The organism is Shinella sp. M27 (assembly GCF_049199905.1).
Lineage (GTDB): Bacteria > Pseudomonadota > Alphaproteobacteria > Rhizobiales > Rhizobiaceae > Shinella.
In genome coordinates this window covers 236,963-291,534 of record NZ_JBLZPK010000060.1, presented here as the reverse complement: position 1 = coordinate 291,534, position 54,572 = coordinate 236,963, and the positions used below count along the sequence as shown (strand labels likewise).

59 protein-coding genes and 1 riboswitch (1 of these 60 cut by a window edge) are annotated in these 54,572 nt (G+C 64.0%); of the genes, 22 read left to right on the top strand and 37 right to left on the bottom strand.

Features of this window, described 5'->3' with window-relative positions; translation table 11 throughout:
• Together ggt and ACOZK4_RS23410 are read left to right on the top strand one after the other, a co-directional pair.
• A protein-coding gene (gene ggt / locus ACOZK4_RS23415; RefSeq protein WP_421594108.1) for a gamma-glutamyltransferase crosses the window boundary here: on the top strand, positions 1–303 show its final stretch. Its footprint begins 1,290 nt before the window's first position; the window shows 303 of its 1,593 coding nt (coding positions 1,291–1,593); its start codon lies beyond the left edge, outside the window; the stop codon is at positions 301–303.
• Positions 304–315: 12 nt separating this feature from the next.
• On the top strand, positions 316–750 hold the full coding sequence (locus tag ACOZK4_RS23410) for a DUF3237 domain-containing protein (RefSeq protein ID WP_421594107.1): 435 nt from the start codon (positions 316–318) through the stop codon (positions 748–750).
• Between the two features lie 16 nt (positions 751–766).
• On the opposite strand, the gene recX is transcribed toward ACOZK4_RS23410, so the two are convergent.
• The 4 genes from recX to ACOZK4_RS23390 all read right to left on the bottom strand — a co-directional run bounded on the left by recX (position 767) and on the right by ACOZK4_RS23390 (position 3,984).
• Positions 767–1,324 carry a recombination regulator RecX gene (gene recX, locus ACOZK4_RS23405; RefSeq protein ID WP_313524997.1) on the bottom strand — a complete coding sequence of 186 codons (558 nt, stop codon included), beginning with the start codon at positions 1,322–1,324 and terminating at the stop codon, positions 767–769.
• 60 nt (positions 1,325–1,384) lie between these two features.
• A complete protein-coding gene (locus ACOZK4_RS23400; protein WP_313524999.1) occupies positions 1,385–1,786 on the bottom strand; it encodes a RidA family protein in 402 nt (133 codons plus the stop codon).
• 56 nt (positions 1,787–1,842) lie between these two features.
• Positions 1,843–3,111 carry an SfnB family sulfur acquisition oxidoreductase gene (locus ACOZK4_RS23395; protein WP_421594106.1) on the bottom strand — a complete coding sequence of 423 codons (1,269 nt, stop codon included), beginning with the start codon at positions 3,109–3,111 and terminating at the stop codon, positions 1,843–1,845.
• Between the two features lie 123 nt (positions 3,112–3,234).
• Positions 3,235–3,984, bottom strand: a complete 750-nt coding sequence (locus ACOZK4_RS23390) for an IclR family transcriptional regulator (RefSeq protein WP_421594105.1) — start codon at positions 3,982–3,984, stop codon at positions 3,235–3,237.
• A gap of 277 nt (positions 3,985–4,261) precedes the next feature.
• Between ACOZK4_RS23390 and ACOZK4_RS23385 the strand changes: the two genes are divergently transcribed.
• From ACOZK4_RS23385 to ACOZK4_RS23310, 16 genes are all read left to right on the top strand, one after another.
• A complete protein-coding gene (locus ACOZK4_RS23385; protein ID WP_421594104.1) occupies positions 4,262–5,713 on the top strand; it encodes an APC family permease in 1,452 nt (483 codons plus the stop codon).
• A 47-nt stretch (positions 5,714–5,760) separates the two neighbouring features.
• A complete protein-coding gene (locus tag ACOZK4_RS23380; RefSeq protein ID WP_421594103.1) occupies positions 5,761–7,239 on the top strand; it encodes an aldehyde dehydrogenase in 1,479 nt (492 codons plus the stop codon).
• A 211-nt stretch (positions 7,240–7,450) separates the two neighbouring features.
• Positions 7,451–9,109 carry an amidohydrolase gene (locus ACOZK4_RS23375; RefSeq protein WP_421594102.1) on the top strand — a complete coding sequence of 553 codons (1,659 nt, stop codon included), beginning with the start codon at positions 7,451–7,453 and terminating at the stop codon, positions 9,107–9,109.
• 33 nt (positions 9,110–9,142) lie between these two features.
• A complete protein-coding gene (locus ACOZK4_RS23370) occupies positions 9,143–10,315 on the top strand; it encodes an ABC transporter substrate-binding protein (protein WP_421594101.1) in 1,173 nt (390 codons plus the stop codon).
• Between the two features lie 293 nt (positions 10,316–10,608).
• Entirely contained in the window at positions 10,609–11,478 is an 870-nt protein-coding gene (locus tag ACOZK4_RS23365) for a branched-chain amino acid ABC transporter permease (RefSeq protein WP_421594099.1), read from the top strand.
• Positions 11,465–13,177, top strand: a complete 1,713-nt coding sequence (locus ACOZK4_RS23360) for an ABC transporter permease subunit (RefSeq protein WP_421594097.1) — start codon at positions 11,465–11,467, stop codon at positions 13,175–13,177. Before ACOZK4_RS23365 ends, ACOZK4_RS23360 begins: the two co-directional genes overlap by 14 nt.
• Positions 13,174–13,875, top strand: a complete 702-nt coding sequence (locus ACOZK4_RS23355) for an ABC transporter ATP-binding protein (RefSeq protein WP_421594096.1) — start codon at positions 13,174–13,176, stop codon at positions 13,873–13,875. Before ACOZK4_RS23360 ends, ACOZK4_RS23355 begins: the two co-directional genes overlap by 4 nt.
• A 108-nt stretch (positions 13,876–13,983) precedes the next feature.
• Positions 13,984–14,952 (top strand): helix-turn-helix domain-containing protein, encoded by a 969-nt coding sequence (locus ACOZK4_RS23350; protein ID WP_421594095.1) that lies wholly within the window; start codon positions 13,984–13,986, stop codon positions 14,950–14,952.
• A gap of 98 nt (positions 14,953–15,050) precedes the next feature.
• Complete coding sequence (locus ACOZK4_RS23345) at positions 15,051–16,457, top strand: aldehyde dehydrogenase family protein (protein WP_421594158.1); 1,407 nt, start codon at positions 15,051–15,053, stop codon at positions 16,455–16,457.
• Complete coding sequence (locus ACOZK4_RS23340) at positions 16,457–18,043, top strand: GMC family oxidoreductase (RefSeq protein WP_421594093.1); 1,587 nt, start codon at positions 16,457–16,459, stop codon at positions 18,041–18,043. The genes ACOZK4_RS23345 and ACOZK4_RS23340 overlap by 1 nt, the downstream gene beginning before the upstream one ends.
• A 55-nt stretch (positions 18,044–18,098) precedes the next feature.
• Positions 18,099–19,346, top strand: a complete 1,248-nt coding sequence (locus ACOZK4_RS23335; RefSeq protein WP_421594092.1) for an ABC transporter substrate-binding protein — start codon at positions 18,099–18,101, stop codon at positions 19,344–19,346.
• 62 nt (positions 19,347–19,408) lie between these two features.
• On the top strand, positions 19,409–20,275 hold the full coding sequence (locus ACOZK4_RS23330) for a branched-chain amino acid ABC transporter permease (protein ID WP_421594091.1): 867 nt from the start codon (positions 19,409–19,411) through the stop codon (positions 20,273–20,275).
• Positions 20,272–21,303 carry a branched-chain amino acid ABC transporter permease gene (locus ACOZK4_RS23325; RefSeq protein ID WP_421594090.1) on the top strand — a complete coding sequence of 344 codons (1,032 nt, stop codon included), beginning with the start codon at positions 20,272–20,274 and terminating at the stop codon, positions 21,301–21,303. Before ACOZK4_RS23330 ends, ACOZK4_RS23325 begins: the two co-directional genes overlap by 4 nt.
• The gene (locus ACOZK4_RS23320) at positions 21,300–22,004 is read left to right on the top strand and encodes an ABC transporter ATP-binding protein (RefSeq protein ID WP_421594088.1); all 705 of its coding nucleotides are present in this window, start codon (positions 21,300–21,302) and stop codon (positions 22,002–22,004) included. Before ACOZK4_RS23325 ends, ACOZK4_RS23320 begins: the two co-directional genes overlap by 4 nt.
• Positions 22,004–22,720, top strand: a complete 717-nt coding sequence (locus ACOZK4_RS23315) for an ABC transporter ATP-binding protein (protein WP_421594087.1) — start codon at positions 22,004–22,006, stop codon at positions 22,718–22,720. Before ACOZK4_RS23320 ends, ACOZK4_RS23315 begins: the two co-directional genes overlap by 1 nt.
• Before the next feature lie 3 nt (positions 22,721–22,723).
• The gene (locus ACOZK4_RS23310; protein WP_421594085.1) at positions 22,724–23,662 is read left to right on the top strand and encodes a helix-turn-helix domain-containing protein; all 939 of its coding nucleotides are present in this window, start codon (positions 22,724–22,726) and stop codon (positions 23,660–23,662) included.
• A gap of 21 nt (positions 23,663–23,683) precedes the next feature.
• On the opposite strand, the gene ACOZK4_RS23305 is transcribed toward ACOZK4_RS23310, so the two are convergent.
• The 11 genes from ACOZK4_RS23305 to ACOZK4_RS23255 all read right to left on the bottom strand — a co-directional run bounded on the left by ACOZK4_RS23305 (position 23,684) and on the right by ACOZK4_RS23255 (position 33,482).
• Positions 23,684–24,076, bottom strand: coding sequence for a nuclear transport factor 2 family protein (locus tag ACOZK4_RS23305; RefSeq protein WP_421594084.1), 393 nt, complete (start codon positions 24,074–24,076; stop codon positions 23,684–23,686).
• Positions 24,076–24,858: a MoaF C-terminal domain-containing protein gene (locus ACOZK4_RS23300; RefSeq protein ID WP_421594083.1), complete on the bottom strand. Its 783-nt coding sequence runs from the start codon at positions 24,856–24,858 to the stop codon at positions 24,076–24,078. The genes ACOZK4_RS23305 and ACOZK4_RS23300 overlap by 1 nt, the downstream gene beginning before the upstream one ends.
• A gap of 12 nt (positions 24,859–24,870) precedes the next feature.
• Positions 24,871–25,659 carry an SDR family NAD(P)-dependent oxidoreductase gene (locus tag ACOZK4_RS23295; protein ID WP_421594081.1) on the bottom strand — a complete coding sequence of 263 codons (789 nt, stop codon included), beginning with the start codon at positions 25,657–25,659 and terminating at the stop codon, positions 24,871–24,873.
• Positions 25,660–25,812: 153 nt separating this feature from the next.
• On the bottom strand, positions 25,813–26,631 hold the full coding sequence (hpaI, locus tag ACOZK4_RS23290) for a 4-hydroxy-2-oxoheptanedioate aldolase (RefSeq protein ID WP_421594080.1): 819 nt from the start codon (positions 26,629–26,631) through the stop codon (positions 25,813–25,815).
• 9 nt (positions 26,632–26,640) lie between these two features.
• Entirely contained in the window at positions 26,641–27,444 is an 804-nt protein-coding gene (hpaH, locus tag ACOZK4_RS23285; RefSeq protein WP_421594079.1) for a 2-oxo-hept-4-ene-1,7-dioate hydratase, read from the bottom strand.
• Between the two features lie 2 nt (positions 27,445–27,446).
• On the bottom strand, positions 27,447–28,325 hold the full coding sequence (locus tag ACOZK4_RS23280; RefSeq protein WP_421594077.1) for a fumarylacetoacetate hydrolase family protein: 879 nt from the start codon (positions 28,323–28,325) through the stop codon (positions 27,447–27,449).
• A 15-nt stretch (positions 28,326–28,340) separates the two neighbouring features.
• Entirely contained in the window at positions 28,341–29,321 is a 981-nt protein-coding gene (hpaD, locus tag ACOZK4_RS23275; RefSeq protein ID WP_421594076.1) for a 3,4-dihydroxyphenylacetate 2,3-dioxygenase, read from the bottom strand.
• 88 nt (positions 29,322–29,409) lie between these two features.
• Entirely contained in the window at positions 29,410–30,927 is a 1,518-nt protein-coding gene (hpaE, locus tag ACOZK4_RS23270; protein WP_421594074.1) for a 5-carboxymethyl-2-hydroxymuconate semialdehyde dehydrogenase, read from the bottom strand.
• Positions 30,928–30,938: 11 nt separating this feature from the next.
• Positions 30,939–31,325 (bottom strand): 5-carboxymethyl-2-hydroxymuconate Delta-isomerase, encoded by a 387-nt coding sequence (locus ACOZK4_RS23265; RefSeq protein WP_421594072.1) that lies wholly within the window; start codon positions 31,323–31,325, stop codon positions 30,939–30,941.
• 74 nt (positions 31,326–31,399) lie between these two features.
• Entirely contained in the window at positions 31,400–31,912 is a 513-nt protein-coding gene (locus ACOZK4_RS23260) for a flavin reductase (protein WP_421594071.1), read from the bottom strand.
• Positions 31,913–31,922: 10 nt separating this feature from the next.
• Positions 31,923–33,482 carry a 4-hydroxyphenylacetate 3-hydroxylase N-terminal domain-containing protein gene (locus ACOZK4_RS23255; RefSeq protein WP_421594070.1) on the bottom strand — a complete coding sequence of 520 codons (1,560 nt, stop codon included), beginning with the start codon at positions 33,480–33,482 and terminating at the stop codon, positions 31,923–31,925.
• A 95-nt stretch (positions 33,483–33,577) separates the two neighbouring features.
• Here ACOZK4_RS23255 and ACOZK4_RS23250 point away from each other — a divergent pair, with 95 nt between their 5' ends.
• Positions 33,578–34,459 (top strand): helix-turn-helix domain-containing protein, encoded by an 882-nt coding sequence (locus ACOZK4_RS23250; RefSeq protein ID WP_421594069.1) that lies wholly within the window; start codon positions 33,578–33,580, stop codon positions 34,457–34,459.
• On the opposite strand, the gene ACOZK4_RS23245 is transcribed toward ACOZK4_RS23250, so the two are convergent.
• Both ACOZK4_RS23245 and ACOZK4_RS23240 read right to left on the bottom strand, forming a co-directional pair.
• Complete coding sequence (locus ACOZK4_RS23245; protein WP_421594068.1) at positions 34,460–34,744, bottom strand: DUF2218 domain-containing protein; 285 nt, start codon at positions 34,742–34,744, stop codon at positions 34,460–34,462. It abuts the gene before it with no gap.
• Positions 34,744–35,304: a PadR family transcriptional regulator gene (locus ACOZK4_RS23240; protein ID WP_421594067.1), complete on the bottom strand. Its 561-nt coding sequence runs from the start codon at positions 35,302–35,304 to the stop codon at positions 34,744–34,746. The genes ACOZK4_RS23245 and ACOZK4_RS23240 overlap by 1 nt, the downstream gene beginning before the upstream one ends.
• A gap of 129 nt (positions 35,305–35,433) precedes the next feature.
• On the opposite strand from ACOZK4_RS23240, the gene tsaA reads away from it, so the two are divergent.
• Positions 35,434–35,952, top strand: a complete 519-nt coding sequence (gene tsaA / locus ACOZK4_RS23235) for a tRNA (N6-threonylcarbamoyladenosine(37)-N6)-methyltransferase TrmO (RefSeq protein ID WP_421594066.1) — start codon at positions 35,434–35,436, stop codon at positions 35,950–35,952.
• A gap of 15 nt (positions 35,953–35,967) precedes the next feature.
• Here tsaA and ACOZK4_RS23230 read toward each other — a convergent pair whose 3' ends face one another.
• A complete protein-coding gene (locus ACOZK4_RS23230) occupies positions 35,968–36,177 on the bottom strand; it encodes a molybdopterin-binding protein (protein ID WP_313525090.1) in 210 nt (69 codons plus the stop codon).
• A 126-nt stretch (positions 36,178–36,303) separates the two neighbouring features.
• Between ACOZK4_RS23230 and ACOZK4_RS23225 the strand changes: the two genes are divergently transcribed.
• Positions 36,304–37,137 (top strand): amidohydrolase family protein, encoded by an 834-nt coding sequence (locus ACOZK4_RS23225; RefSeq protein ID WP_421594065.1) that lies wholly within the window; start codon positions 36,304–36,306, stop codon positions 37,135–37,137.
• Here ACOZK4_RS23225 and ACOZK4_RS23220 read toward each other — a convergent pair whose 3' ends face one another.
• From ACOZK4_RS23220 to ACOZK4_RS23130, 19 genes are all read right to left on the bottom strand, one after another.
• The gene (locus tag ACOZK4_RS23220) at positions 37,138–37,743 is read right to left on the bottom strand and encodes a thiamine phosphate synthase (RefSeq protein ID WP_421594063.1); all 606 of its coding nucleotides are present in this window, start codon (positions 37,741–37,743) and stop codon (positions 37,138–37,140) included.
• Positions 37,740–38,513 (bottom strand): thiazole synthase, encoded by a 774-nt coding sequence (locus ACOZK4_RS23215; RefSeq protein WP_421594061.1) that lies wholly within the window; start codon positions 38,511–38,513, stop codon positions 37,740–37,742. The genes ACOZK4_RS23220 and ACOZK4_RS23215 overlap by 4 nt, the downstream gene beginning before the upstream one ends.
• A 1-nt stretch (position 38,514) precedes the next feature.
• Positions 38,515–38,712 (bottom strand): sulfur carrier protein ThiS, encoded by a 198-nt coding sequence (gene thiS, locus ACOZK4_RS23210; RefSeq protein WP_421594059.1) that lies wholly within the window; start codon positions 38,710–38,712, stop codon positions 38,515–38,517.
• Complete coding sequence (gene thiO / locus ACOZK4_RS23205; protein ID WP_421594058.1) at positions 38,709–39,689, bottom strand: glycine oxidase ThiO; 981 nt, start codon at positions 39,687–39,689, stop codon at positions 38,709–38,711. The genes thiS and thiO overlap by 4 nt, the downstream gene beginning before the upstream one ends.
• A gap of 2 nt (positions 39,690–39,691) precedes the next feature.
• Positions 39,692–41,503, bottom strand: coding sequence for a phosphomethylpyrimidine synthase ThiC (thiC, locus tag ACOZK4_RS23200; protein WP_421594056.1), 1,812 nt, complete (start codon positions 41,501–41,503; stop codon positions 39,692–39,694).
• 91 nt (positions 41,504–41,594) lie between these two features.
• Positions 41,595–41,711, bottom strand: a riboswitch (TPP riboswitch).
• Positions 41,712–41,846: 135 nt separating this feature from the next.
• A complete protein-coding gene (locus ACOZK4_RS23195) occupies positions 41,847–42,563 on the bottom strand; it encodes a Bax inhibitor-1/YccA family protein (protein ID WP_421594054.1) in 717 nt (238 codons plus the stop codon).
• Positions 42,564–42,590: 27 nt separating this feature from the next.
• The gene (locus ACOZK4_RS23190; RefSeq protein ID WP_421594053.1) at positions 42,591–43,364 is read right to left on the bottom strand and encodes an anti-sigma factor family protein; all 774 of its coding nucleotides are present in this window, start codon (positions 43,362–43,364) and stop codon (positions 42,591–42,593) included.
• Positions 43,351–43,896 carry a sigma-70 family RNA polymerase sigma factor gene (locus tag ACOZK4_RS23185; RefSeq protein ID WP_421594051.1) on the bottom strand — a complete coding sequence of 182 codons (546 nt, stop codon included), beginning with the start codon at positions 43,894–43,896 and terminating at the stop codon, positions 43,351–43,353. The genes ACOZK4_RS23190 and ACOZK4_RS23185 overlap by 14 nt, the downstream gene beginning before the upstream one ends.
• A gap of 54 nt (positions 43,897–43,950) precedes the next feature.
• Complete coding sequence (locus tag ACOZK4_RS23180) at positions 43,951–44,388, bottom strand: YqaA family protein (protein WP_421594050.1); 438 nt, start codon at positions 44,386–44,388, stop codon at positions 43,951–43,953.
• A gap of 460 nt (positions 44,389–44,848) precedes the next feature.
• Positions 44,849–45,073 (bottom strand): hypothetical protein, encoded by a 225-nt coding sequence (locus tag ACOZK4_RS23175; protein WP_421594049.1) that lies wholly within the window; start codon positions 45,071–45,073, stop codon positions 44,849–44,851.
• A 105-nt stretch (positions 45,074–45,178) separates the two neighbouring features.
• Positions 45,179–45,907, bottom strand: a complete 729-nt coding sequence (locus tag ACOZK4_RS23170) for a TfuA-like protein (RefSeq protein WP_421594048.1) — start codon at positions 45,905–45,907, stop codon at positions 45,179–45,181.
• Positions 45,904–47,088 carry a YcaO-like family protein gene (locus ACOZK4_RS23165; protein ID WP_421594047.1) on the bottom strand — a complete coding sequence of 395 codons (1,185 nt, stop codon included), beginning with the start codon at positions 47,086–47,088 and terminating at the stop codon, positions 45,904–45,906. The genes ACOZK4_RS23170 and ACOZK4_RS23165 overlap by 4 nt, the downstream gene beginning before the upstream one ends.
• 219 nt (positions 47,089–47,307) lie before the next feature.
• Complete coding sequence (locus ACOZK4_RS23160) at positions 47,308–47,703, bottom strand: hypothetical protein (RefSeq protein WP_421594045.1); 396 nt, start codon at positions 47,701–47,703, stop codon at positions 47,308–47,310.
• Positions 47,704–47,723: 20 nt separating this feature from the next.
• On the bottom strand, positions 47,724–47,948 hold the full coding sequence (locus ACOZK4_RS23155; protein WP_313525121.1) for a hypothetical protein: 225 nt from the start codon (positions 47,946–47,948) through the stop codon (positions 47,724–47,726).
• 27 nt (positions 47,949–47,975) lie between these two features.
• Positions 47,976–49,787 (bottom strand): hypothetical protein, encoded by a 1,812-nt coding sequence (locus ACOZK4_RS23150; RefSeq protein ID WP_421594044.1) that lies wholly within the window; start codon positions 49,785–49,787, stop codon positions 47,976–47,978.
• A gap of 7 nt (positions 49,788–49,794) precedes the next feature.
• On the bottom strand, positions 49,795–50,238 hold the full coding sequence (locus ACOZK4_RS23145; RefSeq protein WP_313525126.1) for a helix-turn-helix domain-containing protein: 444 nt from the start codon (positions 50,236–50,238) through the stop codon (positions 49,795–49,797).
• A 133-nt stretch (positions 50,239–50,371) separates the two neighbouring features.
• Complete coding sequence (locus ACOZK4_RS23140; RefSeq protein WP_421594042.1) at positions 50,372–51,133, bottom strand: amino acid ABC transporter ATP-binding protein; 762 nt, start codon at positions 51,131–51,133, stop codon at positions 50,372–50,374.
• Positions 51,130–51,810 (bottom strand): amino acid ABC transporter permease, encoded by a 681-nt coding sequence (locus tag ACOZK4_RS23135; protein WP_421594041.1) that lies wholly within the window; start codon positions 51,808–51,810, stop codon positions 51,130–51,132. The genes ACOZK4_RS23140 and ACOZK4_RS23135 overlap by 4 nt, the downstream gene beginning before the upstream one ends.
• Before the next feature lie 101 nt (positions 51,811–51,911).
• A complete protein-coding gene (locus ACOZK4_RS23130) occupies positions 51,912–52,685 on the bottom strand; it encodes an amino acid ABC transporter substrate-binding protein (protein ID WP_421594040.1) in 774 nt (257 codons plus the stop codon).
• A gap of 278 nt (positions 52,686–52,963) precedes the next feature.
• Here ACOZK4_RS23130 and ACOZK4_RS23125 point away from each other — a divergent pair, with 278 nt between their 5' ends.
• Positions 52,964–54,559, top strand: a complete 1,596-nt coding sequence (locus ACOZK4_RS23125) for a peptide ABC transporter substrate-binding protein (RefSeq protein ID WP_421594039.1) — start codon at positions 52,964–52,966, stop codon at positions 54,557–54,559.
• The last annotated feature ends 13 nt before the right edge of the window (positions 54,560–54,572 follow it).

Genomic DNA, 54,572 nt, shown 5'->3' with positions numbered 1-54,572 from the left:
ATGGGCGGTTATTATCAGGCGATGGGCCACGCCCATCTCATCTCCAAGGTCTTCGACTATGGCATGGACCTGCAGGAGGCAATCGACTTGCCGCGTCTCATTCCCAAGTCGGAAGGCACGCTCGTCGAAGCCGAACACACGCTGCCGGCCGCAACCGCAAGCGAACTCCAGCGGCGCGGCTTCTCGCTCGTGCCGGCCGAAGGGCCGATCGGCGGGGCACAGGCGATCCGCATCGATTGGGAAAACGGCACGCTGATCGGCGGGTCGGAATCGCGCAAGGACGGCATAGCGCTCGGGCTTTGAGGAGAGGAGATCATGGCGGAGATGGATCAGCCGGGGCTGGAACTTGTCATGCGCATCGAGGCGGAGATCGCGCCAGCGCTCGTCGTCGGCGATGTTGGCGGCGGTGTGCGCGAAATCATCCCGATCATTGGCGGGCGCTTCACCGGACCCGGCATCGGCGGCGAGGTCCTGCCCGGCGGCGCTGACTGGTGCCTGACCCGGCCGGACGGCGTCAGCGAAATCTGGGCGCGATACACGCTGCGCACTCAGGATGGCGTGCTGATCTCGCTGATCAATGCCGGCACGGTGCGGGCGGATGAGCACGGCGATTTTCGCGGACGCACGGTGCCGCAATTCGAAGTGGCCGACGGTCCCTATGCCTGGTTGCGCGATGCGGCCTTCATCGGCACATTGCTGACAGACGGGGCGGGCACCTTGGCAAAGGCGAGCTTTTACCGCGTGACCTGAGCCGCGCCGCCGGCCATCAGAGATGGCGGCCGGCGTCCAGCACCTCCTCGGCCTCTTCCAGCGTCATGGCAAAGATCTTTCTACTGATATCGAAGCTGAAGCCGCCGCGGGCGAAGGCGGAGAATTCCTTGGCCTTGCGCTTGTCGTCCAGCTCCACCTTGCGGAACGGGCCGAAGGCGCGTTTGCGGGCGAGCACGACGGCCGCATAGAGGTCGTCCATCTCGGCCACCGCGGCGGCGGCCGTTTCCTTGGCGATGCCTTTCTGCGAAAGTTTCTGCACGACCGCGCGCTTCGACCGGCCGCTGCGCATGCCCGAGCGGCTGCTCATCTCGGCAAAGGCCGTGTCGTCGAGCGCCTTGTTGTCATAGGCGAATTTCACCGCGGCATCGGCCAATGCCTTGACCTGCGCGTCGCTGATATCCTCGAACTTTTCCCGTGCCTTGCGGGAAATGGCGTCGAAGAGCTGCTTTTCCGTGTGCATGCGCCGTTCGATGCGATAGATCGTCGAATTGCGCGCCCAGGAGAACATGCGCGGGGTGGGCACATCGGCGGGCGTGTCGTCTTCGAGGCTCACGGGGGCTTTCGGCGATGGATGCTTCGGATCCCGTTCTTATGGAAGAAGTTTTCCGCCCTGTCACGCCTTCGCCACGACGAGGTCGATTTCGACCAGCGCGTCGCGTCCGAGCGCGGCAACGCCGACCGTGGTACGGGCCGGCAGGTGCGCATCCGCACTGAAATACCGGTGATAGACCGCATTGAGGCCCGCATAATCGCCAGCAAAATTCGTGAGATAGATCCGGGCGAAGACGGTGTCTTCCAGCCGATATTCCGTGGCGTCGAGAATGCGGAGTAGATTGCGGAAGACGAGTTCGGTCTGGGCCTCGATCGAGGCGGGCAGCTGTGCATCGGGTTGATCGGGATCGATCGGCAGCTGGCCGGTGACATGGAGCAGTCCGCCCGCTTCCACAGCATGCGCGTAGCGCGCTGTTTTCGGCGGCGGGGCGGCGTTGGCGACGATGTGGCGGCGCAGCGGCATGGTTGGATATCCGGTGAGGGAACGAGTGCCGGCCGGACCGGCACCCGGATGGATACTCAACTCCAGGCGTGGCGCGGGGCGTTGATCCCGTTGAGGTAGAAATTGCCAACATGGAAGAATTTCCAGCGCACGGGATCGTGCAGCGTATGCGCACGCGCATTGCGCCAGTGGCGGTCGAGATTGTGCTTGGCGAGTGTGGAGCGCGTGCCGGCCAGTTCGAACAGCTTGTTGGTGGCGAGGATCGCGATCTCCGTCGTCAGCACCTTGGCTTCGGCGGTCTTGATGGTCGCATCGTTGATCGTCTCTTCCGTCGCGCTCTTCAGGCCGGCGTCGATAGCCTCGCCGGCGATGTCGAGCAGGGCTTCGGCCGCATGCAGCCTGATCTTCAGGTCGCCGATGGCGGCGATGGTGAAGGGGTCTTCGCCCGCCGTCTCCTTTCCGCTGTCGATCCATGGACGGCTCTGCGTCTTGATGAAGGCGATGGCGTCGTCGATGGCGCCGCGCGCGATGCCGGCATCGATGGCGGCCTGGATGATCTGCGAGACGGGGCCGGCAATGGTCGGCCGATCAAAGGCGGCGACCGGCAAAAGCCGGCTCTTCGGCACGCGCACATTCTCGATCTTTACCGCGCCGGAGGCCGTGGTGCGCTGGCCAAAGCTCGACCAGTTGTTGGTAACGGTGATGCCGGGCGCATCACGGTCGGTAAAGACGAGATAACCCTTCTCCTCGGCATCGACGGCGACGATCGGGATGATGTGCGAGAGGAGCGCCCCGGTCGTATAGAACTTTTCGCCGTTCACCACCGCCTCGTCGCCCTCATGTGAGACGCGCGTCTCGAAGGCGTCGACGGTCTTGCTGTTGAGCTCGGAAAAGGCATTGCCGAAGCGCAGGCCGGATAGGACCCAGCCGAAGAACTCCTTCTTCTGCTCTTCCGTACCGTCGAGGTCGATATGGCCGTTGATGGCGAGATGGTTCTGGGTGATCTGGGCAATCGAGGAATCGGCCGCGGCGAGAATTGCGATGACGCGGGCCAGCGTCTTGTAGGAAACGCCCGCGCCGCCATAGGCCTTGGGCACGTTGATGCCCCAGAGGCCGCTTTGCGAATAGGCGTCGATTTCCTTCAGCGGCAACAGGCCTTCGCGGTCGCGCAGCGCTGCTCCCTGTGCGAAGTCGGCAGCCAGCCGCCTGGCGACGGCAATCGCCTCCTCATCGCTTCCGATGATGTGGGCGGGGCTCTGCGGGCGCGGGCGCGGCGGCACCGGATCGTCGGAATTCACGCGCGGGTGCTGCGTGTAGTCGATTGGCTGTTTTTCGATAATCCCCATGGCAAAGCTCTCCGGTTGGTTTGAGGAAAGTTTCGCAGTAAAAAATAAAATCGATAGATATTATGTATTATAAAATGACGACCCGGAGAAAAATCCTTCGAACGGCCTCAGTGCCGTGGCCGGTCAGGTTTTCGCACCATAATATTTCTGCGCGATGCCTTGGGCGGCGGCCATGGTCTTCTGGCCGATATCCAGCATGCGGGTCCTGTTGGTGCGGGCGGTCGGGGCTGCGACCGCAAGCGCGCCGATGGGTTTTCCGCTCGGTGCGAGGACCGGTGCCGCGGCGCTGATCACGCCCATTTCGAAACCCTGCTGGTTGATCGAGAAACCGCGCCGGGCGGTCTCTTTCACCAGAAGGCGAACCGCTTCCGGCTCGGTGACCGTCTCGGCGGAAAACCGCTCCATCGGGCGCTTCAGCGCACGCTCGATCTCGTCGGCCGGCAGGAAGGCGAGATAGGCGAGGCCCGAGGCCGTGGCATGGAAGGGTAGGGGCGTGCCGAGATCGACGATCACGCGATGGGCCTGCGAGGAATCCTCGACATGGATGGTGGAGAGCCGGCCGCCGCTGAACTCCGAGAGATGCACCGTCTCGCCCACCTCGTCCGCCAGCGCCTTGACGAATGGGGCGGCGACCGAAACGAAGGGAAAGCGCGCCTGGCGGATGCGCGCCAGCCGCACGGGTGCCGCACCCAGCCGGTATTTTCGCGTCTCCTCGTCCTGCTCCACGAAGCCGTATTTCTCAAGCTCCACCAGGAAGCGCCGCGCCGTCGCCTTGTCGAGTTCGGCCAGCCGCGCGACGTCGGTGAGCCCGATATCCTTGCCGAGTTGGGAAATCGCGTCGAGGAGCGAGAGGGCCTTGCCGATGGTGCTCATGTGTCTCTTCCGGACCTTTCGTTATGGCCATACCGCGCGGGACTTCTGCACGGCCTTCTCTTCGCGTCCAGCCTCTCACAAGCATCTCCTCCCTGTCGAGATACTTAACATGAGAAATAACTTGACGCCGGGGTGAGCTTTTGCAAGTCTATAATTAAAATACGGGTTCAAATAATGAACCGCAAGCACATTCTTCGAATGGGAACCGCCGGGCGCCTCGCGCACGGCATTGAAGGCGGCAGCCGTGTGGGGTGGGCCGTCAGGAGGGAGCAAGATCATGACCAATGAAACCGTGCCGTCTGGCGGCGCGAACCAGTTGCGCAAGAACAGCCTCGGTGTCGGGGCCGTCACCTTTCTCGTCGTCTCGGCGGCAGCGCCGCTGACGGCCGTTGCCGGCGGCGTGCCGCTGTCGATGATGCTCGGCAACGGTCCGGGCATTCCGCTGACCTTCGCCTTCGTGACGGCCGTGCTGCTGCTGTTTGCCGTCGGCTATGTCGCGATGGCCCGCCATATCAGCAATGCCGGCGCCTTCTATGCCTATACCGCGCAAGGTCTCGGCGGGCTTGCCGGCGGTGCGGCCGCGCTCATCGCCATCCTCGCCTACAATGCCATGCAGATCGGCGTCTTCGGCCTGTTCGGCGCTGCGACGGCCGGCTTCTTCGCCGGTTACGGCATCGACCTGCCCTGGTGGGTCTGGACCTATATCGGCATCGCGCTCGTCGCGGTCTTCGGCTATCGCCGGGTCGATTTCTCCGCCCGTGTGCTCGCGGTGCTTGTTATCCTCGAATATCTCGTCGTGCTGGTCATCGATGCCGCGATCTTCGTCAAGGGCGGCGACAGCGGGCTCTCCGCCGCGCCCTTCACGCCCTCGGCCTTCATGAGCGGCACGCCGGCCATCGGCATCCTGTTCTGCTTTGCCGCCTTCATCGGCTTCGAGGCGACGACCATCTATTCAGAAGAAGCCCGTGAGCCGGAAAAGACCGTGCCGCGCGCCACCTATATCTCGGTGCTGATCATCGGCCTGTTCTACATGCTGACCTCTTGGCTGATGGTCAATGGGGCCGGCGTCGACAAGCTCGTGCCGGAAATCCAGGGTCTTGCCGATCCGACGACCTTCCTCTTCGGCCTGGCGGACCGCTATGTCGGCAATGGCATCACCACCGTCATGGGCATCCTCTTCATCACCAGCCTGTTTGCCGGCGTCGTCGCCTTCCACAACGGCGTTGCCCGCTACATGTATGTCGCCGGCCGCGAGGGCCTGCTGCCCAGGGCGCTCGGCGTCACCCATCCGGTGTTCCAAAGCCCGCATGCCGGCTCGGTCGTGCAGACGGTCATCGCCGTTCTCGTCGTCGCGCTCTTCGCCTTCACGGGGCAGGATCCGGTGCTGGCGCTGTTCTCGTGGCTGACGAATGTCGGCACGCTGGCGATCATCCTTCTGATGGCGCTCACCGCCTTCTCCATCGTCGCCTTCTTCAGCCGTAATCCCGGCCTTGAAGGCAACAAGCTGGTGACGGTCGTGCTGCCAATCCTGACGGGGCTGATCCTTGCCGCGCTGGTGGTCTATATTGCCACCAATTTCGGCGCACTGGCCGGTGCGGAAGGGCCGCTGGCCGTGCTCCTGCCGGGGCTCGTGCTGATCGCAGCCGTTATCGGCGTGCTCTGCGCGCTGCGGCTGAAGTCCGGCGACGCCGTTGCCTTCGCACGGCTCGGCGTCGGTCGCGAAGTCTGAAAAATAGGGCGGTGCTTCGGCACCGCCCGACCTTTCGAGGGAAGAACATGCAGGAAAAGATCGAAGCGCTCCGCAATCTCACCATCGCTCCGCAGGCGCTATTCATCGACGGCAACTGGCGCGAACCGGCCGAAGGGGCGGCGCTGGATGTCATTTCGCCGATCGATGGCCGGCGTCTGACGAGCATTGCCGATGCAGGCACCGTCGATGTCGACCGGGCGGTGAAGGCCGCGCGTGCCGCCTTCGAAAAGGGCCGCTGGTCCAAGGCTGCGCCAGCCGAGCGCAAGCGGGTGCTGCTCAAGATCGCCGAGCTGATCGAGAAACATGCTCTGGAACTCGCGGTGCTCGGCGTGCGCGACAATGGCACGGAAATCGCGATGGCGCTGAAGGCCGAGCCCGGCAGCGCGGCCGGCAGCTTCCGCTACTATGCCGAGGCGATCGACAAGGTCTATGGCGAGATCGCGCCGACGGCGGGCGATATTCTCGGCCTCGTGCATCGCGAGCCGGTCGGCGTGGTCGGCGCCATCGTGCCGTGGAATTTCCCGTTGATGATCGGTGCCTGGAAGATTGCGCCCGCACTTGCCGCCGGCAATTCCGTTGTGCTGAAGCCGGCGGAAGTGGCGTCTCTGTCGCTGCTGCGCCTTGCCGAACTCTGCGCCGAGGCCGGCCTTCCCGAGGGCGTGCTCAATGTTGTGACCGGGCGTGGTGCCGTCGCCGGCGAGGCGATGGGCCTGCATCCCGATATCGACGTGCTGGTCTTCACCGGTTCCGGCCCGGTCGGGCGGCGTCTTCTGGAATATTCGGCGCGGTCCAACCTGAAGCGCGTCTATCTCGAACTCGGTGGCAAATCGCCGAATGTCGTCTTCGCCGATGCGCCCGATCTCGACAAGGCGGCCAAAACCTCGGCCTACGGCATCTTCCGCAATTCCGGCCAAGTCTGCGTCGCCGGTTCGCGTCTTCTGGTCGAGCGCTCCATCGTCGAGGATTTTTCCGCAAAGGTCGCGGCCATTGCGGCCTCCATGAAGGTCGGCGATCCGCTGCTGCTGTCCACAGAGGCCGGCGCGATCTCCAGCGAAATGCAGCTGCGCAAGGATCTCGGTTTTGCCGAGCAGGCACTTGCCGAGGGCGCAAAACTGCGCACCGGTGGTAAGCGTGTTCTTACGGATACAGGCGGTTTCTACATGGAGCCGACGGTCTTTGACGTCACGCCGGGCATGACGCTTGCCCGCGAAGAGGTGTTCGGCCCGATCCTGTCGATCATCCCCTTCGACACCGAGGAGGAAGCGCTCGCCATCGCCAACGGCACCGACTATGGCCTCGCTTCCGCCGTCTGGACGTCCAACCTGTCGCGGGCGCATCGCATGGTGCGGGGCATCCGCGCGGGTGTCGTGCATGTCAACACCTATGGCGGCGCGGACAATACGGTGCCGCTCGGCGGCGTGCGCCAGTCCGGCAACGGCCACGACAAGTCGCTGCATGCGCTGGAAAAATATCTCGACCTGAAGACGGCGTGGATCCAGCTCTAAACGACCGTACCATCAGTGCTTCAAGACCGCCGCGATGCCGAACGCATCTGCGGCGGTTTTTCTGTTGTGGGGCGGCGGCATGTCGTCGGAATCCTTGTCCATCCGGTCAATATATTTAACGTGTGAACTATGTTGACAGCCGCCTCCGACTGCGGCACTCTCCTGTTGAATAGTAGGTTCGAATAATGAACCACAAGGGAACATCGCTATCATGACTGGGACGTCGCACGCTGACCTCATCCTGACCCGTGGCCGCATCTATACGGTCGATGCTGCCAATTCCTGGGCGGAAGCCGTCGCCATTGCCAATGGGCGCATCCTCGCCGTCGGCAGCGCCGCCGAGATCGACGCCTATCGCGGTGCGGCGACCGAGGTGGTCGATCTTGCCGGCCGTATGGCGATGCCGGGCTTCGTCGATATTCACAACCACATCATGATGGGCGGCCAGGCCGATCTCTTCGAGACGCAGCTTCCCGCTGGCGCCTCCGTCGAGGCGATCTGCGCCCATGTGACGGCGCAGGCGGAGGCCGCCTTGCCTGGCCAGTGGATCGTCGCCAACCAGTGGGGCGCCGACATGATCAGCGCGCTCAACTCGGAAGCGGCCCTTGCGAAGCTCGATGCCGCAGGCCTCGGCCATCCCCTGCTGCTGCGCGACGAGACCATGCACAACCGCTGGGTCAACAGCGAGGCGATGCGCCTCTCCGGCATTTCCGACAACCAGCCCGACCCGCCGGCCGGTGCCTTCGGCCGTGATCCGGTGACCGGCAGGCTGACCGGCCTTCTCATCGAATCCGCCGCTGGCATCGTCGAGCGCGTTGCCGCCGATCATTTCACCGAGGAAATGGGCGAAGCGGCCGTCGCCCGCGCCGTCGAGATCGTCAATTCCTACGGGGTCACCGCCTTCCAGGATGCCGCTTCGGTTCTCTCTATCCTCAAGGCGCTGAAGGGTCTCGATGACAAGGGCGACCTGACGGCCTGGGCCGTGACCTCCCTGCCGCTGATCGAGCCGTCCTTCATGTTCGGGCTCTCGGGTGACGAACTGCTGGCGCTACGCGACGACTATCGCTCGCGGCATGTCCATCCCAACTACACGAAGATTTTCCTCGACGGCGTGCCGGGCGCGCGCACCGGCGCCTTCCACGATGCCTATATCGATGACGCGGCGCATCCGCACGGCTATCGCGGCGAGGTTCTGGTCAGCTATCCCGAGCTCGTCAAATATGTCGACAAGTCGGAAAAGCTTGGGCTGGGCCTAAAAATCCATTGCGCCGGCGACTATGCCGTCACCGAGATGCTCGATGCCGTCGAGGCCGTGCGCCACTTCAACGGCCCGACCAGGGTGCTGCACCACATCGCCCATGCCAGCTATGTCCTGCCCACGGATATCGCGCGTTTCGCCTCGCTGAATGTGGTGGCCGATCTCTGCCCGATGATCTGGTATCCGACGACCTTCCTCGAAGGTCACAAGGAAGCGATGGGCGAGGAGCGCGCTACCCGCTTCTGGCCGATCGCAGACCTGCACAAGACCGGCGCGCTGCTGGCCGGCGGTTCCGACTGGCCTGTCATCCCGATCCCCGATCCGCTGAACGGCATCGAGGGCATGGTGACGCGCCAGAACCCGTCCGGCGCTTTCCCGGGCGTTTCGCTTTGGCCGGAGCAGGCGATCGACCTTGCCACCGCCATCCGCATCTACACGCTGAACTCCGCCATCGCCATGGGCCTTGGCGAGGAGACCGGCTCCATCGAGCCCGGCAAGTCGGCCGATATTATCGTGCTCGACCAGAGCCTCTTCGATGTCGAGGCGAAGCGCATCGCCGCCACCAAGGTCCTCACCACCTATTTTGAAGGCCGCGCTGTCTATCAGCGCTAGGCCTCTTCGGGAAACAACAAGAAAGGGAACAGCATGACCAAGACCCGCAATCTTCTTCTCGCCTCCGCGGCGATCCTCCTGGCGGCCACCGTCTCGGCACAGGCAGCACCGACCTGCGAAAACGGCCCGATCCAGATCGGTGCCGTCTCCACCGTGACCGGCGTCGTCGACTTCTCCGACGCGCCGCGCGCCACCCAGGCCGTCTTCCAGCAGCTCAACGATGCCGGCGGCATCAATGGCTGCAAGGTCGAGTTCACCATCGCCGACGACAAGGGCGACCCGCAGGTCGCCGCCCAGGCCGCCCGCGACCTCATCGACAACAAGGGCGTCGTGGCGCTGGCCGGCGGCGCGAGCCTGCTCGACTGCGCCGTCAACGCGGCGACCTATGACCGCAACGACGTGCTCGCCGTGCAGGGCGTCGGCGTCGATCCGCTCTGCTTCAACGCGCCGAGCGTCGCACCCGTCAATGTCGGCCCCTATACGCTGACCACCGCCGTGCTCGAATACGCCACCAAGGATCTCGGTGCGAAGAAACTCTGCACCTTCTTCAGCATCATCGGGGGCACGCAGGAAGCCTATGCCGCGGCCGTCGCGCGCTGGGAGAAGATCAGCGGCAACACGATCACGCTCAGCGACATGACGCTGCCGTTGCAGGGCGACCTGACGCCCTATCTCGTCAAGGCGCGTGATGCCGGCTGCGACGCGGTGCTGACCAACCAAGTCGAGCCGGGCGTCGTGCAGTGGATCAAGACGGCGGATGCGCAGAAGATCAGCGGCATCAACTGGCTGTTCCTGGCCCCCGGCTACACGGAAGGCGTCTCCAAGGCGCTCGCCGACAGCAAGCAGCCGATCTATGTCGGCACCGAATGGGAGCCCTATACGGAAGCAACCGAGGCCAATGCCGACTGGGCCAAGACCATGGAGACGGCCGGCCTCGCCAAGACCGCCTTCTCTCAGGGCGGCTATATGGCGGCGAAGGTCCTGATCGACACGATCTCCGGTATCGAAGGCGAAGTCACGCGTGAGACGGTGACGGCGGCGCTGAAGGAAGGCAAGGAATTGACCTATCCGCTCGCCGGCAACGCCTATTCCTTCGGGGACGCGAAAACCCATTCGCCGATGCAGGCCACCAAGATCATGCAGCTCGTTGATGGCAAGTGGACGGTGAAGACCAAGGACTGGTTCGTTCTGCCTGCGGCGGAGTGAGGTGCTGAGGGCAGAGGGCAGGCCGTTGCCACCTCTCCCTTCTCCCCGTGGGGAGAAGGTGGCCCGAAGGGTCGGATGAGGGGGATTGCTCGGCCTTTAAGGTCTGCACCACCCCCTCATCCCGCTGCCGCGACCTCCTCCCCACGGGGGAGAAGGGGGCTGGAGAGCCATTTCGTCTCTACCGCGAGGTCTGGAATGGCTCCCGCATGATAAACTGACGGATCCCATGCATGGGGCCGCAGACCATGAGTGACTGACGCGGTGCGCCGCGCGCATCGACCCGGAGTTCCGGAATGGATTCATTGTTCACTGCCGCCGTTGCCGGGCTATCGGCCGGCGGGGCCTATGCCATCCTCGGCGTCTGCGCCATCTTCACCTACCGGCTCGTTGCCGTGGTGAATTTCACCGGTGCCGCCATCGGCGCCGCGGGCACTTTCGCCATGGTCGCGCTGTTCGAGCTGGGCATGCCCTTGCTCCCGGCCGTGTTTCTCGGCATTGCCGCGGGCGCGCTTGCCGGCCTTGCGATCGGCCTCGTCATGACCACATGGTTTGCCGGCAGCAATGCCTCGACCAAGGCGGCCGTGACGGCGGCGCTGCTCGTCGGCATCATCGCCGTCGGCCTGCGTCTCACCGGCGGCCAGCATCCGCATTATTTCCCCGAGATCATTCCCGGTTCCGCCTTCCGGCTGGCCGGCGTGGAAGTCACCTGGGCCGCCGTCACGACGCTCGCGCTCTCCGTCGCCTTCACCCTTTTGACCGAGCAGTTCCTCGCCCGCACCCGCACCGGGCTGCAATTGCGCGCGCTTTCGCAGCGGCCCATGGCCGCCGAGCTGATCGGCATTCGCGTGCGCCTGCTGGCGCTCGGTGTCTGGGCCGTCACCGGCGGTGTCACGGCCTTTGCGCTGATGATCATCGCGCCGCTGCGTTCGCCGGACTTTGCTTCGCTCAGCCTGCTCGTCGTGCCGGCGCTGGCCGCCGCGCTCATCGGCGCCTTCTCCAGTTTTCGCGCCGCCCTGATCGGCGGTGTGATGATCGGCCTCATCGAAGGCAGCGTCAGCGCCATCGGGCCGCTCAGCCAGTATCGCGGCGCCGTGCCGTTCCTTGTCATTCTTGCCGTCCTGCTCTGGTCGCAAAGAGGAGCCCGCTGGGATGAAGCACGCTAGTTTCCGCGCCGCCACTACCACGGCCCTGTCGCTCGCCGTTCTCGGCGCCCTCATCTTCTTCCTGCTGCCGAAGTACTGGGTGTTCCTCATCACCGCCGTCTTCATCGTCGGCATCGCGCTGCAAAGCCTCGGTCTCGTCACCGGCCGCACCGGCATGATCTCGCTCTGCCAGATGTCCTTTGCCGGCGTCGGCGCCTGGGTGACGGGCTATCTGAACCTTATCGGCGCACCGGGCGGGCTTGCCGTCTGGATGCTGATCGGCGGGCTTGCCGCCGTGCCCGTCGGCATCGCCATCGGCCTTCCGGCACTGCGCCTGCGCGGCATCAACCTCGCCATCGTCACCCTCGGTTTCGCGGCGGCCTTCGATACGGTGCTCGCCACCATCACCTTTCCTGGTCAGACGACCTTTACCCAGGTTGTCCGCCCAGAGGCTTTCGACAGCGACAAGGGCTATTTCCTCTTCGTGCTCATGACCTATGGCGTCATCGCCGTGGTTCTGGAATTCGTCAGCCGCTCGCGTCTTGGCGCCGCCTGGCTTGCCGTGCGCCATTCCGAGCGTGCCGCTGCCGCCAACGGCATCAGCATTCCGCGCGCAAAGCTCAGTGCCTTCGCCATCAGCGCCTTCATTTCGGGCATTTCCGGTGGTCTGCTTGCCGGTTATCTCGGCACGCTGGTCTCCGAAAACTTCTCGATGATGCAGTCGCTCGCGCTGTTTGCCGTCGCCACCATGGCCGGCGCGCATTTCGCGCTCGGCGCTATTGCGGGCGGCATGATGATCGTGCTGTTCCCGGAGCTGCTGCGCCGGCTCAACCTGCCGCAGGATGTCGGCAACGTCTTCTTTGCGCTCGGTGCCGTGCAGGCGCTTTCAACCAGCGAGACGATCGCCGAGACCTGGATGCGGCTTGCCCGCAAGCTGCGCCCGAAGCGCGCCGTGGAAGCGGCGACCGCAGCCGGCAGCCTGCCGGACAAGACCCGCCATCCCGCCGGCATTGCACTGGAAGTGCGCGATCTCACCGTGCGCTATGGCACGGTCACGGCGCTCGACAAGGTGAACCTCAAGGTGCCCGCCGGCACGGTGGTCGGCCTCGTTGGTCCGAACGGGGCGGGCAAGTCGACGCTGGTCGATGCCATCGCCGGCTTCCTCTATCGTTACGACGGTTCGATCCTGCTGAACGGCAAGCCGCTCGAAGGAATCTCCGCGACGTCCCGTTCCAAGCTCGGCATCCGCCGCACCTGGCAGACGACGCGCATCGCGCCGGAACTGCGCGTCGGCGAGTATATCCGCCTTGCCGCCGGCCCGATCAGCGAAAGCGAGCTGGAAAGCCTGCTCGCCTGGTTCGGCTGCCCCGGCCCGGCAACGCCGATCTCCACCGTCGATGTCGGCACGCGCCGTCTGCTCGACGTCGCGGGCGCGGTTGCTTCCCGCGCGCCTGTCATCCTACTCGACGAACCGGCCGCCGGCGTCTCCTATGACGAGGCGCTGAAACTGGGAGCGCGCATCGCCGCTATCCCCGAGACCTTTGGCAGCGCGGTGCTCCTCATCGAGCACGACATGGATCTCGTGCGGCGGGCCTGCTCGGTGATCACCGTGTTCGATTTCGGACGCGTAATCGCCTCGGGTGCCCCCGCAGCAGTGCTGGACATGCCCGTGGTGCAGAAGGCCTATATGGGTGTCGAATTCGAGGAGGCCGCAGAGTGACCACGTTTTCCATCGGTGCGTTGCAGGTCGATCGGTCCGGCATTCCCGTCATCCGCGGTGTGGATCTAGAAGCCAAGGGCGGCGAGATCAGCGTGCTGCTCGGCTCCAACGGTGCCGGCAAGACGACCTTTCTCGAAAGCCTCTCCGGCATCATCCCGGTCCGTTCGGGCTTCATCAATCTCGACGGGATGGAGCTCGCCAAGCTGCGCCCCGGTGCCCGCGCCAAGGCGGGTCTGAGCCATGTCGAGCAGGGCCGCACCGTCTTCCCGGCCATGACGACGGAAGAAAATCTCAAGGTGGCGCTGCATCCCGATGCGGACCTGAAGGAGGCCTATGACCTCTTTCCGGAGCTTTTCCAGCGCCGGAATGTCGAGGCGGGCATGCTGTCGGGCGGCGAGCAGCAGATGGTCGTCATCGCCCGCTCCATCGTCAACCGGCCGCGTGTCATCCTCATCGACGAGATGTCGTCTGGCCTTGCGCCCGTCATCGTCAGCCGCCTGATGCGGGCGGTGCGGCAGCTCGCCGACGACGGCATGGCGGTGGTGCTGGTGGAGCAGTTTGCGGCCCTTGCGCTGGCCATCGGCAACCGGGCCTATGTGCTGCGCCGCGGCCAGATCGTCTACGATGGCGACTGCACGGCGCTGGCGAAGGACCCCGCGCATCTGCACCGGCTCTATCTCGGCGATGCCGCGGCCTGATTTGCTTAACAGGTGAATCACATTGACTCGGCGGCCAGGGCGGCGCATCCTTGCCGTCCCGTTCCGCGCTATCCGTGCGGCGCGACCGACCTTTGTTGGGAGGCAAAGTTGGATCTCGTTCAGCACAAGACCCTCGTGCCGGAGGCCTGGGCGCCGGTATCCTACGATCAATGGGCCGACGATCTGCGCTCGATCTGCGGCAATTTCAATCCGAAGACCATGGAGCGCGGCGACGACGTGCTGGGCGCGGCCCGGCGCATCGATGTCTGCGGCATGGAATTCGCCCATGTCTCCAACGATCTCGAATATGTGCGGCGCGGCTGGGACGATATCCGCCGTGACCCGAATGAGCACCTCTTCCTCATCGTGCAGATTGAGGGTAGCTGCGGGCTGGAGCATGGCGACCGGCAGAACGTGCTCGATGTCGGCGAATGCATCCTTGTCGATTCCACGCGTCCGACGACCTTTCATTTCGGCGGGCATTTCTCCAACCACATCTCGCTGCATCTGCCGCGCCAGATGATGTATTCCGACAGCCGCATTCATTTCGACGTGGCGCGCAAGCTTTTCGCCTATGATCCGATGGCGCAGATGCTGCATGCGTTGATCGCCAAGATCATGACGACGGCGGAATCGGATTCCGCCTCGCCGCATCTGCGCCAGCTGATGTTCACGGCGACGCGACAGGCCTTTCATTCCAGCCGCGAGACGGAGCCGCTGCATGCGTTGCATGACAGCGCCAGCAAGCGCCTGCAGATGGTCGACATGCTGATCGACCGGCATCTGACGGAAAACGACCTCTCCGCCCGCTGGCTGGCAACGAGGCTGGGCATCTCGATCCGCACCCTGCAGCAGGATTTCCAGGGCATGGGGGTCACCTGCACCACCATCATCCGCGACAAGCGGCTGCGGCTCGCCAAGGAAAAGATCGAGCAGCTGAAAGAGCAGAAATCCGGCGGCACTATCGCCGAGGTGGCCTATTCCGCTGGCTTCAACGACATTTCCTATTTCAACCGCAGCTTCAAGGAACTGTTCGACTGCGCGCCGACGGACCTCCTGAAGGGCGCGGAACGCTGACCATCTGCGCTCCGGTCCAAGCCGGCGCGCGCTTCTCCCCAAGACGGCTGTAAGCCGCGCGGCGATACTCCTCCCGACAGTCAAGGGAGGACATGACTTTGAAGCAGTACACGCTGCTCATCGGCGGCGAACGCGTCGCCACGCCCCACCACGCCGAAGTGCGTAATCCGTCGACCGGTGACGTCGTCGGGCTGATGCCGCTGGCAAGCGAGGCCGATCTGGACCGCGCAGTGGCCGCTGCCGCCGCCGCCTTCGAGACCTGGTCGAAGACGGATGACGCGCTGCGCGCCAACGCCTGCCGCACCATCGCGGAAAAGCTCGGCGAGCAGGCCGAGGAGGTCGCCCGCCTGCTGACGCTGGAGCAGGGCAAGCCGCTCAACGGCCTTGGCTCGCGCTTCGAACTGGGCGGCGCGCTCGCCTGGACGCGCCACACCGCCGAACTCAGCCTGCCTGTCGAACTGGTGCAGGACGACAATGAAGGCCGTGTCGAAATCCACCGCAAGCCGGTCGGCGTCACGGGGTCGATCACGCCGTGGAACTGGCCAGTCATGATTGCCTGCTGGCACATCATCCCCGCCGTGCGCGCCGGCAACACCGTCGTCATCAAGCCGTCGCCGCTGACGCCGCTCTCCACCATCCGTCTGGTCGAGATCATCAACGAGGTCCTGCCGCCGGGTGTCGTCAATGTCGTGACCGGCGAGAATGCCATCGGTGCCGCTTTGTCGGCTCATCCCGGCATCGCCAAGATGACCTTCACCGGCTCAACCGAGACGGGCAAGAAGATCATGGCCTCGGCCGTCGCCACCCTGAAGCGCCTGACGCTGGAACTCGGCGGCAACGATGCCGGCATCGTGTTGCCCGATGCCGATCCGGCGCGGATCGCAGAGGGCCTGTTCTGGGGCGCCTTCATCAACAACGGCCAGACTTGCGCGGCGCTGAAGCGGCTCTACGTGCATGACAGCCTCTATGACGACGTCTGCCAGCGGCTTGCTGACTATGCGGCGAACATTCCCGTCGGCGACGGCCTCGACGAGAAGAGCATTCTCGGCCCCGTCCAGAATGCCATGCAGTTCGACAAGGTGCGCGAGCTGGTCGCGGACGCCAAGGCGAAGGGCGGCCGCATCCTCATCGGCGGCGAAGCGCCAGCGGGCGAAGGCTATTTCTACCCGATCACGCTGGTTGCCGACGTCGACAATGGCGTGCGGCTGGTGGACGAGGAGCAGTTCGGCCCCGTCCTGCCGATCATCCGCTACAGCGATCTCGACGAGGTGATCCGGCGCGCCAACGACAACCCCGCCGGCCTCGGCGGTTCGGTCTGGTCTGGCGATCCGGACAAGGCGCGCGCCGTCGCACTCCAGCTCGAATGCGGCTCGGTCTGGATCAACAAACACGGTGCCATCCAGCCGAACGCGCCCTTCGGTGGTGTCAAGCAGTCCGGCATCGGCGTCGAGTTCGGTGTCGATGGTCTCAAGGAATTCACCACGATCCAGACGGTGCTGAGCTGATGGGCGGGACCTACGATTACATCGTTGTCGGTGGCGGCTCGGCCGGGTGCGTCGTCGTCAACCGTCTTTCGGAAAATCCCGCGAACCGGGTGCTGCTGATCGAATCCGGCCGGCGCGACAAGGATCCGTGGATCCATATCCCCGCAACCTTCTTCAAGGTGCTCGGCAAGGGGATCGATATCCATCCCTATGCCTCCGATCCGCAGCCGGGCCTCAACGGTCGTCCGTCGATCGTTCCGCAGGGCAATGTGCTGGGCGGTGGCTCCTCGCTCAATGCGATGATCTATATCCGTGGCCATCGCAACGACTACGATACCTGGTCGCAGATGGGCTGCCGCGGCTGGTCCTATGACGAGGTGCTGCCGGTCTTCAAGGCGCTGGAGAACAACCAGGCCTTCAACGGGCAGTATCACGGGCAGGACGGTACGCTCACCGTCTCCAATCCCCGCCACCGCCATCCCCTGTCGGAAGCTTTCGTCAAGGCGGCCGTCGAATCCGGCCTGAAGCCGAATGCCGATTTTAACGGCGCGGACCAGGAAGGCGTCGGCTTCTACCAGAGCACCACCAAAAACGGCCGGCGCTGGAGTTCGGCCATGGCCTTCCTGCGCGAGGCGGAAAAGCGGCCGAATGTGACCGTGCTGACCGATCGCAAGGTGGCGCGCGTGCTGTTCGAAGGTCGCAAGGCCATCGGTGTCGAGTTGCTCGATGGCACCATCTATCGCGCGAACCGCGAGATCGTGCTTGCCGCCGGCGCCATCGCGACGCCGCGGCTGTTGCAGCTCTCCGGCATCGGCAACGGCAAACATCTCGCCTCACTCGGCATCGATATCGTGGCGGACCTGCCGGGTGTCGGCGAGAACTATCAGGACCATATGGAGGTGCCGGTTCAGGCCGAAACGTTCGAGCCGATTTCCATCCTCGGTCACGATACCGGCCTGAAGGCCGTCGGTCACATGCTGCGCTATCTCACGTCGAAGCAGGGGCTCCTGACCTCGAATGTGGTGGAATGCGGCGGTTTCGTCGATACGCTGGGTGTCGGCCAGCCGGACGTGCAGTTCCATGTTTTGCCGGTGCTGATCGGTTTCGTCGATCGCGAGCCGGAACCGGGCCATGGCTTTTCTATCGGCCCCTGCTACCTGCGACCGCGTTCGCGCGGTTCGATCCGCATCACCGCTGCCGATCCTGCGGCGAAGGTCGATTTCAACGCCAATGTGCTCTCCGATCGGGAGGATGTCGAAACGCTGGTGCGTGGCGTCAAGGCGGCGATCCGCATTCTCGACACCCCGTCGATGCAGGCGATCGTCAAGCGCCGTGTTTTGCCGCGTCCCGGTGTCGAGGACGATGCGACGGCGCTGGAAGACTATATCCGCCAGAGCGCGAAAACCGTGTTCCATCCCGCCGGTACGGCGAAGATGGGCCGCGATGACGACCCAATGGCCGTCGTGACGCCGGAGCTGAAGGTGCGCGGCGTCGAGGGCCTGCGCGTCGCCGATGCCTCGGTCATGCCGACGCTCGTCTCCGGCAACACCAATGCGCCCTGCATGATGATCGGCGCCCGCGCCGCAGCCTTCATAACGGCACGCTGAAAAACGGCCGGCGCGGAGGAGCGCCGGCCGGTCAAAAACCAAGGAGGAGGAAACCATGATGAAAGTGTTGAAGGGACTGCTAGTCGGCCTGGCGTTCAGCCTTGCCGGCACGGCAGGCGCACATGCGGCCGCATCCTGCGGCGACGGTACGGGCACGGCCGCGACCGGCGAACCGATCGTCATCGGCGCGATCACCGGCAAGACCGGGCCGGACGACTTTTCGAACTCGACCAAGGCGGCAAAAGCCTATTTCGATTGCCTCAACGCCAATGGCGGCATCAAGGGCCGCCCGGTGAAATATCTCGTCGAGGACGACCAGTGGGATCCGGAAAAGGCGGCCCAGCTTGCGGCAAAGCTCGTCGATGACGAGAAGGCCGTGCTGATGGTCGGCAATTCGAGCTATGTCGAATGCGGGGCGAACGCCGACTACTACAAGAAGAGCGGCATCTATGTCGTGGCCGGCGTCGGCGTGCCGCGCGAATGCTTCTTTGCTGAAAACTACGCGCCGACGAATGCCGGCCCGCGCGTCTCCATGCTCGGCGCCATGGGCTATGCGCTCGACCAGCTTGCCGCCAAGTCGGTCGTCTGCATCGGCCCGAACATACCCAATGTCGGCACCTGGTCCTGCGATGGCGTGATGCTGCTCGCCAAGGAAAAGGGTTTTGCCGCCGAGACGATCCTGATGGATCCGGGCAGTGCGGATGCCACCTCGATCATGCTGCAGGCCGCCGCCAGCAAGCCCGATGTCATCGTGCTCGGCATGTCCAAGGGCGTCGCGATACCGCTGCTCGTCGCTGCCGAGGAGCAGGGCCTGAACGAGCAGATCAAGTTCCTGTCGGCCGCGTCCGCCTATGACCTCTCCGTGCCGGAAACGCTCGGTGCCGGTTGGGATGGCAAGTTCTACGTCAACATGGAGTTCAACGACCTCGAGGCAACGACGCCCGACAATGCCAACTGGCTTGCCGTGATGGACGAATACGGCCAGGCCTCCGACCCACGCGACACCTTCGCCCAGGCCGGTTACCTCGCCGCGCGCATCGCCGAAAAGGCCCTGATGAGCCTCGACAGCGCCAACATCACCCGCGAGACCGTCTCGGCCGCGGTGCGTGGCGTCAAGGACTTCAAGAGCGATATCTTCTGCGCGCCCTGGTATTTCGGTGAGGGGCAGCCGCGCCACAATGCCAATTCGACGACGCGCATGGCGATCAGCGAAGGCGGCAAGTGGAAGGTCGTTTCCGATTGCGCGCCGTCGCCGGATCCGGAGCTGAAGGATGTGCGCGCCTTCGAGGCCAGCCTGAAGTGATCGATCGACCCTGCGGGCATCGTGTCCCGCAGGGTCTCCTTTCCCGCATGATCGAGGGCCTCATGTCTCTCCTGCCATTCCTGATTTCCGGCCTGGGGATCGGCGCGGTCTACGCGCTGTCCGGCGTCGGTCTCGTCATTCTCTACCGCTCGACCGGGGTTCTCAATTTCGCCTTCGGCGCCTTCGGTGCGCTCGGCGCCCATGTCGCCTGGCAGGTCCTGCAATGGAACTGGCCGCTGGCGCTGGCCATTCTCCTCGGTGTCCTCACCTCAACCTTGGTGAGCTTTCTCTACGGCCGCCTTTTCGCGCCGCTGCTCTCCCACCGCGACATCGTCGTGCGCGCCGTCGGCACGCTGGCGCCGGCGCTGGTGCTGATCGCCGCCATAGGCATCATCTGGGGCGAGTTGCCGCGCCGCCTGCAGTTTCCGACCGACCAGATGTATCTCACCGTTTTTGGCGTGCGGCTCACTTTTACGCGGTTGATCGCGCTCGTCCTGTCGCTTGCCATGGTCGGCGCCATCACGCTGCTCCTGAACCGCACCCGTCTCGGCCTCGACATGCGCGCGCTTGCCAATGACCGCGACCTCTCCGCCATTCTCGGCGTGCGTGTGCTGCATACGGAGACGGCGGCCTGGGTCATCACCGGCCTGTTCTCCGGCCTCGCCGGCCTGCTGCTGGCCGATCTCGTACGCCTGCAGGGCACGTTCCTGACCTTCGTCGTCATCCCGGCCATCGCCGCCGCGATCCTCGGCCAGCTGCGCTCGCTCTATATCACTGCGATCGCCGGTGTCGGCATCGGCCTTGCCGAGGCCGTGCTGACGCCGATCACGCTGATCTCGCCCTATCGTGCCGCCGCCCCTTTCGTCATCGCGCTCATCGCCGTGACCATTCTCGGCAGCACCTCCCGTGCCTCGATGAGGGACCGATGAACACTGAGAGAACCCTTGTCCCGGCCGCCGTGCCGCTTGCCCCGGAAGTGACCGTTCGAAAGCCGCGCCCGCTGCTTGCCGTAGCCCTTGCCATGGCGATCTTTTCCGCTGCCGTCGCGCTTCTCGCCAATGCCTTCTGGCTCTCGGCGCTGACCTCGGCCATGGCGCTGTCGCTTTCCGTCGCCGGCGTTGCGGTGCTCTATGGCCAGCTCGGGCTCGTCTCGCTCTGCCAGTTCGCGCTGGTCGGCGTCGGCGGCTGGGTGACGCTGCGCATAGGTCATGGTTTGCAGCCGCCCTTCGAGGTGAGCCTGCTTGCCGGCGGCGTGGTCGCGGCGCTGCTCGGCCTGCTGTTCGGCGTGCCGGCGCTCCGCCTGCGCGGCCTCTATCTCGCGCTGGTGACGCTGATGCTGGCCGGCGCCTTCCAGATCGTCATTTCCGCCTGGGGTTTTCCCGATGGCGGCCCGGGTTTCCTCGGCCGCGCCGATGGGGTGGGCCGCTCCATGCTGGCGCGTCCGGCGCTCGCAACCGAGGCGGTGCCGTATTTCCTCTATTGCGCCGTCATCGCGACGCTCGGCCTGATGCTGGTGCAGGCGCACAAGATCACCCGGCCGGGTCGCGCCTGGGCGCTGATCCGCAAGGGCGAGACGGTGGCGATCGCCTCCGGCGTCAATGTGCTCGCCTACAAGGCCTGGGCCTTCGCGCTTTCGGGCTTCCTCGCGGGCATCGCGGGCGGGCTGCTTGCCGGCAATGTCGGTCAGCTGGAAGGCCGCGCCTTCTCCGCCTTCGAAAGCCTCAACCTCTTTGCTTTGGCAACGGTCGGCGGCGCCTTCCACTGGTACGGCGCCGTCATCGCCGGCCTGCTGCTGCGTGCGTTGCCGGCGCTGCTCACCGATCTCGGCATCGACGGTTATGTCACCATCGGCATTTTCGGCGTCGCATTGTTCCACGCGCTGGCAACGGCGCCGACCGGCATTGCCGGAAAGATCGCCGGCCTTCTTGCGCGTTTCACCCGAGGAGCCGGGCGATGATCGAAATCGAGACACTCTCGGTCCGTTTCGGCGGCATCAAGCCGATCGACCAGCTGACCGCCATGCTGAGTGCGCCCGTCTCCGGTCTCATCGGCCCCAACGGTGCCGGCAAGACGACGCTGCTCAACGTGCTCTCCGGCTTCGTGCGCCCGATCGAAGGCGCCATCAAGCTGGATGGCCGGTCGTTGTTGCCGCTCTCGCCGCTGCAACGGGTGCGGGCCGGCTTGCGCCGTTCGTTCCAGACGGAGCAGGTGGTGGAAGACCTGACCGCCCGCGACAATCTCGCGGCCCTCGCCGACAATGTCGCGGCCGTGGGCGAGCGCGGCCGCACGACGGATCGCGCGCTCGATTTCGTCGGTCTCGGCAGCGTCGCCCACCGCCTCGGCGCGCGGCTGAACCTCTTCGAGCGGCGGCTGGTGGAACTCGGCAAATGCCTGATTGGCACGCCGCGCCTGATCCTGCTCGACGAGCCGGCCGCCGGCCTGACGGACGAGGAGGGCGCACGTTTGCGCGACCTCGTGCTCGCCATTCCCGATGCTTTTGGCGCGCAGGTCGTCGTGATCGATCATGATGTGGAGCTCATCCGCGCCATGTGCGCGGAAACGCTTGTGCTCGACTACGGCAAGCGCCTGGCGCTCGGCCGCACCGAAACGGTGCTCGCCGATCCCGATGTCCGCCTCGCCTATCTGGGAGAACTGTGATGTCTGCTGGAACGATCACCGTCGACAATCTCGTCGTCGAGCGTGGCGGCAAGCGCGTGCTGCACGGCATTTCCTTCGCGCTTCAGCCGGGCGCGATCAGCACGCTTCTCGGCGCGAACGGCGCCGGCAAATCCAGCACCGTCATGGCGCTCTCCGGCGCCATTCCCACGGCATCGGGCAGCGTCTCGCTCGGCGATCTCAGGTTGACGGGGCTTTCGCCCGATGCGGTGCGCCGGCGCGGCGTGGCCATGGTGCCGGAAGGGCACCGCGTGCTTGGCCAGATGAGCGTCGAGGACAATCTACTCGTCTCGGTGCTGGAGCGGGGTACTGCGGCGCGGCGCGACGGGCTGGCACGGGCCTTCGCCATCTTTCCGGAACTCGAAGCCCGCCGCCATCAGCTTGCCGGCGACCTCTCGGGCGGCCAGAAGCAGATGGTGGCGATGGCGCAGGCCTTTCTGGCAAAACCGCGCTTCATGATCGTCGACGAACTCTCGCTCGGTCTTGCGCCCGCCATCGTCAAGCGGCTGGCGGAGGCGCTCACGCTTGCCGCCCAGGACGGCATCGGTGTGCTGCTGATCGAGCAGTTCGCCAATCTGGCGCTGGGTCTTGCCAGCCACGCGTTGGTGATGGAGCGTGGCCGCATCGTCTTCGACGGATTCTCGCAAACCCTGCGCCAGCAGCCGGATATCCTCCACGGCGCCTATCTGGCGGTGTGAACCATGGGCACGCTTTCGCCGCTCGAAGCCGCAACCGGCACGGATGTTCGCTTCGTCGCCCGCCGGCTGTTCGGCTCCGTGCGGCTGCATTTTTCCGAGGGGCGGGAGCGGGCGAGCCGCATCGTTTCAGCAAAACTCGGCCAGTGCCGGTTGACGCGGCTGAATGCGGAGGCGCATCTGGTCGATGGCAGCCGTGTGCTGTCCGATGGCAACAGGCCGGATATGATCAAGCTGATCATCCAGCCGCATGGCCGCTCCCTCTTCCATCAGGGCGGCTGCGATCTGACCGTCGGTTCGCAGGCCCTGGTGATTTACGATCCCGCCTACAGCTACCGGCTCGAAAACCCCATGCCCGTCGAGGTGCTGATGTTGCAGGTGCCGCGCGAGACGTTGCCGCGTGCGGTGGTCGGACGCCTGCGCCGGCCGATGGCAGCACCACTGGCGCCCGGCGGGCTGCAAAACATTCTGCTCTCGATGATGCAGGGGGCTGTGGTCGAGATGGACCGGCTCGATGCCGCCGGCCGCGAAAGCCTCGGCCGGGCGATGGCGGATCTGACGCGCACCATCATCACCGATTGCTCGCTGGCCGACCACCCGACCGATGCGCCGCCGCTGGCTTTGCTGTTCGATCGCATCAAGGCTTACGTGGCGGACAATATCCAGCGCACCGATCTCGATGCGTCTGATATCGCGCGGCGCATGGGCTGTTCGGTGCGCTATGTCTATCGGGCCTTCGAGGCGCAGGGCCTCACACCGGCCGATTTCATCTGGGAACAGCGCCTTCAGACGGCGGCCGAAGCGCTGCGCAACCGTCCGGTCCGTCCCGGCTCCATTGCCGAAGTCGCCTTCGAATTCGGCTTTTCCTCCAGCGCGCATTTTTCACGGCTCTTTCGCCAGCGCTATGACAAGACGCCGTCGCAATGGCGGGAGGCGGCGGAGTGATCCGCCGCCTCCGTGGGTGCTTCAGGCCTGCATCGCCTCGGCGACGCGCAGCGTGTCGGTGAACTGCTCGAAGCGGCGGATCTTGTCGTCCGCCACGCCCCAGACATGCACGACGCGCACATTGATCGCCTTGCCGGTCGCCTTGTAGGCGGCCGTGTAGTTGCCGATGGCGACCACGTCGTTGCCGGTATCGAGAAGGCGCTCCAGCGTGAAGGTGTAGCCGTCCCAGGCCGCACCCAATGCTGCGAAGACATTCTGCACGATGGCATCGGGACCGACATAGGTGCCGGCGCAGGGAAAGCCGTCCATTTCGGTCCAGCGGCAATCCTCGGCGATATCGGCGAGCATGCCGGCCATGTCGCGGCGGGCATTGGCGTCGTAGTGGGCTTTGACGATGTCGTAAGCGGTGCGCATCAGACGGGTGCCTCGCCGGGCTGGTAGAAGGTTACGGAGGCCTTGCGGATGAAGGCGCCGGCATTGCTGTTCTGGACCGCGCCCTCACCGTTGATGCCGAGGAACTTGCCCGTCGAGCGCATGTCGGCGAAGTTGTAGAAGAAGGTGGAGGCGACCGGGATCTTGAACTCGCGGAAGGTGAAGATGTACTGCCCCTCGGCGAATTTGTAGGTGGTGGCGAGGTCCACGTCGCCATGGCCGCGCTGCACGCCGACCAGGCACTGCCAGGCATAGCGCTTGGAGGACAGGTAGGTGTGCTCATAGACATGGTTGGGGCTGTAGGTGAAATGGGCGCGCAGGCCGATCAGGTCGCGCGTTTCCTCCGGCACAATGCCGCTCGCTTCGCCGCCGGCAATCACGCCCGGCCGGAAGATCTGGCCGACCTGCGGTTCGCCCACCGTCTCCTCCTTCGAGCGCACGATCGAGAGGATCGACAGCGCGCGGCGGGAGGCGAGGTTGAGGATGACGGTCTCGGCTTCGAGCGGTTTTTCGGCGAAGGCGATCTCGACGAAATAGGTGTCGGGGGCGACCTCGACCACCTCGACGCTGTCGGTGCCTGAACCGGAGGCGTCGTTCCAGGTCACCTTGTCCTTGATGAAATCGAGGGCGAGCTCGCGGCCGTCATCGAAATGGACGGTGTGTTTCGTGCCGGCCAGCGCTTCGGTCAAAGGCAGGCGGTTGGTGTCGATGCCATAGGCGAACTGGTCGTAGGTCTTCCAGTCCTTGGGGTTCTGTTGAGCCATTGAAATTCCTCCTCAATCGACAAGGGCCAGCGTCGGCAGGTCGACGGTGGTGGCGCCGCCGTCCACGGTCAGGATGGCGCCGTTGATCATCGCGGCTTCGCCTGACGCCAGGAAGCAGACGGCATTGGCGACCTCCTCCGGCGTTGCCGGCCGGCCGAGCGGCACGTCCTTGGTGACCAGCGCATAGGCTTCCGCAACCGAGTTCAGCTTGAACTTCTCGATGACCATCTGCATCTCCTCGTCCGCCATCGGCGTCGAGACCCAGCCGGGGCAGATGGTGTTGGTGCGCACCCCGAAGCGGCCGTAGTCGCGTGCGAGCGATTTCGCGAGCCCGATGCAGGCGTGCTTCATGGTGACATAGCCGGCGGCATCCGGTCCGGCGAACAGGCCCGCGATCGACGACAGGACGACGATGTTGCCCTTGGAACGCATCAGGTGCGGCAGCGTCTCACGCGCCGAGACGAAGGCGGTGTTGAGGTTGAGCCGCGTGGCGAGCGCCCAAGTCTCGTCGCTCATCGAGACGGTCGGCCCCATGCCGTGACCGCCGGCATTGGCGATCAGGATATCGATGCTGCCGAATTTCTCCGCCGTCGCCGTGACGGCGGCCTTCATGCTGGCGGTATCGGCCGCATCCGCAGCGAAAACGGCGGCGCCGATCTCCTCGGCGACGGCCTGCAACGGCTCCGGCCGTCGGCCGACCAGCGCCACCTTGCCGCCCTCGGCGGCGATGCGCCGCGCGACGGCGGCACCGATACCCGTGCCGCCGCCCGTGACGATGGCAACCTTGTTGTCAAAACGCATGGTTTCCTCCCTTTTCCGCATTGATCATGCAGCGCCGGGGCCATCGCGTCGCGTCCGGTTCTGCACATTCTCTTGTCCAGGGCTGCACCCGGCTGCCCGCCGGGAGATGCGGCTCCCACAAACAAAAAGGCGGCCCGCCGGGCCGCCTCTGGTTCAATAGACCTTTGCCCCTGCCGGCGCCGCGGCCGGCTCGGCGGCCGGCTCCGCGGTTTTGAAGTCGGCGAGCAGTTTCGTCGTAGCATTGGCGAGCAGCGTCACATCGTTGCCGATGGCGACGAAGGTGGCGCCAAGTTCGAGATAGCGCTTGGCAAGGCCGAGATCGCCGATCAGGATGCCGGCCGCCTTGCCATGCGACTGGATCTTCTTCAGCGCCTTCTCCACCTCGGCCTGCACCTCAGGCGCACCGGGTTTGCCAAGGAAACCCATATCGGCGGCGAGGTCGGCCGGGCCGATGAAGACGCCATCGACGCCCTCGGTGCCGGCGATGTCATCGAGCGCTTCGAGGCCGGCGCGGCTTTCGACCTGCAGCAGCAGGCAGACTTCGTCATTGGCCGTCTGGAGGTAATCCACCGTACGGTTGAAGGCCGAGGCACGCGCAAGGGCGGCACCGACGCCGCGTACGCCATGCGGCGGGTAACGCACGGCCTTCACCATCGCCTGCGCCATCGTCTTACTGTCGACCATGGGGATCAGCAGCGTCTGCGCGCCGATATCGAGCAGCTGCTTGACGATCCAGGTCTCGCCGATCGGCGGGCGGATGACGGCGTGGCTTGAAGACCCCTTCATCGCCTGGAGCTGCGAGACGAGCAACGGCACGTCGTTCGGCGCGTGTTCGGCGTCGAGCAGCAGCCAGTCGTAACCCGCCTCGGCGCAGATCTCGACCGTGTAGGGATTGGCGAGCGCCTGCCAGAGGCCGATCTGCGGACGGCCTTCCTTCAGCGCCTGCTTGAAAGGGTTTTTCGGGGCGGGCATCGAAACCTCCTATGCGAAGAACAGGCTGACCGTGCCGTAAGGACCGAAATCGCCTGATATCGTGTCGCCATGGCGGGCCTCGACGGGGCGGATGAACGAGCCGGCGAGCACGATCTGCCCCGCCTCGATGCAGTCGCCATATTGTGCAAGGCGGTTGGCGAGCCAGGCGACGCCGCGGGCTGGCTGGTTGAGCACCCCGGCGCCAAGGCCGGTTTCCTCTACTTCCGCATTGCGGCTGACGATGGCGCCCATCCAGCGCATGTCGATCTGGTCGGGACGCACGGCGCGCCCGCCCGTGACGATGCCGGCATTGGCGGCATTGTCGGAGATCGTGTCGCAGATGCTGCGCGCCTTCTTCGTCTCTGGATCGACGCGCAGGATGCGCGTGTCGAGGATTTCGAGCGCCGGCGTCACGTAGTCCGTGGCGTTCAGCACGTCGAAGGCCGTCACGCCAGGGCCTTTCAGCGGCGCCTTCATCACAAAGGCGATTTCCGCCTCGACGCGCGGCTGGATGAAGCGGTCGGCCGGCACGGTGGCGCCGTCCTCGAAGACCATATCGTCGAACAGCACGCCGGAATCGGGAATGTCGATATTCAACGCATATTGCATGGCCTTGGAGGTGAGGCCGATCTTCCAGCCGATGACCTTGCGGCCGTCGGCGATCTTCTTCTTCACCCAGGCACCCTGGATCGCATAGGCGTCGTCCATGGTGATGCCGGGGTGTTTCAGCGAGAGCAGGCCCGTCTGGACGCGCGTGCGCTCGGCCTCATCGAGGCCAAGCGCTGCGGCGCGGATCTCGTCTTGCGTCATCATGGTCAGAAAACCTCGTCGGCGATGGTGTTGCGCAAGAGGCCGATGCCCTCGGCCTCCACTTCTACCACGTCGCCCGGCTTCAGCCAGATCGGCGGGTCGAAGCGTGCACCGGCACCCGTCGGCGTGCCGCACACGATGACGTCGCCCGGTACGAGTGTGGTGAAGGTGGAGATGTAATTGATGATCTTGCGGAAGGAGAAGATCATCCGGCTGGTGCGATCCTGCTGGCGCACCTCGCCGTTGACGCGGGTTTCGAGCTTGATGTCGGCGAGCTGGCTTTCGTCCTTATAAGGCACCAGCCAAGGGCCGATGGAGCCGGTGGCGTCGAAATTCTTGCCCTGGGTGACGTTGAATTTCGCATGCCGCACCCAGTCGCGGATCGTGCCCTCGTTGCAGAGGGTCAGCGCCGCGATATGATCGAGCGCATCCGCCTCGGCGATACGGCGGCCGCCCTTGCCGATGACGATGGTGACCTCGCCCTCATAGTCGAGCTGCGGGCTTTCCGGCGGACGGATCAGCGGCCGGTCGTGGCCGGTGAAGGAGCGCGGGAAGCGGATGAACAGCGACGGGTTGGCGGGCGCCGCCTTGCCGTCCTTGTATTCCTCGTTACGATCCGGAAAATTCACGCCGACGCAAATGATCTTTTCCGGTGCCGGGATCGGGATCTCGTAGGTGATCTCGGAGAGCAGGAAATCCGGCTGGCGATCGGCCGCAGCTTCGACGAGTTCGTCGAAGGCGTTGGCCTCGACCACTTCCCGCAGTGTCGGGAAGCGATCGCCGAAACGGGCGGCGAGATCGATGACGCCGTTGCCCGTGACCAGGCCATAGGCTTTGCGCCCGCCCGTGGTGAAGCTCGCAAATCGGGGGTGGTTCACGTCCATGGTCTGATCCCTTCCTTACGGCGCGATGATCGGCTGGGACTTCAGCTTGGCGTCCTCAGGCTCGACGCCGGCAAAGAGGCTGCCGTGCTCGAACCAGGACTTCGGTGCAGCGGCGCCCCAGAGCGTCTGGCGCTGCGGGTCCTTGAGGTCCCACTTGATGGGCTCGAGATCCGGGTCGACGGTCTGGTAGTCCGAGCAGTAGATCTCGATGCGATGACCATCGGGATCGAGGATATAGAGGAAGAAGGCATTGGAAATGCCGTGGCGGCCGGGGCCGCGCTCGATGTTGGAGACCCAGCCGGTCGTCGCCATGAGGTCGAGCAGGTCGATGATGTTGAGCGGCGTCGGCACCCAGAAGGCGGTGTGGTGCAGGCGGGGCCCGCGGCCATTGGTGAAGGCGATGTCGTGCACGCCGCCCTTGCGGTGCGTCCAGGCGGCCCAGAGGCGGCCGGTTTCGGCATCCTCGGTATATTCCGTCACGCGGAAGCCGAGCTCGTTATAGAAGGCGACGGAAGCGTCGACGTCGGGCGAGAAGCAGTTGAAGTGATCGATACGCAGCGGCTTCACGCCGCGATAGAGCGCGTATTTCTGGTGGATCGGCGGCAGGCGTTCCATCTTGGTGTAGAATTCCAGCGGGATGCCCATCGGGTCACGCGTGCGGAAGGTGCGGCCCTGATAGGGACGCTCGACCCATTCCACCGGCAGGCCTTTGCCCTTGAAGAAATGCACGGCCTTGTCGAGATCGTCCTCGTCGAAGACCTTGAAGCCGAGGTCGCGGGCCTCGGGCTTGTCGGACTTCTTTAGCACGATGCAGTGATGGCCGCGCTCTTCCATGGCGCGCAGATAGATCGTGTCGGCGGTCTCGTCCGTCACCTGCAGGCCGAGCGTATCGACATAGAAGGCGCGCGACTTGGCAAGATCGGTGACGCCGAATTCGACATGGCTGAGGCGCACGATGTTGAAGGCCGGGTAGAGATTGGGCTGGGGTACGGGCATGTTGTCCTCCTCAAGCCCGCCTCAAGAAACGAGGACGGGCGCAGTCTATGAACAAGCGGGATCAGCCGCCGAGTTTCGGGCCGGCGGCTTAACCGCCGAGTTTCGGGATCGCGTGGGCGCGGATGGCGAAGGCGATGTTCTTCGTTTCCATGTAGAAATCGAAGGACCAGTCGCCGCCATCGCGGCCGATGCCGGAATTCTTGACGCCGCCGAAGGGCGTGGGCAGGTGTCGGACGTTTTCCGAGTTCACCCAGATCATGCCCGCATCGAGATGATCGGTGAAGCGGAAGGCGCGGGTGACGTCAGCCGTCCAGAGATAGCCGGTGAGGCCGTACTGGACGTCGTTGGCGAGTGCCAGCGCCTCGGCCTCGTCCTTGAAGGGGATGGCCGTCAACACGGGGCCGAAGATCTCTTCCTGGGCGATGCGCATCTGGTTGTTGGCGCCGGTGAACAGTGTCGGCGAGACATAGCAGCCGCCGCCGGGCCCGGCGAATTTCTCGCCGCCGGCTGCAACCGTCGCGCCCTCGGACTTGCCAATCTCGATATATTCGAGAACCTTCTTCTCGTGCACCGGATGGATCAGCGGGCCGACGACCGTTTCCGGGTCGAGCGGATGGCCGACCTTGATGCGCTTGGCCTTTTCCGCGACCAGCCCGGTGAATTTGTCATAGATGCTCTCTTCCACCAGCAGGCGGGAGGAGGAGGTGCAGCGCTCGCCGTTCAGCGAATAGATCATGAAGACGGCAGCATCCGCGGCGCGTTCGAGGTCCGCATCGGCGAAGACCACGACGGGGTTCTTGCCGCCAAGTTCGAAATGCACGCGCTTCAGCGTGTCGGCGCCCTGCTTCATGATCATCGAGCCGGTGCGGCTTTCGCCGACAAAGCCGATCGCCTTGATGAGGGGGTGTTCGGTCAGTGCCTTGCCGGCATCCTCGCCGAAACCGTTGACGAGGTTCCACACACCTTTCGGCAGGCCGGCGCTTTCGGCGATCTCGACGAGCAGGCGGGCCGTCAGCGGCGAGAATTCGGCCGGCTTGTGCACGATGGTGCAGCCGGCGGCGAGCGCAGGCGCAATCTTCCACGTGGAGAGCATGAACGGCGTGTTCCACGGCGTGATGATACCGACAGGGCCGATCGGCACGCGGGTCGTCATGTTGACTTGGTTTTCCGTGCGCAACGTCTTGCCGTCGCGGGCTTCCGGCGCGCGGTCGGCGAAGAAGCGGAAGTTTTCAGCGCCACGGAGAGCCGCCTTGGCCATGAAACGCAACGACTGCCCGGTATCCATGCATTCGACGAAGGCGATTTCTTCGGCGCGGGCGACGATGGCGTCGGCGACCTTGTGCAGGAGTTTCTTGCGCGTGTCGCCCGGCATCGCAGACCATTCCGCGAAGGCGGCCTTGGCGGCCTTGGCGGCACGGTCGATATCGGCGGCCGTGCCCCGCGCCACCGTCGCCAAAGGCTTCAAGTCGATGGGAGAGATGCTTTCAAAGGTCGCGCCGTCGCCGCCGCCCACGTCTTCGCCGGCGATGCGGTTCAGTACGCCCTTTTCCTTGAAGCGGGCGAGATAGGTTTCCGCCTTCGCGATGTTTTCCTGAAGTTTCGACATGGGGTTTCCTGTTATTTGCCGCGCAGGCGCGGATGAATGGCGTTCTTCTTCCAGCTCAACTCCGCGTCGATCTCACGGATTTCGAGCGAGAGCGCGAAATGCGGCGTCTCGAAAAGAGGAGCGAGCAGCCGGCCGGCGGTGGAAAACAGCGCCTCGCCGGTGCGCTTCTTCTCTTCCGCGCTACGGCACTTGCCGATGCGTAGGTTCAGGTCGATGAAGGCGTTTTCCGCCAGCCGGTCGGCGATGGCATAGTGATCGGCCTTGAGGGCGCGCACACGCACGGCGCCAACTTCGAAGAGCCCGGTTTCCAGCAGCGTTTCGAGAAGCGCTCCGCAGAGCGCGTCAAGGTCGGTGCGGCCTTCGAGATTGGCCGAATATTCGACGGTGAGATGCGGCATTGTTCCTCCCCACATGCAGTCTTTTATTTAACATGTTAAATAGAGGAGCGCTTGTCAAGAGGATTGTATCGTCATCAGCCGCCGAAGCTGCCGGTCTGGGTCGGCACATGCACATAGTTGCGGTCGAAATAGATGAGCGCATGCCCGTCGCGCCTGCTACGGATGTCCACGACCTCGCCGATGAGAATGTTGTGCGTGCCGACGAGCCGCGCTTCCGTCAGCCGGCAGTCGAAGGAAACGATGGCGTCGGTCAGCGCCTGGTTGCCGGAGGGAAGGTCCGTCCAGGTCGCATCGGCATAGCGTGCCTCCATGTCGGCCCGCTGGCCGGCGAAGGAGGCGGCCAGCGTCTTGTGTTCCTGGGTGAGCACGTTGACGCAGAAACGGCGGTTCTCGATGAACAGGCCGGTCTGGGCCGAACGGCTGTTCATGCAGACGAGCAGCGTTGGCGGCTCGTCCGTCACGGAGCACATGGCGGTGGCGGTGAAGCCGCCGCGACCGGCGGCTCCCTTGGTGGTAATCACGTTGACGGGCGCGCAGACCCGGGCCATCGCATTGCGGAATTCGGTCTTGGAGATGGTAAGGTCCATGGCCCCGCCCTCATTCGGCAGCGTTGCGCAGGGCGTCGTCGCCAAGCGGCGGCAGCCAGGTGTCGCCCGTCCAGCCGGTCTCGTCGTAATCGGCCATGCACTGGTCGACGAGGGCTTCCATCTCCCGGAGACGTCCGCCGCGCTCGGCACCCTTCAGCACCTGCAGGCGAACCTCTTCCGGCGCGCCGGCATAATTCAGCTCGTAGAGCGCATGGCGGCCGCCGAATTCCGTGCCGGTCGCATCCCATAAGAGTTTCATGATCTTGATGCGCTCGATATGGCCCATATTGTCGGAGCCGCGGACATATTGCGCGAGATAGCGGTCGATCTCCGGATTGGCGAAATCCTTGGCCGAGGAGGGCAGGTATATGAGGCCCGAGGCGACGGTGCGGCGCACGATGTCGATGACCTTCGGATAGGCTTCCGACATGAAGGTGCGGTAGCAGAGCGCAGCCTCGAGGTTCGGCAGCACGGCGCCGTTCGCCCAGGGGATCGGGTTGTAGGCCATGGCGTTGGAGAAGGCCCAGAACTGGTGGCGGATCGCGATGACCTCGCCGAGCATCGCCTGGTTGCCGCGGAAGGCATCGCCGCCGGTGGCGCGCAGCGCCTTGGCAAGCAGACCGGCCAAAAAGTCCATCTTCACCGCCAGGCGCGTGCAGCCCTGGAAGCAATAGCCTTGCATGAAGCCGGAAGCCGGGTGGAAGGACAGGATTTTTGCGGCATCGCGCAGCACCAGCACGTCTTCCCAGGGCACGAAGACATTGTCGAGCACGAGGATCGCGTCGTTCTCGTCGAAGCGCGAGGACAGCGGATAGTCGAACGGGTGGGCCGCCGTATTGGCCGTCTGCTCGTAGGAGACACGGCAGAACATTTTCACGCCCGGCGCATTCATCGGCAGGATGAACATGACCGACAGTGACGGGTCTTCGGTGACGGTCGCCGAGCTCTGGGCGAGGAAATTGTAGTGCGTCAACGCGGAGGAGGTGGCGACGACCTTGGCGCCGGAGACATAGATGCCGGCATCCGTCTCCTTGGTGATGTGCACGAAGACGTCCTTCACCGCGTCCGCCGGCTTGTGGCGGTCGATCGGCGGGTTGACGATGGCGTGGTTCATGAAGAGCACGCTTTCCTGTGCGCGCTTGTGCCAGGAAAGGGCGTTGTCCTTGAAGGGGCCGTACCAGTCGGCATTGGCGCCGAGCGTGTTCATCAGCGCGGCCTTGTAATCCGCCGTGCGGCCCATCCAGCCATAGGACATGCGCGCCCAGTCGGCGATCGCGCCCTGCTGGGCGACGAGATCGGCCGAGGAGTGGGCGACGCGGAAATATTTGTGCGTGTAGCCGCCGGAGCCGGTATCGGTCGGCGAGGTCAGCCGTTCCTGACGCTTGGGATCGTGCAGCGCATCATACATGCGGGCGATGGAGCGGGCGGAATTGCGCATGGAAGGGTGGGTGGTGACGTCGGCGATGCGTTCGCCGTTGATATAGACCTCGCGTCCGTCCCGAAGGCTTGCGAGATATTCGGCGCCGGTGAACGGCCGGGTCTTTTCGCTGCGATGATCTTCCGCGCGCATGGGGTGGTTCTCCTCAAAAATCCTGACAAATGCTAGGTCGGGAACAGCGGATGCGCCATGGACAAAGCGGGCAATTCGCTGGTACTTTTTCCGGCATGACCGCGAGCCGCGATGTTCCAGCCTTTTTCGTCTACGGCGAGCCGAGCCGCGCGCTCGATGTTGGCTTCCTGCATGTCGAAACGGTGATGGAGCGCAAGAGCTTGCATTTCGGGCGGGTCGCGCCGCACAAACACCCGCTGATGGGGCAGCTGACCTATTGGTTCAAGGGCGCGGGGCGCTACCAGATCGAAGACCGGACTTGGAATTTTTCCGCTCCGGCGATCAGTTTTGTGCCGAGCAACGTGGTGCATGGTTTCGAGGTGGACGAGCAGTCCGACGCCATCGTCGTGTCGATCTCCGACGATCTCTTGAGCGCCATGGCATCGCAGGTGGACCTGTCGCTCGCCGCACCCGTGCTGCTCTCCGGAGAGGCCGATGCGCCGGGTTTTTCGCGCATCAGCGCGCTGCTCTATATGGTGATGGACGAGTATCGCGGCGGTGCCGCGGCGAGCCAGCGGGTCATGGCCGGGCTGATTGGCGTCGTGCTGTCGCTGATGGCGCGGCTTGGCGGCACGGTCGGTTTTGAGGCGGCAGCACCCGTGGTGGCGCTCGGGCTGGAGCTGCGCCGGGCGATCGACCGGCACTATCGCGAAGACTGGCCGGTTGGGCGCTATGTAGAGACCCTGGCGACGACGTCCCATCTGCTCGACAAGGCGGCGCGCGCGGTGTTCGGCCAGACGGTGAAGGACATGGTGCTGGAGCGGCGCCTCTTGGAAGCCAAGCGCCTGCTGCGCTTCACCATCCGTCCCATGGAGGATATCGGCCGGGAGATTGGTTTCGAGGATCCGGCCTATTTTTCACGGTTCTTCCGCAAGCGGACGGGTTTTTCCCCCTCGGACTGGCGCCGGCAGAATTCGGAAGCCGCCGGCGCCAATTGATCAGGCATCCTGCCAGGTCGGGGAAAGCTCTTCGCGGAAGGCGAAGCGCACGAGGTGGCGGATGACCACGTCCTTCAGCTGCTCCATATCCTCGGCATTGGGTGCCGTGAGGTCGATGCGCAGCGCGCCGTTCTCCGTCTTCAGCCGGCATTCGCCAATCGAGAAGGTGATCGATCCCGCATGTTCATCGAAGGTGACGGTGAGCTTGTGGGCAAAGTGCTTGCAGAGCTGCTGCAGGTATTTGCTGGCATGCTCGGTCGGGATGGCGGTCGTGCTTGTGGTCATCAGCTTTTCTCCACGGTTTGGGCGGCAAGGTCGAGGGCGGCGGCGATGGCTTCGGCTGAGGCCGCATCGAGATCGCCGCGTTTCAGGCGCAGCCGCAATGCAAGTTTCAGGTTTTCCATGCCGCGAACGACGGGGGCGGGCACGCCCTCGCGGCCGCCGGGGCCTCCGCCGCCGGCCCGTGCCATCAGGTCGTCGATGGCAGCGCGGTTGGCGGCGAGGAAGGCCTTGCCATCAGGCGTGATGCTGTAGCGTTTGCGCCCGCCTTCGGCCGGCTCGATGGCCGCATAGCCCATGTCGTCGAGCCAGGAAAGCGTCGGATAGACGACGCCGGGGCTCGGGCTGTAGCTGCCGCCGAAGCGCTCCTCGACGGTCTTGATCAGTTCATACCCATGGCTCGGCGCATCCGAGATGATGGCGAGCAGCAGCAGGCGCAGTTCGCCATAGTCGAAGAGGCGTCCGCCATGACGGCCGCCCCGGCCGGGACCGTGATGCCGGCCGCGATGGAAGGGACCCGAACGGTCGTCGGGCGGTGAAAAGTGGCGGTGAGGGCCGCATCCCATTCTGTGTCTCATGGTTCCGATATAAATCTCGATATATCGGAAATCAAGATATATCGAGATTTATATCTTTCAAAAGATTTTGCGGGCCGCTATCGTCGTATTCAGAAAAATATAGCGACGGAGTTGAATGTGGTCCGGCTGAACGAAATCCGCGAGAACGAGGTGGCGATACCAGCGCCGGACGTTATGGATGCGGAGATCGTCTTCATCGGCCGCATTTCGACGCCCTGGACCTCGCGCATGGAAACGCCACGGCAGGGGCGTCCTGACGGCCCGGTCTGCACGATCGAGATTTTCGAACCCTGGGTGCAGGCGCTGACGGGCGTCGAGCGCTATGAACGGCTGGAGGTGCTATACTGGCTGCACCAGTCGCGCCGCGATCTCGTGCTGCAAAGCCCGGCCTCGAACGGCGAGGTGCACGGCACGTTTTCGCTGCGCTCGCCGGTGCGGCCGAATCCGATCGGCACCTCGATCGTGCTGCTGGAAAGGATCGAGGGCAACAGGCTCTTCGTGCGCGGCCTCGATTGCCTCGACGGCACGCCGCTTGTTGACCTCAAGCCGGATCGCACGCTCTTCAAGCCGATCGCGCCGCGCCAGAAGGGTGACGACGAGACCGACGAAGTGCATATGTGCAAGAAGGTTGACTAGGGAGCTTTCGGCTCCTTAGTCGTCCACGGCCACCATGACATCCGATGCCTTGACAACGGCATAGGCTTCCTGCCCGGCGGCAAGGCCGAGTTCGTTCACCGCCTCGTTGGTGATGGCGGCGGTGATGATCGAGCCGCCGACATCGATGCGGACATGGGCGGTGGTCGCTCCGAGAATGACTTCAACGATCTTGCCCTTGAGGCGGTTGCGTGCGCTTATTTTCATGCCGGTCTCCTTTGGTTTCGTGGGGAGATTTAGCGGGAATGGGGTGAAATGCTAGGCTGCGCCGTTAATTCGTATTTGAATAGATCATTCCTATGTGCCAGTGTTCGCGCTCTGGAGGAGGCCCGAATGATCGTCGATACCCATCTGCATCTCATCTACCGCGACCGGCTCTCCTATCCCTGGCTTTCCAGTGTGCCGCCGCTCGATGCGGATTTCACGCAGGACCTTTATGCGCGCGAAGCCCGGCGGCTCGGCATCGTCGCGGCGCTGCATATGGAAGTCGACGTTGCCGAAGGCGACATTCCGCATGAAACAGAGATGGTAAAGGGGCTGTCCGGCGAGGCGGGCAGCCTGCTCGTCGGCGCCATCGCCGCCTGCCGGCCGGAATCGCCGGATTTCCCGGCCTATCTCGATACGGTTCTTGCCAATCCCTTCGTGCGCGGTTTCCGCCGCGTGCTGCATGTGATGCCGGATGATCTGTCCGAAGGCGCGCTGTTTCGCGAAAACATCAGGCGTCTGGCGGGTACCGGTCTCAACTTCGATCTTTGCGTCCTGCCGCACCAGATCGACAAGGCGATAGCACTTGCCGATCTCGCGCCCGATGTCTCCTTCGTTCTCGACCATTGCGGCGTGCCTGACATCAAGGGCGGCGGTTTCGACGTCTGGAAGGGGCCGGTCGCCGACATCGCGCGCCGGCCGAACATGACCGTGAAGCTCTCGGGTATCCCGGCCTATGGTTCGGAAAGCTGGACGCTGGAGGACCTGAAGCCCTATTTCGCCCATATCGCCGAAAGCTTCGGCTTCGACCGCATGGTCTGGGGCAGCGACTGGCCAGTCTGCACGCTCGGCGGCGGGCTTTCCACCTGGATCGGCGCGACGCAGGCGCTTCTCTCCGGTGTGAGCCTGGAGGAGAAGCGCCGCGTGTTTTGCGAAAACGCCCGGCGACTGTGGAAGCTCTGATCAGCGCCAGCGCGCGGTGCGGGCGATCCATTCTCGAGCGCGCGCCTCCGGGTCGGTGTTCAGCGTGATGTCCGTCACCACGGCCGCGCTGTCGGCGCCGTTTTCGAAGACGGCGGGCAGGCGATCCGGGTTGAGGCCGCCGATGGCGACGAGCGGGATCGGCGCGATCCGTGTTTTCCAATCCCGCAATTTTTCCGCCCCCTGCGGTGCCCATTTCATCTTTTTCAGGATCGTCGGCCAGACCGGGCCGAGCGCGATGTAATCGGGCTTTGCGGCAAGTGCCGTGTCGAGTTCGGCCTCGTCATGGGTAGAGAGGCCAAGCTTCAGTCCGGCCGCACGGATGGCGGCAATGTCGGCATCTGCAAGGTCCTCCTGCCCGAGATGCACGACGTCGCAGGCCTCCTCGATGGCGATCTGCCAGTGGTCGTTGACGATGAGCTGGCAGCCGTGTTCGGCGCAGGTCGCCTTGGCGCGGCGGATTTCGTCGCGCAGCCGGTGCTCGGGTACGTTTTTCATGCGCAGTTGCACAAGCCTGACGCCGACGGGCACGAGGCGATCGATCCAGTCGGCGCTGTCGACGATGAGGTAGAAGGGGTCGAGCTTCACGAGAACACCGCCTTTCCGATGACGGGCGTGGAGGGGACGGCCATGTCGCGCGGTTCCAGCGGCACGGCCTGATGGGCGAGCCGGCCGGCGGTGATGGTCAGCGCAAAGGCCTCGGCCATGGCTGCGGGATCGCCTGCACCGGCGACGGCGGTGTTGAGCAGCACGGCATCATAGCCGAGCTCCATGACTTGGGCGGCATGCGAGGGCCGGCCGATGCCGGCATCGACGATCAGCGGCACGTCGGGGAAATGTGCGCGAAAACTCCGGAGCGCCGTCGAATTGACCGGCCCCATCGCCGAGCCGATCGGCGCGCACCAGGGCATCAACACACGGCAACCGGCTTCCAGCAGCCTTTCCGCCACGACGAGATCGTCCGTCGTGTAGGGGAAGACCTGGAAGCCCTCGTCGGTGAGGATGCGGGCGGCCGCGACGAGGCCGAAGACATCGGGCTGGAGCGTATCGTGATGACCGATCACCTCGAGCTTGATCCAGTCGGTGCGGAAGACGTCACGCGCCATCTTCGCTGTCAGCACCGCTTCCTTCACGCTGTGGCAACCGGCGGTGTTGGGCAGCACACGCACGCCGAGATCGCGGATCAGCTCGAAGAAAGCACCGCCCGACTTGCCGCCTGCGGTTTCACGACGCAGCGAGATGGTGACGATCTCCGTCTTCGAGCGCCGCACCGCCTCTGCCAGGATGGCCGGAGAGGGGTAACGGGCGGTGCCGAGCAGCAGGCGCGATTGTACGTCGATATCGTAGAGCTTCAGCATATCAGCCCCCCTGCATGGGCGAGAGGATTTCGATACGGTCATGCGCGTCGAGCGGGAACGCGGCACGGTCCTCGCGGTGCACCAGTTCGCCATTGACCGCCGTCGCCAGCCAGTCGCCCTCGTAGTCGAGGGCGAGCAGTAGGTCGGCGAGGTTTGCCGCGGCAACCTCCTGCTCCTCGCCGTTGATGATGAGGGTCATGAGGCCATCCTTTCCGGCTGGGCATGTTCGGCAAACAGCCGGCGCGCGACCTCGCTGGCCATGGCCGGCGCGAGCAGGAAGCCGTGGCGGTAGAGGCCGTTCACATGCAGGGTGTCGCCGTCTTCCGTCACCTGCGGCAGGTTGTCGGGATAGGCGGGGCGAATGCCCGCGCCCGTATCGATCAGCCGCGCCTCGCCGAAGGCGGGGTGCAGACTGTAGGCGGCGTTCAGGAGCTCCATCAGCGAGCGCGCGGCGATGGGGCCGGCATCGTCGCTTTCGATCATCGTCGCGCCGACCATGAAGCGATTGCGCTCCCGCGGGACGATGTAGATCGGATGACGCGGATGCAGCAGGCGGACGGGACGGGAAAGGGTGACGTCGCCGGTTTCAAGCCGCAGCATCTCGCCGCGTACGCCCCGCAGATTGGGCAAGCGCCCGATCTGTGCGGCCCCCGTGCAATCGACGACCCGGTCATAACGGGCCGTGTCACCGCCGGGGCCGAAGAGGAAGCGCATACGCGCCTCCTCAAGCCCCGCCGTCAGCGCGGAGAGCGCCTTGCGCGGGTCGAGATGCGCCTCCTGCCGGAAGAACAGCGCCTTGCGGAAGCGGCCGGCGAGATCCGGCTCCAGGGCGGCGATGGCCTGCTCGTCCAGCCATTCCCAGCCGCTGGTTCGTCCCGCAAAACGCTCAAGCTCACCGGCATCACGCCCGCTGGCCACGACCAGCGTGCCGCGCCGCTGCACATGGCCGGGAAGGGCGGCTTCCCACCAGTCCGCGGCGAGACGGCCGAGCGTCAGCACGGGTTCTTCCGCGCCTTCCCGTTCGCACCAGGGGGCGAGCATGCCGCCGGCAAAGCCGGAGGCACCCTGGCCGATTTTCTCGGCCCGTTCGTGAATGGTGACGTCGAAGCCGTGGCGATAGAGCTGCCAGGCGACCGTCAGGCCGGCGACGCCGGCGCCTTTGACGAGGATGCGCATGGTCATTCTCCCGCAAGCGGCATGTAGAGATCACCGCCCTCGCGGAATTTCTGGGCCATCGTCTCCAGCCCCTCCTTCTGCGCCTCGGCGCGGATATCGTGCGAAATGCGCATGGAGCAGAATTTCGGGCCGCACATGGAGCAGAAATGCGCGACTTTGTGCGCCTCCTTCGGCAGGGTCTCGTCGTGGAACGAACGCGCGGTGTCCGGGTCGAGCGAGAGGTTGAACTGGTCCTCCCAGCGGAATTCGAAGCGGGCGCGCGACAGGGCATCGTCGCGGATTTTTGCGGCCGGATGCCCCTTGGCGAGATCGGCCGCATGCGCCGCGATCTTATAGGTGATGACGCCGACCTTCACGTCGTTGCGGTCGGGCAGGCCGAGATGTTCCTTCGGCGTGACGTAGCAGAGCATGGCGGTGCCGAACCAGCCGATCATGGCCGCCCCGATGCCTGAGGTGATGTGGTCGTAGCCCGGTGCGATGTCCGTCGTCAGGGGCCCGAGCGTGTAGAACGGGGCCTCGCCGCAGGTCTTCAACTGCTTGTCCATGTTCTCCTTGATCTTGTGCATCGGCACATGGCCGGGGCCCTCGATCATGACCTGGCAGTCCTTTTTCCAGGCGATTTGCGTGAGTTCGCCGAGCGTCTCCAGTTCGGCGAACTGCGCGGCATCGTTGGCGTCGGCAATCGAGCCGGGACGCAGGCCGTCGCCGAGCGAGAAGGAGACGTCATAGGCGCGGCAGATGTCGCAGATTTCCTCGAAATGCTCGTAGAGGAAGCTTTCCCTGTGGTGATGCAGACACCACTTGGCCATGATCGAGCCGCCGCGCGAGACGATGCCGGTGACGCGGTTGACGGTGAGCGGGATGTAGTGCAGCCGCACGCCGGCATGGATGGTGAAATAATCGACACCCTGTTCGGCCTGCTCGATCAGCGTATCGCGAAAAACCTCCCAGGTGAGGTCCTCGGCAATGCCATTGACCTTCTCCAGCGCCTGGTAGAGCGGCACGGTGCCGATCGGCACAGGCGAATTGCGGATGATCCATTCGCGGATGTTGTGGATGTTGCGGCCGGTCGAGAGGTCCATGACCGTATCGCCGCCCCAGCGGATCGCCCAGACCATCTTCTCGACCTCCTCCGCCATGGAGGAGGTGACGGCGGAATTGCCGATATTGGCGTTGATCTTGACCAGGAAATTCCGGCCGATGATCATCGCCTCGGCTTCCGGATGGTTGATATTGGCGGGGATGATGGCCCGGCCGCTCGCGACCTCCTGGCGGACGAAGTCCGGTGTCACGAAATCGGGGATATGCGCGTCAAAACTTTCGCCGTCGCGGGCAAGGGCCTCTTTTGCCGCCTTGCGGCCGAGGTTTTCCCGGATTGCGATGAACTCCATTTCCGGCGTGATGATGCCGGCCCGGGCGTAGGCGAGCTGCGTCACCGACTTGCCGTCCTTCGCGCGGCGCGGGTGGTTGCGGACGGGAAATTCCGGCGTCAGGCGCTCGCCCGTTGCAAAGCCGTTATCCTCGGGGCGGACATGGCGGCCTTCGTACCCCTCGGTGTCGCCGCGGGCGATAACCCAGCTTTCGCGCAGCCGCGGCAGGCCGGCATCGATGGCGACGACGTGGTTGGGGTCGGTGTAGGGGCCGGAGGCATCGTAAACGATGACGGGCGGTTCGCCCGAGGTCGGGTGGAGCGAAATCTCGCGCATCGGCACGCGGATGTCGGGATGTTCTTCGCCGGCAATGTGGATCTTGCGCGAGGCGGGCAGGGCGCCGGTCGTGACGGTCGGGGTAAGCTTTTGGGCGGCAATATTCATCGTGAGGCTCCAAGTGTTCGTTTGGAGACCCAGTCCTAGAGCCGGAATGATGGAAGGACGCCGAGACGGAATCCGGGTTTGCGGATGTCCTGCCACAGCGCTTGCACCGTCCCTACGCCAGTATGAACTGGATCAGGTTCAACGGGTCACTGCGCTGCGAAAGCCAGCAGTATCTCAGCCCCTTGTCGGGACCCCCCTGGTGAATGCCTTAAGCAAAAACGCTGCGGGCCGATTTGTCAACATGGGTAATTTATGTAAGTAAATTCTTACGGTTTATTGCATGCGCACAAAAAGAAACGGCGGAGCATAGCCCCGCCGTTCCCTTTGAAATCATTCACGAAAACTACTCGCGTTCACCCGTGAAATTCAGCAGCAGCTGGAAGATGTTGACGAAATTGAGATACAGCGAGAGCGCACCGAACACAGCCATCTTCTGGCTCGATTCCTGGTCGATGTTTTCGGCATACTGTTCCTTGATGTTCTGCGTGTCCCAGGCGGTCAGGCCGACGAAGACGACGATGCCGATGACGGAAATCGCGAACTGCAGCGCGCTCGAGCCGAGGAAGATGTTGACGACCGAGGCGATGACAACGCCGATCAGGCCCATCATCAGGAACGAGCCGACCTTCGACAGATCCCGCTTTGTCACGTAGCCGTAGAGGCTTGTCGTGCCGAACATCGTTGCGGCGATGAAGAAGGTGCGGGCGATGCTCATGCCGGTGAAGACGAGGAATACCGAGGCGAGCGACAGGCCCATGACGGCGCAGAACGCCCAGAAGGTCATCTGGGCTGTGCCGGCCGACATTGTCTGGATCTTGAACGAGAAGAAGAAGACGAAGGCGAGCGGCGCAAGCATCACCACCCACTTCAGCGGGGAGGAGAAGATTGGCACGTAGAGCGCCGGCGTCGAGCCGACGATGAAGGCGACGAGGCCGGTGATGACGAGGCCGGCGCCCATGTAGTTGTAGACGCGCAGCATGTGCTGGCGCAGGCCCTCGTCGAAGAGGGCGGCCGATTGCGCCTGCGCGCCATAGCCAAATCGTTGTTGTACGGGTTCCATCTGAAATCTCCTTCTGGAAACGGTTGATCAGTAGAGCGTGCGGGAAAGATCCCGCGCGGTTTCGGCCAGCTCGTCGGCCTTGCGGCTTTCCGACACCAGCGCATAGGCGACATCGCCGATCTGCCAATAGGCGGCGCGGGCATTGTCGGCGTGGAAGAGCAGCACGTGCTGCACGGCAAAGGAGCCGGGGCGCACGGCGAAAAGCGACAGGCGCTCATCCTTCCGGGGCTCCAGCACCAGTTCGACGCTTGGGCCGTAGGCCGAGGGGAAGACCTGCGTGTCGACGACGCCCCAGCCCTTCGGCAGGTCCGGCAGGACGATTGCCGTCGCAGAGCGGATCTCGGCGGGGTCGAAGTTTTCCGTTTCCGGCTGAGACGCCATGTAATCGCGCAGAAGCGTCGTCTTGTGCGCCCGCACCGCCTCTTCCACGAAGACGGGCGGCGGCGTCGATGCCACGACCTCGGTTGCGCCGAAGGGGCCGAAGGCCGCATGGGCGACCCAGCCGGCGGCGACAAAGAGCGCGATGGTGGCGGCGCGGCGCAGGAAACCGAAGACGCGGCGGCGCGACAGCGCCCGTTCGAGCAGGCGTGCGGCCTCGCGCGTTTCCTGCCGCATCACCGCGCGGTGGTCGGCAAGCGCCAGGCGCAGTTCGTCGCGCACGCGCAGGTCCTTCATGATCTGGGCTGCGGTTTCGGGCCGTTCCGACAAATAGGCTTCCACCTCGATGCGCCGGCCGACGGCGAGCTGGTCGTCGACATAGGCGTTGAGATCGGCCTCGAGAATGGGGTCATTGCTTGTCATCGTCAGTGCCTCCGACGATTTTGAGATGGGTTACGGTCGCGGCCGGACCGCTCTGTTCGAAGCTGCGCAGCCGTTCGCGGGCGCGGGCAACGCGCGACATCAGCGTGCCCACCGGAATCTTCAGCGTGTCGGCCGCTTCCTGATAGGAAAGCTCCTCGATAGCGACGAGATGCAGCGCCGCGCGCTGGTCTTCCGGCAGGCCGAAGAACGCGTCGCGCAGCTGCGTGAGCCGCACCGAATGGTCCTGGTTCGCCGGCATCGCGCGTTCGGCGAGATCGGCCGCCGCATCGTGGCGGCGCTCCAGCGAGCGGCGCTGGCGCAGGCGGTCGATATGCGCATTGTGCAGAATGGACATCAGCCAGTTGCGTACATTGGCACCGGTGCGGAAGCTCGACTGCCGCTCGTAGGCTTTCACGAGTGCATCGTGCACGAGATCTTCCGCCTCGTCCGGATTGCGGACGAGCGAAAGCGCATAGCGCCTGAGCGCCGCAAGCTGTCCGATCACGTTGAAGCCGGGTGTCTTTCCGTTCATGACCCAATATACGAAAGCTGCGCGGTGCTCATTCCATCGTCATGGCAAAAAAATTCAAAGCCAATGCAGGATTGCCGCGGCGAGGACAACGTAGCGGCCGAATTTTGCGATGGTGACGACCAGCAGAAAGCGCGGGAAGGGCTCGCGCATGATGCCGGCGGCAAGCGTCAAGGGGTCACCGATAATGGGTAGCCAACTCAACAGCAGGCTCCACCAGCCGTAGCGGCGATACCAGCGTCCGGCGCGTTCCAGGCTTTCTGCGCTGACGGGAAACCAGCGCGCTTCGCGATAACGCTCGATGCCGCGCCCCAGCAGCCAGTTGACGACGGAGCCGAGCACATTGCCGGTGCCGGCGACGAGGATGAGCAAGGCCGGAGAGTGGTGCCCGAGGGCGAGCAGGCCGGCGAGCACAGCCTCGGACTGCGCGGGAACAAGGGTTGCGGCAAGGAAAGCCGCGAGGAAAAGGCCGCCATAGGCCGCAAGCGCGCTCATGGCGACGCACACCATGCCGTCAGCGATCGGTGCGCGGCAGGGATGCGATGTCGTCGCTCTTTCGACCTGTTTCGTGAAGTATCCACCGGGACGACCATGCCATTCTTCTTTCCGGGTGCCGGAATGGCCGCCTTGCTCGCCTGCCTAAGGCGGGACGATGCCGGGGAAAAGGCCGCAAAGGTGATTTCCGGCGGGGAAGTGGACGGATGACGTGGTTGTGAACGGAATGAGCCACCGCCTTGCGCTGAAGGCGTCGGTCAAGACACTCCGCATATCAGGAGATCGGCGGCGGCCCGCAGGTTCGGGCCGCCCGCACGATCGGCGCCGTGGAGGAGACGGCGGCTAAAGCAATTCCAGCAAAAGTGCGTAGCGGTTTTGCGTCCGGAATTGCGTAAAAAAATCAACCAGGGCGGTTTCGCGATTCGAAGAAAAGCGAACCCGATCTAAGGTCTTGCCCCGCTCAACAGAGCGGCGATCGATTCATCAGCATGATGTCGCTTGCCGTCAACGTCATGCGGGCCGGCTCGTCGATCTGGTCGAGCACGGCGCGGAGCGCCTTGTCGAGGCAGAACTCGACAACTTCGGCGTCCAGCGATTTGGCGGATTCGATTGCAAAGGCCACGAGACGCGCCAAGGCGATCAGCTCGGTGCTGCGGTCTTCCGTTTCTACGATGTCGATTTTCATGTCCCATGCCCCCAGAGCAATGCTCGTCTTAAGCCCTGCCTGAACTATAGGCGTGACTCCGGGTTTTTGCGCGTGACTCAAGCGTGACACACGCGGAATGGGAAACTACACGCTTTGCTTCGCTTTGGGTTGATCGGCCGCGATGCGCCAAAGCGAGGTTGCCCGAAAGGTCCAGTTTCCCTGTTTGGCAGGGGTTCCCGGCTGGAAATCCCGTATTGCAGCAACAAGGGCAAGCGCGTCCTCGCGCTTCCGGTTGACCGTTGCTGCATGGAGAAGTTGTAGGAGGCGTTTTTCATCTTCCCCCAATCCAGCGGCTTTGAGGATCGCGGGCCAGGTCCGGTCCTTGTAGAAAAGGCTGCCGGCGGCATCACGAAGGCGTGATATGTCATACTTATCAATGGCTTCCAGTGCATCCAACCGGTCCAACGTGGCGTCGGCGTTGACGAGCGGAAGCGATAGTGCCGGATACCCCAGTTCCGCCGGACCGTGCAGCAGTGCGACGTCGGCATCATCGATCCGGTGTCCGACGGCATAGTCCGCATAGATGCGGCCGACCCCGATCATGCCGAATGCATCGCACTCGGCGGCGCGCAGTGCGCCCATGCTGGCGGCCCCGAAAACGGTGACGCCCTCTTCCAGCGCATGGAGGATTTCCTTGTGCCAGACGGGCGCGACATGTTCGAAATTGCCGTCAACGATACCGATCGCCACTGCGCCTTTCCGCACGGCGGTCAACACGTCGCCATGCGCCGCAGGGGGCAGCACCTGAACGGCATCGCCGCACAGGGCGGCCGCATCGGGCAGGCTGGGGCCGACGAAGAGAACTTTTTTCATATCGATCCGAAGACCATGCGCGAGAGCGCCCGCGTGCCGACGGTGTGCCGGCGCGCACCCTCGGGGTTTTCCAGTGCGGGAACGACGACCTTCACCACCGAGATCGGCAGCGTAGCGTCGCCGAGTGGCACCGCGACGATAGGGGTGACTTGGGCATGCGCCAGTTTTTCGAGGCAGTGGACGAGCAAGGCCGCCGCATCGCCTTGCGGCGAGGGATAGGTTTGGGCAGGACTGGGCTGAGCATCGAACAGAGCAAGCGTTTCCGGCGCCAATGGTCGCGTGAACGTTTCGGCAAAAAGATCGTCGCGGGCACCGCTGATATAGGTCAGGCGCGATTGCGCGACTTCGGTGAGCGCGCGGATGACGGCGCGTAGCGCGACCGGATGCGTGCCGTAGCCGATCGTGGCGTCGTGGAAGAGCGGCTGCTGTTTTTCGGCGAGGCCCTCGTTGCCCAGCACGGCGGCATAGGTGGGAATGGCGAGATCGCTGGTGATGTCGAAGAGCTTCAGGTGGAGGCCGGCATCGCGGATGCGTCCGACAAGATCGGTCACGACGGGGTCGTCGATGGTGGCGGGGTCGATCGCATAGGCAAGGCGTTTTGTACGTGGCAGCAGGCGCCAGAGCCGGTCGGCATCGCGTTCGATGCGCTCGAGCAGGCCATGCAGGATCGCCTCGGATTCGGAATTGCCGGAGGCCAGGCCATCGGAGGATTGCCAGAAGCGTGGCGCTGGGTTCGTCCGGTCGAGGCAGACGGCCTCTCGTGGCAGGAAGACGCGCTCACCGGTCACGATGTCATAGCCGGTAAGCCAGTCGATTTCTTCATTTTCGTCGATGAAGGCCTGCCCGGCGGCAACGAAAATGTCGAGCGGCAGGCATGTTTGTCCCGTCTCGGCAAAGGCCTGTCGGGAGGATTTTCGTACAGGCACGAGAGGATCGCCGGCAATCGCCCGTTCAAGTCCCTCCATCGCAGCGGAAACCCGGGCATCGATATCCGTGATGCCCTTGCCCTGGTTGATGACGATGGAACGTGCATTCGGGCTCACGGCATTCCAGACGGGAATGCCGAGCCGGTCGAGGCCCGTGAGGCGGGAAAGGCGGGTGATGCCAAAACGAGGCAAAAGACCTTCGATCCGGCGCCAAGTTTCGTCAGGGCCGCAAATGCGGTCAGAATAGGCTGTCATAATATGAGCCGTTGGGTGCTCACGCGTCACTTATATCGGAGCGGATTTGCCGGTTTGCACAGATCATTCGCGACATCGACTGCAATCGTTGAAAACGGTTCCTGCCAAAAGATGGCGACCCCGCAGGTAATTCCCTCATTCGAAGCCGAGAGCGATGCGTTTCGGTGTTCCGGTGGAATATGCCACGCCGGCGGGTGCGCATGCCGACGTGGGATAAGCTCATTTGTCCATATATCCCCCGGAAAGGGGCTCGGCTGTTTGAGAAAAGGCTGCGAGATCGATGCAGTGCGTTGCGACTTCACCGTCTTTGCACAGATCGTGCGCCGCCTTTGAATCGACTGCGGTGAGAGTATGTGCATCAAGGTCTGCCATCCAAAGGCCTGGCTCCCCTTCGATTCCGATCATGACTACTCGAGACATATTCTTCTCCTCTCTGATTAAACCACGAAAAGGTAACAGCCCCTCGCGGAGAGGCAAATGTTTTTTGACCTTCAATAGAGACGCGGATCGATCCCCTACATGCCCAGAAACACATGGGCCGAACCGAGGCAGCAAGGCCTCGATCCGGCTCCAGGTTTCATCGGGGCCGCAAATGCGGTCCGAATAGACGGTCATGCCCCATGAGCCGCCGGGATTTATTTATCGTAGAAGCCGCCGGACGGTTCTGCGGAGCCTTCGGCCGTGGCCAGCGTCGCGAGATTGACGCCGACGGTTACCGTTGCGCCGGCCTTGCGCAGGTCGTCTGCCGCCTTCAGGGGGCCGCTGGCCGGTACCGCGATCTGCGTCACGGTGCCCGTATCGAGATTGGCCGCCCACAGGCCGTCATCACCTTCAATGCCCAGAACTACGATTCTCGTCATGATCAGTCTCCTTTGTTGATCGCTTTGTTAAAAACCGGCGCGTTTAAGCCCGTCGTAATAGTGCTTTCGCTGCCATTCTTCCTTGAACGGAATGATCGCCGTCCAGGACTCGAAATCGAAATTGGGATTGCTTTCAAAGGTTCGGCGTACGAACAGACGCGCTTTTTTGACGTCCCCGAGCATGGCCCAGCACGCGGCGGACAGGCGGTGGACCGGCTCCTTGTCCTTCATGCGGGTAATGTAAGCCAGCGCTTCCTCATATCTGCCGAGCGCATAGGCGGCACCCGCCGCCGTCCAGAAATATTCGTCCGGGGGCAGGGGGTTGAGGTCGATCGCGTGGTTGATCTTCTTCAGGCCCAGTTCCGGTTGCGAGCCTTGCACCAGGGTGTCGGCATAGCTGGCAATGACATTGGCGTGATGCGGGCTCAGCGTCTCGGCACGGTCGAGATAGGCGGCGCTCTCGTCGAAACACCGGGCATAGAGCTTCACCACACCAAGCTCGCGGTATCCGGCAGGCAAGCGTTCATCGATGCGGATGGTTTCCTCCGCATAGCGTTCCGCTTGCCGCAACAGGTCCTCGTCGCCACGCGCTGTCAGAAGCCATTCCAGGAAATAGCTGCGTGCGAGTCCGCCAAGCGCCGGCGCGAAGCCGTTTTTGGCTTGCAACGCCTCGCGAAAACTCTTGCGGGCCTTGCGAACGTCACGCAGATCAAGGTTCTTGAGCTGCCCCTGCCCGAGGAGGAAGCTGCGATAGGCATTGGGGTCGTGCTCGTAATCGTTCCGGATGATTTCGTTCATCTCGATCTGCGTCGCAATCGCGCCCGCGATCTGATGGGCGATCATCTGGCGTGAACGGGCCAGACCCTCCGCGGTCAGCGGGAAGCGGTCTGCCCAGATGACCTCGTCGCTGCCGAAGAAGATGAGCTGGGCAAAGAGCGTATGGCTGTCGCCCTCGTCGCGCAGCCTCGTCTCGAGGATGTAGCTGATCTTGTGGCGTTCGTAGGTGGCGGCCCGGTCGGTCTGCAGCGATATCTGGGCTGCGGTGTGCGGCGCGATGATCGAGATGGAGCGCAGGGCGCAGAGCCCGATCGTCACATCCTCGATCAATGCTTCGGAAAAGCGCGCGGCATTGCGCGCGGCAAGCGTGGTGACGGGGGGCAAGAGCACGACGCGTGGCGGGTTCTTGCGGGGGCGTGAAATGTCGTGCTCGTGCGGCGTCAGCAACTGGATGGTCGGCTGAAGCGTCATGAGGGGCGCGTGCAAGGCCGGCCGGCCTGTCAGCACGGCCCGGACCTCGTCATCGTCCGGGCTGCTTTCCAGAAGGCGAAGGGCTGCTGCAGAACGCACCTGCCGCGTCACGCCGTTTTCGGTTGCGTTTCCGCTGAGCAGCGTGCTGCGCAAGAGCGCTATATGCGCCGTTCGCTGCAACGTGATCCAGCTCATCAGCACGCGGTTACCCGACCGGGTATATTTCAGGAAGTCCTCGCTCAATAGGTCTGTCAACGTATCGAGATGCGCGCCGTCGCGAACCTGCCCCACATCGCTTTCGATAGATTCAGGCCCGAGCAAAACCGCCGTGTCGGTAAAGGTGAGGTAGGATCGGTCCAGCTCGCGCTGACGCTTTTGGACGCGGGAGACCGTCTGCCGGAGATTGGCGAAGGCGCTGGCGCTGTGTTCCTCATCCCAGAAAAGGCTCGCAGCCTCCGCGCGGGGCATCTCGGTGATGCCGCGCGTCAGGAGATAGCAGAGGATCAGGAGCGCCTTTTCGGGAAAGACGATGTCGTTGCCGCCCTCGTCGAGCAGGCGCAGATGACCGAACGTCTGCAGCCGTGCCGGCATTCTGGGCTCAGATCCGCAGTTCCGGTGCGTTTTCAGCGCGGTCGCCTGCCGTTTCGGCGGCACTTGCCTTGGACAGCGCGGTTGCGAGCTGGATGATCGACTTGCGCACGCCGGCATCCTCGATCTTCAGGAAGGCGCGGTTGAGGTCGAGGCCTTCCTTGGAGGAGACGAAGGTCGAGACGTCGCCTGTCTCGTGCCCGGCACCCGTGCTCGGTGCGTTGCTGTCGTCGTCCTGGAAGAAGAAGCTCGGCGGCACGCGAAATACGTCGGAGATCGCCTGGAGGCGGCTCGCGCTGATGCGGTTGGTGCCCTTTTCGTATTTCTGAACCTGCTGGAAGGTGACACCCAGCCGGTCGGCCAGTGCCTCCTGGCTCATGCCCACCATCAGCCTGCGCAGGCGGACGCGGGAACCGACGAAGACGTCGATCGGGTTAGGGACTTTCTTGTTCATGAGACTTTCTCCCCTTAAGCATGCCGGGGCATGGCGAGATACATTTATCCCATTACTCTGCTTGAATCGTAGAGCGGATGCAACTGCCGCGTCGCGTATTTAGTCGCTACCGTAACGTGAGGTCGCGTGCAGTCTATATATCGTAGTTCTGCGGTGCGCTCAGCGAGGCGATGAATTTTTTCGTGCGTTCCCGCTCCGGTGCGGAGAAGATCGAGCGCGGCGGACCCTGCTCGACGATCACGCCTCCATCGAGGAAAACCACCGCATCGGCGACACGCGAGGCAAGCCGCAGATCATGCGTCGCCATGACCATGGTCGTGCCTTCGCGGGCAAGCCGGCTCAGCACTTCCACCACCTCTTCGGCAAGCTCCGGATCGAGCGCCGAGGTCGGCTCGTCGCAGAGCAGCACGCGCGGCGAGGGGGCGAGCGCACGGGCGATGGCCACACGCTGTTGCTGGCCGCCGGACAGCGTTGCCGGCCAGGCATCCGCCTTGTGCGCCATGCCGACCTTTTCGAGCAGTTCCCGCGCACGGGCGCGCGCCTTGTCGGCGGGCCATTTCAAGACGGTGACGAGGCCTTCCATGACATTGGCGATGGCCGTCTGGTGCGGGAAGAGCTGGAAATTCTGGAAGACCATGCCGGTCTGCCGGCGCAGCTTCTGGATCGCATCCCAGCCGACCTTGCGGCCGGGGGCGAAGTCGATCTTCTCGTCGCCGAGCTTGATGGAACCCAAGGTCGGTATCTCCAGAAGGTTGATGCAGCGCAGAAGCGTGCTCTTGCCGCCGCCTGAGGGGCCGACCAGCGCCGTCACCGTGCCCTCGGCCATGTTGAGGCTGATGTCGCGCAGCACGTGGTTGTCGCCGAAGCGTTTTTCGATGTGGCTGAGCTCGATCATGTGCGGGCCTCCAGGAAGCCGCCATAGCGGGCAAAGCGCTTCTCCAGCCGCACCTGCAGGGCGGAGAGCACGGAGCTCAATGACAGGTAGATCAGCGCCGCCTCGATATAGAGGATCAGCGGCTCATAGGTGGTGGCGACGATGCGCTGCGCGGTCTGGAAGAGTTCCGGCACGGTGACGGCGGCGGCGAGCGAGGTGTCCTTCACCAGCGAGATGAAGGTGTTGGAGAGCGGCGGCACGGCGACGCGCGTCGCCTGCGGCAGGATGGTGCGGCGCATGGCCTGCGACCAACTCATGCCGATGGAGTAGGCCGCCTCCCACTGGCCGCGCGGCACCGAGGCGATGACGGCGCGGATGATCTCCGACGTATAGGCGCCGACATTCAGCGTGAAGCCGATGAGGGCGGCCGGGAAGGCGTCGAGCAGGATGCCGACGCTCGGCAGGCCGTAGAAGATGACAAAGAGCTGCACGAGCAGCGGCGTGCCGCGGATCACCCAGACATAGAAGCGGGCGACGGCGACCAGCGGCTTCGGTCCGAACAGCCGCGCGATGGCGGTCAAAAGGCCGAGTGTCAGACCCAGCACGAAGGACAGGAGGGTGAGCGGAATGGTGAAGACAAGGGCGGCCCACAGAAGGGGCGCAAGCGAATCCAGCATCAGTTGAAGCCACGGCGGCACGGGAAACCCTCCGAAATGCGGCTGGCCGGAGTGATCCCCGGCCAGTCGGTCGTTTCATCTATAGGACAGGAACGGCCCGCCGCGAAGCGGCCGTCACTTGATTACTTCGAGACGTCCTGGCCGAAATACTTGTCGGAGATCGCCTTGTAGGTGCCGTCGGCCTTGATGTCGACGAGCGCCTTGTTGATCGCTTCCAGCAGTTCCGGCTCGCCCTTGCGGATGATCACGCCGGAATAGTCGGCGTTTTCTTGCTCGGCGGCGATCTTCACGTTCGCATCGGGCTTGTGCTTCTTGAAGTCGAGGAAGGACAGGCTGTCGTTGATCGTGGCGTCGGCGCGGCCGGTCAGCACGAGCTGGATCGATTGGTCGAAACCGTCGGTGCCGACGAGTTCTGCGCCGGCGCCCTCGGCGATCTTGCCGAAGTTGCTGGTCAGCGACTGGGCGGACTTCTTGCCCTTCAGGTCGGCGAAGCCCTTGATGCTGTCGTCGTCGGCGCGCACGATCAGCACGGCCTTGGAAGCGATATAGGGCTCGGAGAAGTCGTATTTCTGCTTGCGTGCTTCGGTGATGCCGACCTGGTTTATCACCGCGTCGTAACGGTTGGCGTCGAGGCCGGCGATCAGGCCGTCCCACTTGCCTTCGAGGAACTCGGCCTTGACGCCAAGCTTCTTGGCGATGGCTTCGCCGATCTCGACGTCGAAGCCGACCAGCTTGCCGTCGGTATCATGGTAGGTGAAGGGCGCGTAGGTGCCTTCGGTGCCGATCTTCAGCGCGCCGGCCGACTGAATGGCAGCGAGGTTTTCGCCGGCATGGGCGGGTGCGAGGATAGCGGCCTGGAGCGCTGCGGCGGCAGCGAGGGTCTTCAACCAGTTCATCGTGGGACTCCGTTTCTGGCTCGTGTTCGATGGCGGATCAATCGCAGAAATTCGTGCAAAACGGTGGGCAGAAAACTGCGAATAATTTGGGCAAATGGAAATATTCTTCTCACTCGCCTCGTCCTTCCCGCGCTTAAGGTCGTGTTTTTCCAGCTTTTGCATGCTTCTCGCAGGTTGCAGATGCGCGGTGCATTTCCTGTTTTTAGGGTCTTGCCAACGGACAAAACAGCGACAATTGATTGTGCACCCAAAAAACAACAAAGGGGAAGGACAACAAAATGGCAAACAAAATGATCGGTTTTCGTGCAGCACTTCTGGCCGGCGCGATCCTCATCGGCGCAAGCCCGGCACTCGCCGAAGCGGTGCTCCACCGCGGCAATGCCGGCGAGCCTCAGACGCTCGATCAGGCGCACACCTCCATCAATATCGAGGAATTCATCCTCAAGGACCTCTATGAAGGCCTGACGATCTATGACGCCGCCGGCAAGATCGTGCCCGGTGCGGCCGAAAGCTGGACCGTTTCCGACGACGGCACGGTCTACACGTTCAAGCTGCGCGAAAACGCCAAGTGGTCGGACGGCTCGCCGGTGACGGCGGAAGACTTCGCCTTCTCGTTCACCCGCGTCGAAGATCCGAAGACGGCAGCCGGTTACGCCAATATCCTTTACCCGATCAAGAATGCCGAAAAGGTCAATAAGGGCGAGCTCGGCCTCGACCAGCTCCGCGTGAAGGCCGTGGATGCCAAGACCGTGGAAATCACGCTGGAGCGCCCGACGCCCTTCTTCCTCGAACTCTTGGCGCACCAGACGGCGCTGCCGGTCTCCAAGGCGAGCGTCGAGAAGAACGGCGCGGATTTCGTCAAGCCCGGCACGATGGTGTCGAACGGCGCCTTCAAGCTGGTCAGCCACGTTCCGAACGACAACCTTGTCGTAGAGAAGAACGCCAGCTACTGGGATGCCGCAAACGTTAAGCTCGACAAGGTGGTGTTCTACCCGATTGACGACCAGGCGGCGTCCGTGCGCCGTTTCGAGGCTAAGGAAATGGACCTCGTCTACAATTTCTCCGCCGACCAGATCGAGCGCTTGAAGAAGAGCTATGGCGAGCAGGTGCATGTATCGCCGACGCTGGCCACCTATTATTACGCCTTCGACACCCGCCAGGAGCCCTATAGCGACGTGCGTGTGCGCCGCGCGCTCTCCATGGCCGTCGATCGCGACTTCCTGGCCAAGGAAATCTATTCCGGCTCGCAGCTGCCGGCCTATTCCATGGTGCCTCCGGGCATCCAAGGCTACACGCCGGCGACCGCCGATTTCGGCGCCATGTCGCAGCTCGACCGTGAGGACGAGGCGCTCAAGCTGATGAAGGAAGCGGGCTATGGCGAAGGCGGCAAGCCGCTGAAGATCGAGATCCGCTACAACACCAACCCGAACCACGAGCGCGTGGCCACCGCTGTGGCCGACATGTGGAAGAACACCTTCGGCGCCGATGTCTCGATGGTGAACCTCGACGTGTCCTCGCACTACGCCTACCTGCAGGAAGGCGGCAAGTTCAACGTGGCACGCGCCGGCTGGGTCGCCGACTATGCGGATCCGGAAAACTTCCTCGGCCTCAGCGTTAGCACCAACAAGACTTTCAACTACGGCCAGTTCAACAATGCCGATTACGACGCTCTGATGAAGAAGTCGTATGAAGAGCGCGACCCGGCCGCCCGTGCCAAGGTCCTGCATGATGCCGAAGCGGTTCTCATGAAGGAACAGCCGATCGCGCCGTTCCTCACGCAGGCCGATCTGTGGCTCGTCTCCGGGAAGGTCCAGGGCTGGCAGGACAATGCCGCCAACCAGCACCTCAGCCGCTTCCTCAGCGTTTCCGAATGATCTAACGTAAGTG

What these genes read in the sequence shown, in the direction of transcription:
- ACOZK4_RS23410 (WP_421594107.1), top strand. Translation starts at nt 316, where the DNA reads ATGGCGGAGATGGATCAGCCGGGGCTGGAACTTGTCATGCGCATCGAG.
- ACOZK4_RS23400 (WP_313524999.1), bottom strand. Translation starts at nt 1,786, where the DNA reads ATGCCGCTGCGCCGCCACATCGTCGCCAACGCCGCCCCGCCGCCGAAA.
- ACOZK4_RS23395 (WP_421594106.1), bottom strand. Translation starts at nt 3,111, where the DNA reads ATGGGGATTATCGAAAAACAGCCAATCGACTACACGCAGCACCCGCGC.
- ACOZK4_RS23390 (WP_421594105.1), bottom strand. Translation starts at nt 3,984, where the DNA reads ATGAGCACCATCGGCAAGGCCCTCTCGCTCCTCGACGCGATTTCCCAA.
- ACOZK4_RS23385 (WP_421594104.1), top strand. Translation starts at nt 4,262, where the DNA reads ATGACCAATGAAACCGTGCCGTCTGGCGGCGCGAACCAGTTGCGCAAG.
- ACOZK4_RS23380 (WP_421594103.1), top strand. Translation starts at nt 5,761, where the DNA reads ATGCAGGAAAAGATCGAAGCGCTCCGCAATCTCACCATCGCTCCGCAG.
- ACOZK4_RS23375 (WP_421594102.1), top strand. Translation starts at nt 7,451, where the DNA reads ATGACTGGGACGTCGCACGCTGACCTCATCCTGACCCGTGGCCGCATC.
- ACOZK4_RS23370 (WP_421594101.1), top strand. Translation starts at nt 9,143, where the DNA reads ATGACCAAGACCCGCAATCTTCTTCTCGCCTCCGCGGCGATCCTCCTG.
- ACOZK4_RS23365 (WP_421594099.1), top strand. Translation starts at nt 10,609, where the DNA reads ATGGATTCATTGTTCACTGCCGCCGTTGCCGGGCTATCGGCCGGCGGG.
- ACOZK4_RS23360 (WP_421594097.1), top strand. Translation starts at nt 11,465, where the DNA reads ATGAAGCACGCTAGTTTCCGCGCCGCCACTACCACGGCCCTGTCGCTC.
- ACOZK4_RS23340 (WP_421594093.1), top strand. Translation starts at nt 16,457, where the DNA reads ATGGGCGGGACCTACGATTACATCGTTGTCGGTGGCGGCTCGGCCGGG.
- ACOZK4_RS23335 (WP_421594092.1), top strand. Translation starts at nt 18,099, where the DNA reads ATGATGAAAGTGTTGAAGGGACTGCTAGTCGGCCTGGCGTTCAGCCTT.
- ACOZK4_RS23330 (WP_421594091.1), top strand. Translation starts at nt 19,409, where the DNA reads ATGTCTCTCCTGCCATTCCTGATTTCCGGCCTGGGGATCGGCGCGGTC.
- ACOZK4_RS23325 (WP_421594090.1), top strand. Translation starts at nt 20,272, where the DNA reads ATGAACACTGAGAGAACCCTTGTCCCGGCCGCCGTGCCGCTTGCCCCG.
- ACOZK4_RS23320 (WP_421594088.1), top strand. Translation starts at nt 21,300, where the DNA reads ATGATCGAAATCGAGACACTCTCGGTCCGTTTCGGCGGCATCAAGCCG.
- ACOZK4_RS23315 (WP_421594087.1), top strand. Translation starts at nt 22,004, where the DNA reads ATGTCTGCTGGAACGATCACCGTCGACAATCTCGTCGTCGAGCGTGGC.
- ACOZK4_RS23310 (WP_421594085.1), top strand. Translation starts at nt 22,724, where the DNA reads ATGGGCACGCTTTCGCCGCTCGAAGCCGCAACCGGCACGGATGTTCGC.
- ACOZK4_RS23305 (WP_421594084.1), bottom strand. Translation starts at nt 24,076, where the DNA reads ATGCGCACCGCTTACGACATCGTCAAAGCCCACTACGACGCCAATGCC.
- ACOZK4_RS23300 (WP_421594083.1), bottom strand. Translation starts at nt 24,858, where the DNA reads ATGGCTCAACAGAACCCCAAGGACTGGAAGACCTACGACCAGTTCGCC.
- ACOZK4_RS23295 (WP_421594081.1), bottom strand. Translation starts at nt 25,659, where the DNA reads ATGCGTTTTGACAACAAGGTTGCCATCGTCACGGGCGGCGGCACGGGT.
- hpaI (WP_421594080.1), bottom strand. Translation starts at nt 26,631, where the DNA reads ATGCCCGCCCCGAAAAACCCTTTCAAGCAGGCGCTGAAGGAAGGCCGT.
- hpaH (WP_421594079.1), bottom strand. Translation starts at nt 27,444, where the DNA reads ATGATGACGCAAGACGAGATCCGCGCCGCAGCGCTTGGCCTCGATGAG.
- ACOZK4_RS23280 (WP_421594077.1), bottom strand. Translation starts at nt 28,325, where the DNA reads ATGGACGTGAACCACCCCCGATTTGCGAGCTTCACCACGGGCGGGCGC.
- hpaD (WP_421594076.1), bottom strand. Translation starts at nt 29,321, where the DNA reads ATGCCCGTACCCCAGCCCAATCTCTACCCGGCCTTCAACATCGTGCGC.
- hpaE (WP_421594074.1), bottom strand. Translation starts at nt 30,927, where the DNA reads ATGTCGAAACTTCAGGAAAACATCGCGAAGGCGGAAACCTATCTCGCC.
- ACOZK4_RS23265 (WP_421594072.1), bottom strand. Translation starts at nt 31,325, where the DNA reads ATGCCGCATCTCACCGTCGAATATTCGGCCAATCTCGAAGGCCGCACC.
- ACOZK4_RS23260 (WP_421594071.1), bottom strand. Translation starts at nt 31,912, where the DNA reads ATGGACCTTACCATCTCCAAGACCGAATTCCGCAATGCGATGGCCCGG.
- ACOZK4_RS23255 (WP_421594070.1), bottom strand. Translation starts at nt 33,482, where the DNA reads ATGCGCGCGGAAGATCATCGCAGCGAAAAGACCCGGCCGTTCACCGGC.
- ACOZK4_RS23250 (WP_421594069.1), top strand. Translation starts at nt 33,578, where the DNA reads ATGACCGCGAGCCGCGATGTTCCAGCCTTTTTCGTCTACGGCGAGCCG.
- ACOZK4_RS23245 (WP_421594068.1), bottom strand. Translation starts at nt 34,744, where the DNA reads ATGACCACAAGCACGACCGCCATCCCGACCGAGCATGCCAGCAAATAC.
- ACOZK4_RS23240 (WP_421594067.1), bottom strand. Translation starts at nt 35,304, where the DNA reads ATGGGATGCGGCCCTCACCGCCACTTTTCACCGCCCGACGACCGTTCG.
- ACOZK4_RS23230 (WP_313525090.1), bottom strand. Translation starts at nt 36,177, where the DNA reads ATGAAAATAAGCGCACGCAACCGCCTCAAGGGCAAGATCGTTGAAGTC.
- ACOZK4_RS23225 (WP_421594065.1), top strand. Translation starts at nt 36,304, where the DNA reads ATGATCGTCGATACCCATCTGCATCTCATCTACCGCGACCGGCTCTCC.
- ACOZK4_RS23215 (WP_421594061.1), bottom strand. Translation starts at nt 38,513, where the DNA reads ATGCTGAAGCTCTACGATATCGACGTACAATCGCGCCTGCTGCTCGGC.
- thiS (WP_421594059.1), bottom strand. Translation starts at nt 38,712, where the DNA reads ATGACCCTCATCATCAACGGCGAGGAGCAGGAGGTTGCCGCGGCAAAC.
- thiO (WP_421594058.1), bottom strand. Translation starts at nt 39,689, where the DNA reads ATGCGCATCCTCGTCAAAGGCGCCGGCGTCGCCGGCCTGACGGTCGCC.
- thiC (WP_421594056.1), bottom strand. Translation starts at nt 41,503, where the DNA reads ATGAATATTGCCGCCCAAAAGCTTACCCCGACCGTCACGACCGGCGCC.
- ACOZK4_RS23195 (WP_421594054.1), bottom strand. Translation starts at nt 42,563, where the DNA reads ATGGAACCCGTACAACAACGATTTGGCTATGGCGCGCAGGCGCAATCG.
- ACOZK4_RS23190 (WP_421594053.1), bottom strand. Translation starts at nt 43,364, where the DNA reads ATGACAAGCAATGACCCCATTCTCGAGGCCGATCTCAACGCCTATGTC.
- ACOZK4_RS23185 (WP_421594051.1), bottom strand. Translation starts at nt 43,896, where the DNA reads ATGAACGGAAAGACACCCGGCTTCAACGTGATCGGACAGCTTGCGGCG.
- ACOZK4_RS23180 (WP_421594050.1), bottom strand. Translation starts at nt 44,388, where the DNA reads ATGAGCGCGCTTGCGGCCTATGGCGGCCTTTTCCTCGCGGCTTTCCTT.
- ACOZK4_RS23175 (WP_421594049.1), bottom strand. Translation starts at nt 45,073, where the DNA reads ATGAAAATCGACATCGTAGAAACGGAAGACCGCAGCACCGAGCTGATC.
- ACOZK4_RS23170 (WP_421594048.1), bottom strand. Translation starts at nt 45,907, where the DNA reads ATGAAAAAAGTTCTCTTCGTCGGCCCCAGCCTGCCCGATGCGGCCGCC.
- ACOZK4_RS23165 (WP_421594047.1), bottom strand. Translation starts at nt 47,088, where the DNA reads ATGACAGCCTATTCTGACCGCATTTGCGGCCCTGACGAAACTTGGCGC.
- ACOZK4_RS23160 (WP_421594045.1), bottom strand. Translation starts at nt 47,703, where the DNA reads ATGACCGTCTATTCGGACCGCATTTGCGGCCCCGATGAAACCTGGAGC.
- ACOZK4_RS23155 (WP_313525121.1), bottom strand. Translation starts at nt 47,948, where the DNA reads ATGACGAGAATCGTAGTTCTGGGCATTGAAGGTGATGACGGCCTGTGG.
- ACOZK4_RS23150 (WP_421594044.1), bottom strand. Translation starts at nt 49,787, where the DNA reads ATGCCGGCACGGCTGCAGACGTTCGGTCATCTGCGCCTGCTCGACGAG.
- ACOZK4_RS23145 (WP_313525126.1), bottom strand. Translation starts at nt 50,238, where the DNA reads ATGAACAAGAAAGTCCCTAACCCGATCGACGTCTTCGTCGGTTCCCGC.
- ACOZK4_RS23140 (WP_421594042.1), bottom strand. Translation starts at nt 51,133, where the DNA reads ATGATCGAGCTCAGCCACATCGAAAAACGCTTCGGCGACAACCACGTG.
- ACOZK4_RS23130 (WP_421594040.1), bottom strand. Translation starts at nt 52,685, where the DNA reads ATGAACTGGTTGAAGACCCTCGCTGCCGCCGCAGCGCTCCAGGCCGCT.
- ACOZK4_RS23125 (WP_421594039.1), top strand. Translation starts at nt 52,964, where the DNA reads ATGGCAAACAAAATGATCGGTTTTCGTGCAGCACTTCTGGCCGGCGCG.